At 37.9% G+C, this 56,480-nt stretch carries 65 protein-coding genes, 1 pseudogene and 1 riboswitch; of the genes and pseudogenes, 12 read left to right on the top strand and 54 right to left on the bottom strand.

Annotation, left to right across the window (positions count from 1 at the left end; translation table 11 throughout):
• Positions 1–22: 22 nt before the first annotated feature.
• The 3 genes from ypeB to prsW form a co-directional block, all read right to left on the bottom strand.
• A complete protein-coding gene (gene ypeB / locus BFL01S_RS01660) occupies positions 23–1,372 on the bottom strand; it encodes a germination protein YpeB (RefSeq protein WP_061784711.1) in 1,350 nt (449 codons plus the stop codon).
• 14 nt (positions 1,373–1,386) lie between these two features.
• The gene (gene sleB / locus BFL01S_RS01665; protein ID WP_061784712.1) at positions 1,387–2,379 is read right to left on the bottom strand and encodes a spore cortex-lytic enzyme; all 993 of its coding nucleotides are present in this window, start codon (positions 2,377–2,379) and stop codon (positions 1,387–1,389) included.
• Positions 2,380–2,523: 144 nt separating this feature from the next.
• A complete protein-coding gene (gene prsW / locus BFL01S_RS01670; protein ID WP_025908365.1) occupies positions 2,524–3,174 on the bottom strand; it encodes a glutamic-type intramembrane protease PrsW in 651 nt (216 codons plus the stop codon).
• 129 nt (positions 3,175–3,303) lie between these two features.
• Here prsW and BFL01S_RS01675 point away from each other — a divergent pair, with 129 nt between their 5' ends.
• A complete protein-coding gene (locus BFL01S_RS01675) occupies positions 3,304–4,275 on the top strand; it encodes an asparaginase (RefSeq protein ID WP_061784713.1) in 972 nt (323 codons plus the stop codon).
• A gap of 30 nt (positions 4,276–4,305) precedes the next feature.
• Here the strand turns inward: BFL01S_RS01675 and BFL01S_RS01680 are convergent, their stop codons facing one another.
• The 9 genes from BFL01S_RS01680 to BFL01S_RS01720 all read right to left on the bottom strand — a co-directional run bounded on the left by BFL01S_RS01680 (position 4,306) and on the right by BFL01S_RS01720 (position 13,135).
• Positions 4,306–5,274, bottom strand: coding sequence for a YpdA family putative bacillithiol disulfide reductase (locus BFL01S_RS01680; protein ID WP_061784714.1), 969 nt, complete (start codon positions 5,272–5,274; stop codon positions 4,306–4,308).
• 158 nt (positions 5,275–5,432) lie between these two features.
• Positions 5,433–6,701: a Glu/Leu/Phe/Val family dehydrogenase gene (locus BFL01S_RS01685; RefSeq protein ID WP_174521170.1), complete on the bottom strand. Its 1,269-nt coding sequence runs from the start codon at positions 6,699–6,701 to the stop codon at positions 5,433–5,435.
• A gap of 312 nt (positions 6,702–7,013) precedes the next feature.
• Entirely contained in the window at positions 7,014–7,619 is a 606-nt protein-coding gene (locus BFL01S_RS01690) for a genetic competence negative regulator (RefSeq protein WP_061784716.1), read from the bottom strand.
• A gap of 122 nt (positions 7,620–7,741) precedes the next feature.
• Entirely contained in the window at positions 7,742–8,662 is a 921-nt protein-coding gene (locus BFL01S_RS01695) for a MerR family transcriptional regulator (RefSeq protein ID WP_061784717.1), read from the bottom strand.
• A 108-nt stretch (positions 8,663–8,770) separates the two neighbouring features.
• On the bottom strand, positions 8,771–9,544 hold the full coding sequence (locus BFL01S_RS01700) for a metallophosphoesterase (RefSeq protein WP_076512190.1): 774 nt from the start codon (positions 9,542–9,544) through the stop codon (positions 8,771–8,773).
• Positions 9,545–9,557: 13 nt separating this feature from the next.
• Entirely contained in the window at positions 9,558–9,926 is a 369-nt protein-coding gene (locus BFL01S_RS01705) for a hypothetical protein (protein WP_061784718.1), read from the bottom strand.
• Between the two features lie 62 nt (positions 9,927–9,988).
• Positions 9,989–10,438 (bottom strand): DUF2663 family protein, encoded by a 450-nt coding sequence (locus tag BFL01S_RS01710; RefSeq protein ID WP_025908357.1) that lies wholly within the window; start codon positions 10,436–10,438, stop codon positions 9,989–9,991.
• 84 nt (positions 10,439–10,522) lie between these two features.
• Positions 10,523–12,040 carry a RecQ family ATP-dependent DNA helicase gene (locus tag BFL01S_RS01715; RefSeq protein ID WP_061784719.1) on the bottom strand — a complete coding sequence of 506 codons (1,518 nt, stop codon included), beginning with the start codon at positions 12,038–12,040 and terminating at the stop codon, positions 10,523–10,525.
• Between the two features lie 15 nt (positions 12,041–12,055).
• Positions 12,056–13,135 carry a YpbB family protein gene (locus tag BFL01S_RS01720; protein ID WP_235859192.1) on the bottom strand — a complete coding sequence of 360 codons (1,080 nt, stop codon included), beginning with the start codon at positions 13,133–13,135 and terminating at the stop codon, positions 12,056–12,058.
• Between the two features lie 231 nt (positions 13,136–13,366).
• On the opposite strand from BFL01S_RS01720, the gene BFL01S_RS01725 reads away from it, so the two are divergent.
• A complete protein-coding gene (locus tag BFL01S_RS01725; RefSeq protein ID WP_061784720.1) occupies positions 13,367–13,615 on the top strand; it encodes a ferredoxin in 249 nt (82 codons plus the stop codon).
• Positions 13,616–13,661: 46 nt separating this feature from the next.
• Here BFL01S_RS01725 and BFL01S_RS01730 read toward each other — a convergent pair whose 3' ends face one another.
• Entirely contained in the window at positions 13,662–14,237 is a 576-nt protein-coding gene (locus BFL01S_RS01730; protein WP_025908353.1) for an ECF transporter S component, read from the bottom strand.
• Positions 14,238–14,384: 147 nt separating this feature from the next.
• A riboswitch (FMN riboswitch) is annotated at positions 14,385–14,523 on the bottom strand.
• Positions 14,524–14,899: 376 nt separating this feature from the next.
• Here BFL01S_RS01730 and serA point away from each other — a divergent pair.
• A complete protein-coding gene (gene serA, locus BFL01S_RS01735) occupies positions 14,900–16,474 on the top strand; it encodes a phosphoglycerate dehydrogenase (protein WP_061784721.1) in 1,575 nt (524 codons plus the stop codon).
• A 35-nt stretch (positions 16,475–16,509) separates the two neighbouring features.
• Here the strand turns inward: serA and BFL01S_RS01740 are convergent, their stop codons facing one another.
• The 12 genes from BFL01S_RS01740 to BFL01S_RS01795 all read right to left on the bottom strand — a co-directional run bounded on the left by BFL01S_RS01740 (position 16,510) and on the right by BFL01S_RS01795 (position 28,259).
• Positions 16,510–17,193 (bottom strand): peptidoglycan DD-metalloendopeptidase family protein, encoded by a 684-nt coding sequence (locus BFL01S_RS01740; RefSeq protein ID WP_025908351.1) that lies wholly within the window; start codon positions 17,191–17,193, stop codon positions 16,510–16,512.
• Between the two features lie 158 nt (positions 17,194–17,351).
• Positions 17,352–19,130 carry an ATP-binding protein gene (locus BFL01S_RS01745; RefSeq protein ID WP_061784722.1) on the bottom strand — a complete coding sequence of 593 codons (1,779 nt, stop codon included), beginning with the start codon at positions 19,128–19,130 and terminating at the stop codon, positions 17,352–17,354.
• On the bottom strand, positions 19,130–19,846 hold the full coding sequence (locus tag BFL01S_RS01750) for a response regulator transcription factor (RefSeq protein ID WP_025908349.1): 717 nt from the start codon (positions 19,844–19,846) through the stop codon (positions 19,130–19,132). The genes BFL01S_RS01745 and BFL01S_RS01750 overlap by 1 nt, the downstream gene beginning before the upstream one ends.
• A gap of 221 nt (positions 19,847–20,067) precedes the next feature.
• Positions 20,068–21,246 carry a c-type cytochrome biogenesis protein CcsB gene (gene ccsB, locus BFL01S_RS01755; RefSeq protein WP_025908348.1) on the bottom strand — a complete coding sequence of 393 codons (1,179 nt, stop codon included), beginning with the start codon at positions 21,244–21,246 and terminating at the stop codon, positions 20,068–20,070.
• An 11-nt stretch (positions 21,247–21,257) separates the two neighbouring features.
• Positions 21,258–22,880 carry a cytochrome c biogenesis protein ResB gene (gene resB, locus BFL01S_RS01760; RefSeq protein ID WP_061784723.1) on the bottom strand — a complete coding sequence of 541 codons (1,623 nt, stop codon included), beginning with the start codon at positions 22,878–22,880 and terminating at the stop codon, positions 21,258–21,260.
• Between the two features lie 12 nt (positions 22,881–22,892).
• Positions 22,893–23,414, bottom strand: coding sequence for a thiol-disulfide oxidoreductase ResA (gene resA, locus BFL01S_RS01765; RefSeq protein WP_025908346.1), 522 nt, complete (start codon positions 23,412–23,414; stop codon positions 22,893–22,895).
• Positions 23,415–23,641: 227 nt separating this feature from the next.
• Entirely contained in the window at positions 23,642–24,367 is a 726-nt protein-coding gene (locus tag BFL01S_RS01770; RefSeq protein ID WP_061784724.1) for a pseudouridine synthase, read from the bottom strand.
• 125 nt (positions 24,368–24,492) lie between these two features.
• Positions 24,493–25,026, bottom strand: coding sequence for a spore maturation protein (locus BFL01S_RS01775; RefSeq protein ID WP_025908344.1), 534 nt, complete (start codon positions 25,024–25,026; stop codon positions 24,493–24,495).
• The gene (locus BFL01S_RS01780; protein ID WP_025908343.1) at positions 25,023–25,622 is read right to left on the bottom strand and encodes a nucleoside recognition domain-containing protein; all 600 of its coding nucleotides are present in this window, start codon (positions 25,620–25,622) and stop codon (positions 25,023–25,025) included. The genes BFL01S_RS01775 and BFL01S_RS01780 overlap by 4 nt, the downstream gene beginning before the upstream one ends.
• Before the next feature lies 1 nt (position 25,623).
• Complete coding sequence (locus BFL01S_RS01785; protein WP_061784725.1) at positions 25,624–26,760, bottom strand: D-alanyl-D-alanine carboxypeptidase family protein; 1,137 nt, start codon at positions 26,758–26,760, stop codon at positions 25,624–25,626.
• A 168-nt stretch (positions 26,761–26,928) separates the two neighbouring features.
• On the bottom strand, positions 26,929–27,501 hold the full coding sequence (gene scpB, locus BFL01S_RS01790; protein WP_061784726.1) for an SMC-Scp complex subunit ScpB: 573 nt from the start codon (positions 27,499–27,501) through the stop codon (positions 26,929–26,931).
• Positions 27,498–28,259, bottom strand: a complete 762-nt coding sequence (locus BFL01S_RS01795; protein ID WP_082802678.1) for a segregation/condensation protein A — start codon at positions 28,257–28,259, stop codon at positions 27,498–27,500. Before BFL01S_RS01795 ends, scpB begins: the two co-directional genes overlap by 4 nt.
• 178 nt (positions 28,260–28,437) lie before the next feature.
• Between BFL01S_RS01795 and BFL01S_RS19805 the strand changes: the two genes are divergently transcribed.
• Both BFL01S_RS19805 and BFL01S_RS01800 read left to right on the top strand, forming a co-directional pair.
• Positions 28,438–28,533, top strand: coding sequence for a YjcZ family sporulation protein (locus BFL01S_RS19805; RefSeq protein WP_076512182.1), 96 nt, complete (start codon positions 28,438–28,440; stop codon positions 28,531–28,533).
• Positions 28,534–28,606: 73 nt separating this feature from the next.
• Positions 28,607–29,131: a DUF309 domain-containing protein gene (locus BFL01S_RS01800; RefSeq protein ID WP_025908339.1), complete on the top strand. Its 525-nt coding sequence runs from the start codon at positions 28,607–28,609 to the stop codon at positions 29,129–29,131.
• Positions 29,132–29,151: 20 nt separating this feature from the next.
• On the opposite strand, the gene BFL01S_RS01805 is transcribed toward BFL01S_RS01800, so the two are convergent.
• Both BFL01S_RS01805 and BFL01S_RS01810 read right to left on the bottom strand, forming a co-directional pair.
• Positions 29,152–29,505 (bottom strand): GNAT family N-acetyltransferase, encoded by a 354-nt coding sequence (locus BFL01S_RS01805; RefSeq protein ID WP_025908338.1) that lies wholly within the window; start codon positions 29,503–29,505, stop codon positions 29,152–29,154.
• A 201-nt stretch (positions 29,506–29,706) separates the two neighbouring features.
• Positions 29,707–30,141, bottom strand: coding sequence for a peptidylprolyl isomerase (locus BFL01S_RS01810; protein ID WP_025908337.1), 435 nt, complete (start codon positions 30,139–30,141; stop codon positions 29,707–29,709).
• A gap of 270 nt (positions 30,142–30,411) precedes the next feature.
• Between BFL01S_RS01810 and BFL01S_RS01815 the strand changes: the two genes are divergently transcribed.
• Complete coding sequence (locus BFL01S_RS01815) at positions 30,412–31,275, top strand: DUF1002 domain-containing protein (protein ID WP_373688723.1); 864 nt, start codon at positions 30,412–30,414, stop codon at positions 31,273–31,275.
• A gap of 31 nt (positions 31,276–31,306) precedes the next feature.
• Here BFL01S_RS01815 and lysA read toward each other — a convergent pair whose 3' ends face one another.
• The 17 genes from lysA to BFL01S_RS01900 all read right to left on the bottom strand — a co-directional run bounded on the left by lysA (position 31,307) and on the right by BFL01S_RS01900 (position 45,624).
• Positions 31,307–32,626, bottom strand: a complete 1,320-nt coding sequence (lysA, locus tag BFL01S_RS01820; protein ID WP_025909082.1) for a diaminopimelate decarboxylase — start codon at positions 32,624–32,626, stop codon at positions 31,307–31,309.
• 165 nt (positions 32,627–32,791) lie between these two features.
• Positions 32,792–34,243, bottom strand: coding sequence for a spore germination protein (locus BFL01S_RS01825; protein ID WP_374700358.1), 1,452 nt, complete (start codon positions 34,241–34,243; stop codon positions 32,792–32,794).
• 7 nt (positions 34,244–34,250) lie between these two features.
• Entirely contained in the window at positions 34,251–34,832 is a 582-nt protein-coding gene (gene spoVAEA, locus BFL01S_RS01830; RefSeq protein WP_061784729.1) for a stage V sporulation protein SpoVABEA, read from the bottom strand.
• A 10-nt stretch (positions 34,833–34,842) separates the two neighbouring features.
• On the bottom strand, positions 34,843–35,193 hold the full coding sequence (spoVAE, locus tag BFL01S_RS01835; protein ID WP_025909085.1) for a stage V sporulation protein AE: 351 nt from the start codon (positions 35,191–35,193) through the stop codon (positions 34,843–34,845).
• Between the two features lie 2 nt (positions 35,194–35,195).
• Positions 35,196–36,209, bottom strand: coding sequence for a stage V sporulation protein AD (gene spoVAD / locus BFL01S_RS01840; RefSeq protein ID WP_025909086.1), 1,014 nt, complete (start codon positions 36,207–36,209; stop codon positions 35,196–35,198).
• Positions 36,210–36,227: 18 nt separating this feature from the next.
• Positions 36,228–36,686, bottom strand: coding sequence for a stage V sporulation protein AC (spoVAC, locus tag BFL01S_RS01845; RefSeq protein ID WP_061784730.1), 459 nt, complete (start codon positions 36,684–36,686; stop codon positions 36,228–36,230).
• Positions 36,687–36,703: 17 nt separating this feature from the next.
• On the bottom strand, positions 36,704–37,126 hold the full coding sequence (locus BFL01S_RS01850; protein WP_025909088.1) for a stage V sporulation protein AB: 423 nt from the start codon (positions 37,124–37,126) through the stop codon (positions 36,704–36,706).
• Positions 37,116–37,736, bottom strand: a complete 621-nt coding sequence (locus tag BFL01S_RS01855) for a stage V sporulation protein AA (RefSeq protein WP_061784731.1) — start codon at positions 37,734–37,736, stop codon at positions 37,116–37,118. Before BFL01S_RS01855 ends, BFL01S_RS01850 begins: the two co-directional genes overlap by 11 nt.
• A gap of 135 nt (positions 37,737–37,871) precedes the next feature.
• A complete protein-coding gene (sigF, locus tag BFL01S_RS01860) occupies positions 37,872–38,630 on the bottom strand; it encodes an RNA polymerase sporulation sigma factor SigF (RefSeq protein WP_025909090.1) in 759 nt (252 codons plus the stop codon).
• A 12-nt stretch (positions 38,631–38,642) separates the two neighbouring features.
• Complete coding sequence (spoIIAB, locus tag BFL01S_RS01865) at positions 38,643–39,086, bottom strand: anti-sigma F factor (protein ID WP_025909091.1); 444 nt, start codon at positions 39,084–39,086, stop codon at positions 38,643–38,645.
• On the bottom strand, positions 39,086–39,436 hold the full coding sequence (gene spoIIAA / locus BFL01S_RS01870) for an anti-sigma F factor antagonist (protein ID WP_025909092.1): 351 nt from the start codon (positions 39,434–39,436) through the stop codon (positions 39,086–39,088). The genes spoIIAB and spoIIAA overlap by 1 nt, the downstream gene beginning before the upstream one ends.
• A gap of 106 nt (positions 39,437–39,542) precedes the next feature.
• Positions 39,543–40,709 carry a D-alanyl-D-alanine carboxypeptidase family protein gene (locus BFL01S_RS01875; protein WP_061784732.1) on the bottom strand — a complete coding sequence of 389 codons (1,167 nt, stop codon included), beginning with the start codon at positions 40,707–40,709 and terminating at the stop codon, positions 39,543–39,545.
• Between the two features lie 113 nt (positions 40,710–40,822).
• Positions 40,823–42,127, bottom strand: a complete 1,305-nt coding sequence (locus BFL01S_RS01880; protein WP_061784733.1) for a pyrimidine-nucleoside phosphorylase — start codon at positions 42,125–42,127, stop codon at positions 40,823–40,825.
• 93 nt (positions 42,128–42,220) lie between these two features.
• Positions 42,221–43,048 carry a purine-nucleoside phosphorylase gene (locus BFL01S_RS01885; RefSeq protein ID WP_061784734.1) on the bottom strand — a complete coding sequence of 276 codons (828 nt, stop codon included), beginning with the start codon at positions 43,046–43,048 and terminating at the stop codon, positions 42,221–42,223.
• A gap of 16 nt (positions 43,049–43,064) precedes the next feature.
• Positions 43,065–44,249 carry a phosphopentomutase gene (gene deoB, locus BFL01S_RS01890; RefSeq protein ID WP_061784735.1) on the bottom strand — a complete coding sequence of 395 codons (1,185 nt, stop codon included), beginning with the start codon at positions 44,247–44,249 and terminating at the stop codon, positions 43,065–43,067.
• A gap of 247 nt (positions 44,250–44,496) precedes the next feature.
• Positions 44,497–45,390 (bottom strand): site-specific tyrosine recombinase XerD, encoded by an 894-nt coding sequence (xerD, locus tag BFL01S_RS01895; RefSeq protein ID WP_025909097.1) that lies wholly within the window; start codon positions 45,388–45,390, stop codon positions 44,497–44,499.
• A gap of 6 nt (positions 45,391–45,396) precedes the next feature.
• Entirely contained in the window at positions 45,397–45,624 is a 228-nt protein-coding gene (locus BFL01S_RS01900; RefSeq protein WP_025909098.1) for a YqzK family protein, read from the bottom strand.
• Positions 45,625–45,789: 165 nt separating this feature from the next.
• Between BFL01S_RS01900 and BFL01S_RS19810 the strand changes: the two genes are divergently transcribed.
• Entirely contained in the window at positions 45,790–45,963 is a 174-nt protein-coding gene (locus tag BFL01S_RS19810) for a hypothetical protein (protein ID WP_235195440.1), read from the top strand.
• Positions 45,964–46,060: 97 nt separating this feature from the next.
• Here the strand turns inward: BFL01S_RS19810 and fur are convergent, their stop codons facing one another.
• The 3 genes from fur to BFL01S_RS01915 form a co-directional block, all read right to left on the bottom strand.
• Positions 46,061–46,519, bottom strand: coding sequence for a ferric iron uptake transcriptional regulator (gene fur / locus BFL01S_RS01905; RefSeq protein ID WP_025909099.1), 459 nt, complete (start codon positions 46,517–46,519; stop codon positions 46,061–46,063).
• 111 nt (positions 46,520–46,630) lie between these two features.
• Positions 46,631–47,275, bottom strand: coding sequence for a stage II sporulation protein M (gene spoIIM, locus BFL01S_RS01910; RefSeq protein ID WP_025909100.1), 645 nt, complete (start codon positions 47,273–47,275; stop codon positions 46,631–46,633).
• Between the two features lie 97 nt (positions 47,276–47,372).
• Positions 47,373–47,924 carry an NUDIX domain-containing protein gene (locus tag BFL01S_RS01915; protein WP_061784736.1) on the bottom strand — a complete coding sequence of 184 codons (552 nt, stop codon included), beginning with the start codon at positions 47,922–47,924 and terminating at the stop codon, positions 47,373–47,375.
• 71 nt (positions 47,925–47,995) lie between these two features.
• Between BFL01S_RS01915 and mciZ the strand changes: the two genes are divergently transcribed.
• Both mciZ and BFL01S_RS01920 read left to right on the top strand, forming a co-directional pair.
• Entirely contained in the window at positions 47,996–48,148 is a 153-nt protein-coding gene (gene mciZ / locus BFL01S_RS19815) for a Z-ring formation inhibitor MciZ (RefSeq protein ID WP_076512177.1), read from the top strand.
• Positions 48,149–48,263: 115 nt separating this feature from the next.
• Positions 48,264–49,172, top strand: coding sequence for an aldo/keto reductase (locus BFL01S_RS01920; RefSeq protein ID WP_025908916.1), 909 nt, complete (start codon positions 48,264–48,266; stop codon positions 49,170–49,172).
• 31 nt (positions 49,173–49,203) lie between these two features.
• Here BFL01S_RS01920 and BFL01S_RS01925 read toward each other — a convergent pair whose 3' ends face one another.
• The 4 genes from BFL01S_RS01925 to BFL01S_RS01940 form a co-directional block, all read right to left on the bottom strand.
• Complete coding sequence (locus BFL01S_RS01925) at positions 49,204–49,449, bottom strand: YqkE family protein (RefSeq protein WP_061784737.1); 246 nt, start codon at positions 49,447–49,449, stop codon at positions 49,204–49,206.
• A 68-nt stretch (positions 49,450–49,517) separates the two neighbouring features.
• Positions 49,518–50,186 carry a CoA transferase subunit B gene (locus BFL01S_RS01930; protein ID WP_025909799.1) on the bottom strand — a complete coding sequence of 223 codons (669 nt, stop codon included), beginning with the start codon at positions 50,184–50,186 and terminating at the stop codon, positions 49,518–49,520.
• 17 nt (positions 50,187–50,203) lie between these two features.
• Positions 50,204–50,893 carry a CoA transferase subunit A gene (locus tag BFL01S_RS01935; RefSeq protein WP_025909798.1) on the bottom strand — a complete coding sequence of 230 codons (690 nt, stop codon included), beginning with the start codon at positions 50,891–50,893 and terminating at the stop codon, positions 50,204–50,206.
• 233 nt (positions 50,894–51,126) lie between these two features.
• Positions 51,127–52,314, bottom strand: a complete 1,188-nt coding sequence (locus BFL01S_RS01940) for an acetyl-CoA C-acetyltransferase (protein ID WP_025909797.1) — start codon at positions 52,312–52,314, stop codon at positions 51,127–51,129.
• A gap of 176 nt (positions 52,315–52,490) precedes the next feature.
• Between BFL01S_RS01940 and BFL01S_RS01945 the strand changes: the two genes are divergently transcribed.
• Positions 52,491–53,402, top strand: coding sequence for a hydroxymethylglutaryl-CoA lyase (locus BFL01S_RS01945; RefSeq protein ID WP_061784738.1), 912 nt, complete (start codon positions 52,491–52,493; stop codon positions 53,400–53,402).
• 24 nt (positions 53,403–53,426) lie between these two features.
• On the opposite strand, the gene BFL01S_RS01950 is transcribed toward BFL01S_RS01945, so the two are convergent.
• The gene (locus BFL01S_RS01950; protein WP_061784739.1) at positions 53,427–53,765 is read right to left on the bottom strand and encodes an iron-sulfur cluster biosynthesis family protein; all 339 of its coding nucleotides are present in this window, start codon (positions 53,763–53,765) and stop codon (positions 53,427–53,429) included.
• A gap of 169 nt (positions 53,766–53,934) precedes the next feature.
• Between BFL01S_RS01950 and BFL01S_RS01955 the strand changes: the two genes are divergently transcribed.
• Together BFL01S_RS01955 and BFL01S_RS01960 are read left to right on the top strand one after the other, a co-directional pair.
• Positions 53,935–54,123, top strand: coding sequence for a CDGSH iron-sulfur domain-containing protein (locus BFL01S_RS01955; RefSeq protein ID WP_174521171.1), 189 nt, complete (start codon positions 53,935–53,937; stop codon positions 54,121–54,123).
• Between the two features lie 9 nt (positions 54,124–54,132).
• Positions 54,133–54,531: pseudogene (locus BFL01S_RS01960) on the top strand (SDR family oxidoreductase); the annotation flags it as partial.
• 25 nt (positions 54,532–54,556) lie between these two features.
• Here BFL01S_RS01960 and BFL01S_RS01965 read toward each other — a convergent pair.
• Complete coding sequence (locus BFL01S_RS01965; protein WP_025909793.1) at positions 54,557–55,348, bottom strand: SDR family NAD(P)-dependent oxidoreductase; 792 nt, start codon at positions 55,346–55,348, stop codon at positions 54,557–54,559.
• Between the two features lie 66 nt (positions 55,349–55,414).
• Positions 55,415–56,368 carry an MBL fold metallo-hydrolase gene (locus tag BFL01S_RS01970; protein WP_061784742.1) on the bottom strand — a complete coding sequence of 318 codons (954 nt, stop codon included), beginning with the start codon at positions 56,366–56,368 and terminating at the stop codon, positions 55,415–55,417.
• Between the last annotated feature and the right edge of the window lie 112 nt (positions 56,369–56,480).

The raw sequence follows: 56,480 nt of genomic DNA on the forward strand, positions 1-56,480 counted from the left end.
CTTATGTCCCAGCCTCTTTCGATTAAACTTCGTCATAGATTGGTTCAGCGTTTTGTAATTTATCTACTTTTTCTTCAAATCCTGTTTTTGCATTTACAAAGATTCGATACGTATCGTCATTAATTGTACCAAGAAATTCGTAACACAATACTTCTTCCTGTAAGTCGTTTTCAATAATGGCTAAGCGATCTTCCATCACTTTAAGGTTTGGATTTAATTTTGATTTAGCTTCTTCTTTTGTAATCGTTGGTTCAGGAATGTCCCGTGTACGATGTCGTAATAAAAACTCTTTTGCTGAGAAGCCAGCTACCGTTCCATCATCCAACGCCATTTTCATCTTTACAGCATCGGGATAAATACGCACTCCACTTTCAGTTTCTTCAACAAATGTAAAGACACCAAGATTATCGTACTGAGCGCTTTCAGACATTACAAGGCTTTCAAAGCGATGATCTTTTAAAAATTTATTGGCTTTTTCCATTGCTTCGTTTAGGCTAATATTTTGTTTTTTGACGTCTCTGTTTTCTAATACCCAAATCGGATATCCACCTTTTTTCGTAATATCCATATAAATCTCTTTCTTTGTTGAAGGGTCTTTAATTGTTAAGCTGTAAAAAGGATAATTAGCCCCCTTACCACTTTCCGCAATGTGCATTTCTTCTTTTCCTTTTAAATCTAAAAACGATCGTGCTACTTCTTTGGCAACTCTTTCATCTACTTCACGACCTTTAAGCTGGCCAAATGCTTTTTTCTCGTCTTCGTTTGATGTATTTGTAATACCTAAGTCTGATTCAGCATAGGAATCCATGCTCTTTTCGACAGTTTTCAAGCCATCAATAATGGTATTGTCACCCTGCTTTTCTTTTGTTGCTAAAGCTAGCTCTACATCCATCCATCTTAAATTATTGTCAATAACCAAATGCTGAACTGTACGCATTTCGTTCTGAATTTCAGATGACTTCTCATACAGAGCGTTCAATGTCTTATACTCTTTATCTGTAAGCGGTGATTTACTGAGATCTCTAACAGCTACCTCGTATGCAAAATCGCCAATATCGGATAAGAACTCTTCCGTTTTATTAAAAGGTAACAGCGCTAATGGCAATTGTCCTACATTGCTATGCGCTTCTGAAGTTAAACGCCATACTTCCGCAAGCGCTGGCGATAATTGATCTCGAGAACTCATCGCTAATGTCCCGCCGATTTTATCATTTAATAAATCAAGCTCGTACGATAAATCATGAAACGCTCGTTGATACGTATTTTCGGCTTGTAATAAAACAGCATCTTTTTCTTGATGCTCTGTATACCCCCAATATCCGACTCCTACCACACCAACTGCTAAAATTGTAATTAAAATTGTTCGAATCATTATTATCACCTCTCTTAATTACAGAAAATGTGTTTACCGATTTGTTTAATTTGCGGTCGTGACCAAATCCATGCGCTAGTTGCTGTATCTGGATTAAAGTAATACATTGCATTACCAGTTGGATCCCAGCCGTTAATTGCGTCCAATACAGCTTTTTTTGCCGTTTCATCTGGTTCTAGCCAAATTTGTCCGTCTGCTACAGCAGTAAAGGCTCTCGGTTCAAAGATAACGCCTGCTACTGTGTTTGGAAATGTTGGACTGTTAACTCGGTTTAAAATAACAGCTGCTACCGCTACCTGTCCGTTATACGGCTCGCCTCGCGCTTCTCCATATACAGCATTAGCCATTAGCTGTATATCATTTTGTGAAAATCCATTTGGAACATTTAAAGCTGTTGGCTTTTGCGCTTTTTCTTGCTGTTGTTCACTGCCTCCATTAGTAGCAGCTTTGTTAGTTTGATTTTGTTGAGGAGTAGCTTGATTATTATTTCTACCTTCTGATTGCTGCTGTCCTCGTGACTGTTGTCCTGTCGGCTGTTGTTGCTGACTTTTGGATTGTGATTTTGCATTTTTTTGTACATTGTTCTGACTAGACTTTGCTGAAGAACCTTTTTGTTTATCAATTGGAACTCCACCGTAATGGGTAAATTTATTTCCTTTTTTCAACTCAGTCTTTACATGATACTCATAGTATTTCGTTACGTCTGCTAACTTTTGTTTGGTTTGCGCTCCGGCTAATCCATCAACCTTTTTTATACCAAACTCATACTGGAAATTTCGAAGTGCCCAGTACGTACTCCATCCAAAAACACCGTCAATTTTCCCATTATAAAAGCCGATGTACTGTAAGCGAGACTGCAATTCAATAACGTCTTCCCCTACTGCACCCTGTTGAATGACTTGATTGGTAAATGCTGATGAAGATTGGGGATTAATCATTGTTATTGCTAATAAAGAACATACGCAAGCTGAACAAATATACTTTGTAATTCGTCCCATTAAAAACATTCCATAACCTCCTACATCGTATGTAAGTGATAAGATGATAAGAGTATTTTTTGTAAAGGATGTTTTTTTATACAGGCTAGGAGAAATTTGCTCAAATAAAAAAAAAAAAAAGTAGCTTTCTTATGAAGAAGCTACGTCTTTTTATTAGGCAATAAACACTTTTTTCGCTTGCTTTACTTTGCGTAATCCCAACCACCATAAATAAATCATAAATGGAATAATAATAAAAATCCAATTATCCATGGTGATAATAATATAATCATAAATACCATGTAATAAAAATGGTGTACCGATTGAATAGAGCGTCCATTTTATTTTTTCATTTCCTTTTGAAAATTTTGCTTTTCCTAAGTAATAACCCATAATAACTCCAAATAAGGCATGGCTAGAAACCGGTAGAATCGCTCGACCAATTGCTGATTCTAAACCGTTAGCAAACAAGTAAAAAATATTCTCAACAGTAGCAAATCCTAACGAAACAGAAACACCGTATACAATGCCATCATAATGCTCATCAAACTCAATGTGTTGATATACTGTAAAAAATAAAATAAACCATTTAAAAAATTCTTCCAAGAAACTAGTGGAAACGAACGCTTCTACAAAAGGGGAATGAAGTAAATTTTCTTCTTGAAGCACATATTGGATAAACATAATCGGCAACACAAGCATCGCGCCAAAAATGAAAGTTTTTAAGACCATTGAAATGGGTTCAGTTTCATACTCATCTTTTAAATAAAAAAAGCTCAGTAAAGCTAGTCCAGGCGCAATACCTGCAGATAAAATCGCCAACATAAAGCAGCGCCTCTTTTCATCTGTTTTTTTCCATCGTATCATGTTATTGTTAGAAAGAAAATCATTTATCTACTACCTAATTGAAAGTAGCAAAGACTTTTAACAATTTGATAACGAAAGGATGTCATTATGAAAACTCTTTATATCATTCACACTGGTGGAACTATTTCAATGAAAGAAGATGCTCAAACTGGATCAGTAAAACCTGATGATCATAATCCTTTGCAACACTCAACACCTTTCATCGCTAGCTTAGCAAATGTAATTGTTGAAGAAGCGTTTCATTTACCTTCGCCCCATATTACACCAAAAGAAATGCTTACGTTAGCAAAAAAAATTCAGCAAAAGATTGAGACCGATCAAATTGATGGCGTCGTGATTACACATGGTACTGACACGCTTGAAGAAACTGCTTACTTCCTGGACTTAACAACTAAAACAGATATTCCAATTGTATTAACAGGTGCCATGCGCTCTAGCAATGAAATTGGATCAGACGGGCCTTATAATTTTATTTCTGCAGTTCGCGTTGCTTCAAGTGATGCAGCTAAAGGAAAAGGCGTTCTCGTTGTCATGAACGATGAAATTCACACAGCTAAGAATGTGACTAAAACACATACAAGCAATGTAGCTACCTTTCAAAGCCCTCAATACGGACCAATTGGTATTGTGACAAAGCAAGAAATATCTTTTCATCATATGCCAACAGAGCACGAATTTTACCCTGTAGATAACATTGACAAGCAGGTCGTTTTACTGAAGGCTTATGCGGGTATGGATGAACAACTTTTTCAATCACTGGCATCTTTCCATATTGATGGCTTGATTATTGAAGCTCTTGGTCAAGGAAACTTACCTCCACGCACCTTACAGGGTTTACAGCAACTATTGGATAAAAACATTCCAATTGTATTGGTATCTCGTTGCTTTAATGGGATTGCACAAGATGTATATGGATACGAAGGTGGAGGAAAACATTTAAAAGAATTAGGCATGATCTTCTCAAATGGACTAAACGGCCAAAAAGCCCGAATTAAACTGTTAGTTGCTCTTCAAAGCTCTTCAAACCAAGAAGAAATCCAAGAGATCTTTCATAATTAATAAAAAGACAACCATAAAGGCACAATACCTTTATGTTTGTCTACTTGCTAAATATTCAGCAATTTGCCTTCCATGAAAACGCCCATTTTCAATAAAAATTTCATTTGCATTATTTCCTGCTGCAATTACTCCCGCAATAAAAATACCTTGCACATTCGTTTCCATTGTATCAGGGTCAAACAGCGGACGACCTGATTCAAAATCAATCTCAATGCCCATTTTCTCTAAGAATGAATGATCTGGATGGTAACCGGTCATCGCAAAGACAAAATCGTTTGGAATTGTAATTTCTTCTTTTCCATTTGAATACGTTACCGTATGCTCATCAATACGAGTTACAACTGCATCAAAAATCATTTCGATGGTGCCGTTTCGAACCAAGGCTTCAAACTCTGGTAAAATCCAAGGTTTTACGCTCTTTGAATACTCTGATCCTCGGTAAATTACCGTCACGCGAGCGTCCGCCTTTACTAGTTCCAATGCTGCATCCACACTAGAGTTTTTTCCGCCAATGACAACCACATCTTGATTAAAGTATGGATGCCCCTCTTTAAAATAATGATGGACTTTCGGTAGATTTTCACCAGGAACGCTCATATAGTTTGGTGAATCATAATAGCCAGTTGCAACAATAACATGCTCTGCTTCGTATTCACCCTTTGAGGTGGTGACAACAAACTGTCCTTGGTTGTTCTTGTGTACATGTGTTACAAGTTCAAATGAGTGAATTCGTAGATTTTTGCGTTTGACTACTTCACGATAATACGCAAGAGCTTGATTTCGCACAGGTTTTCTGTTTTCTGTAATAAACGGAACATTTCCAATCTCTAACTTCTCACTCGAACTAAAAAACGTTTGATGGGTAGGGTAATTATAAATAGCATTTACAATATTCCCCTTCTCAATTATAAGAGCATTGATGCCGACCGCCTGCAATTCCAAAGCTGCAGAAAGTCCACAGGGTCCCCCTCCGATAATAATTGCTGTTTCTTTTTTCAAACTGCTCACTCCTTTACTTCCAACGAACTTTAGCGTTATACCAAGCTCTTTTCCAACTCCATTCTTTCCTACTAACTAAATTAATTATCTTTACGCACAAAAAAATCTCCTATCTTATGATAGGAGATTTTCTATAAATACGCAAATCTTTCTACTTATTAAATCCAGCCTCTAAAACGTGATGCTTCCGCCATTTTGCGCACGCCTACCATATAAGCAGCCAAGCGCATATCTACCTTACGCGTTGTCGACGTTTCGTAAATAGTATTGAATGATTTAACCATTACTTTTTCTAGCTTTTCTTCTACTTCTTCTTCTGTCCAATAATACCCTTGGTTGTTTTGAACCCATTCAAAGTAAGAAACCGTAACGCCTCCAGCACTAGCTAATACATCAGGCACAAGCAAGATGCCACGCTCAGACAGAATACGGGTTGCTTCTAACGTAGTTGGGCCATTTGCTGCTTCCACAACAATACTTGCTCGAATCTTATCAGCATTTTCTTCTGTAATTTGGTTTTCAATTGCTGCTGGAACAAGAATATCACAATCCAGCTCTAATAATTCTTTGTTACTAATTGTTGTATTAAATAACTTTGTTACCGTACCAAAACTATCTCGTCGATCTAATAGATAGTCAATATCTAAACCGTTCTCGTCATGCAAAGCACCATATGCATCTGAAATACCGATAATTTTAGCACCTGCATCATGCATAAATTTCGCTAAAAAGCTTCCAGCATTTCCAAACCCTTGCACCACGACTCTTGCACCTTTTAAATCAATTCCACGTTTTTTAGCCGCTTCTCTTATACAGATTGTAACCCCTTTAGCTGTTGCTGTTTCACGTCCGTGAGAACCTCCTAATACAAGCGGTTTACCTGTGATAAAACCTGGTGAATTAAATTCATCAATTCGACTATATTCATCCATCATCCAGGCCATAATTTGCGAATTCGTAAATACGTCTGGTGCTGGGATATCTTTTGTTGGACCTACAACTTGACTAATTGCTCTTACATATCCACGACTTAACTTTTCTAATTCTCCAAATGACATATTACGAGGGTCACACACAATTCCGCCTTTCCCCCCGCCATAAGGTAAATCTACAATTCCACATTTCAAGCTCATCCAAATAGAAAGAGCTTTTACTTCTTTTTCGGTTACGTTTGGATGAAAGCGAATTCCACCTTTTGTGGGGCCAACAGCATCGTTATGCTGAGCGCGATAACCTGTAAAGATTTTAACCGAACCATCATCCATTTTGACAGGAATTTTCACTGTCATCATGCGAAGCGGTTCTTTTAACAATTCATATACTTCCTCAGGATAGCCCAATTTCTCCAACGCCTTATGTATGACCGTTTGAGTGGATTTTAACACATCATTTTTCTGTTCTTGTCGATTGCTTTTGCTCTCTTGCATTTTGTCGGCTACCATCTGTAAACCTCCTAAAGTGGATCAAAAAATTAGTAATTCATTAATTTGGTGCATCTTTCATGACATAGTATACACCCTTACTTTTGCTATGCAAAGGGAAATATGAAAGTTTTATGATATTTTGTAGGACAAAACGAAAACGCTTCCAATTAATTGTGTAATCCTCATAATTTTTAGCATTTCTTATAGAATTGCGTGGGATGAATCCAAAAAAAACTCCCTTTATTGCCGTAGGTTTACGTAACACCCACAGCAACAAAAGGAGCTGTTACATTTGAATGTACCTTAGCTCTAAGTTTATGAAAAAGTATCTGCAATGTACGAAAGAGCTTGATTATGAATTAACTGCTTTCCATACTCCTGTACCCGATGTTTCGTAATTGTAGAGGGACTTCCATATTCCGCTAACAACGCTATAATATTCCCGATCTCTTTCATCGTCAGTTTTTCTTCTCCTACTAATACATAAAACCGATTTTCAAACGAATAGAGAATAGTTTCAATATCATAATATTGATTAATTCGTTTTGCCAATTGAATAACGTCTTCAAACGTTTGAAATTCAAAGAATAAATCGTGACTTTCATCCAACATCACTTGCATCTCGATAAATTCTTCGTACATATCTTCATGTTCATCAATAATTTCCATTTCATCTTGACTATCTTGTTTCGTCACAAACACGACCATCCCCTGAGCTTGAAGGGAAAAAATCTCTACTGAAAGCGAGCTTGTCGGTTCAAAATTTAATTCTTTGGACGCCTGCTCAATCATTTCACGAAACAGCTGTTTAACCTTAAATGTATCAGTCCACAAATCTTCTTTTGTGAGCCCTCGCTCTTTTAAATCATCGTACGTGACAAAGACTTTTAACTTATTATAATTTAAACGCTCAAGTCTCATTTGCGTCCCTCCCCGCTTGCACTCATAACCACATGGTTTGATAATGCAGTATATGTACCTTCTAGAAAACGGTTCGTGATGTTTACTTACGAGTTTACAGGTTTACACAGTTAAAAACAAGCCTATTGATTATGATGTTCGGCTAATTTTTCAGTTAACCATTCATTCCATTCGTTTTTTGAATTACCTAATAAAAACGAAGAAACTCTTTCCTTATCCTTCCCGTCTAACATTTCAAAAACAAAGCCACCAAGACCAATTTTTAAATGTGGAAACTCTCCTTGCACATCACATGCCAAATCAACGGTTTTCTTAGCATTCTCCATCATTGTACAGGACATAAAGAAGAAGGTTGGATTCACTTCTTTTAAAATGAGATAAATATCTCTTTCTTCAATGCTGCTCCCTAAGTAAATAACTTCAAACCCTTTTCTTCTCAAGAACAATGTAAAAACAAGCAGCCCTACTTCATGCGTTTCATTTGGACCGCACACCGCGATGGCTTTTGGTAATAAACCACTTGAAGGAAGAGAATAAAATAACATGCTGATTCTTGTTTTCAGTAACTGCGTAGCATAGTGTTCATGGGCGCTTGTAATCTTACCTTTTTCCCACATATCTCCTACTGTAACTAATAAAGAACCTAGTATATCAATTACTACTTGCTCCACGGAATATAAGCTAAAAGCATGATTGATTAGTTCTTGTGCTTTACTTTCTTCAAAAGATAATAAATGATGTAAAATTTGATCTTTTAAACGTTGAGGTGTTTCCACTTCACTTTGGTCAGCAGTTTGGTGAATGTTTGCGCTCTCTGTTTCTAACAATGAGACAGCTTGACTAATAGTAAAGCCGTTGCTCACTTTATCTGTTAACCACTTTAATTTTTTAAAATCTGCCTCTGTATACAAACGATGACCCGACTCGTTTCGCACAGGGTTAAATATTTTATAACGACGCTCCCATGCACGCAACGTTCCGGGTTGGATTCCGACCATGTTTGAGATGGCTTTAATATTATACTTTCCTTCTTGTGAAGCCATATGTAACCTCCAACGACTCTTCGTGAACTATAACGTATTACTTGCATTATAGGATAAGTTACACGTTGTGTAAAATCTATATATGCTATGTTCAAAAGACGCTTAAAGTTAGTTTGCTCTAGTAATTGTTAGAACATGCGCCTTGGCTTTGGCTTCCAAACGAAGAGGTAAAGAAGTAGTTCCATACCCATTGCTCACAAAGTAAACTATATCTTTATGCGTTTTAAGTCCCCCTAATTCATAAGGGCCAAACCCAAGCAAACGGATTTGTCCACCATGAGTGTGACCGCTAAGCATTAAGTCAACACGCTGTTTTTCCACTTCAAAGACTGCATCTGGATTATGGCTAAGCAACAGTGTGAAATGTTGTTGATTTACACCGTTATAAGCTTGATTAATGTTTAAGTGCCCTTCTGACAAGTCATCAACTCCTACAATATTGTAAGAAACCCCTTCCTTCTCGATACAAATTGCTTCGTTTTTTAAAGCTACTACCTCATGCTTTTTGAAAAGAGCAGCTAGACTCTGTTGATTAATTTCATAGTCGTTATTTCCCCATACAAAGTAAATAGAACCTAGCTGTCTTAACTGCTTGATATTCGCTTCAATCTGTTGTGGCGAGACACCTTTTTCCGCTAGGTCTCCTCCAATAACAACAAAATCAATATGTCCCTTTACTTGTTCAATTAAGGATTTTGTAACCGTACGTTTATGTATATCTGAAATAAAGAAAATACGCAGTGACTGCCATTCCTTTGGAACACCCTTCACTTCAATATGTTCTTGTTCGACAACTGTACGCTGTGCCTCTTTGGCCATGTAAGTAAGTAAAACAATAGCAGCCACTACTAACACACCGATAATTCCTACAATCATAATCATGCTCACTCCTTTTTTATTTACTTTGTGAAGTAGCACCTATACCGTAAATGAATGAGACCAACATAACTGGTAATAGTACATAATATTCAAATGAAATAAACGCTACGCAACCCACTAAAGAAAGCAATGCTACAAGAAATTCCACTCTGTGCAACCTTGTTCCTTGTATCCAGCGGTACACATTTTCAATTAACACCTGCACCCAAATAGCTTGACACGTACAGCTAATTAAAAAGAGCAAAACCGTTGCAAACAGATTCTCTGGATTTTCCAGAAAAAATACAATGGTATCTAGCGAAGCTCCTTCTCGTTCAAATACAGAGGTTGTAATGAAATAATAACTACATACCCACCCTATTACAAATAATAACCACTTTCTCATAATACAAGCCTCCCCTAACTACAACTTGTATGTGAGAAGAGGCTATTGCATGTATTGAATGCTTATTTATTTTCATGATACAAATTAATATCGTAGGTTTGTTTCATTGCCGCATACAAATCTTTTCGACTTTCCCACTGTGCTGGAGTTGACCAAATGTCCTTGCTTTTTTGAATAATTTCACACCGCAAATCATTAAATTCTTTTTCCACCTTATCGCATTGCTTTTGCATTTGTATCATCCTAAAATAGGTAGAAAAAATGATGATAAGCAAGAGAAGATGCTTACTATCACCGAGAAAAAATTGAATAAAGTCACTAAAAGCTATCAGGTTTAAGCGCGAAGTAAATACAAATAAATAACTTATCCCAAACAGCAAGCATACAAAAAATACCCACTTCCATTTATTCATTGATTTTTGAGTAGCCGATAACTTTTCTTTTTTATTTATAACGCTTTCTAATATATATTGAGTAGGTTCATCAACATGATAGCGAGACAGCTCTTTCACTTTCTTCAACTCCCCTTTATAAGGCTAGTACAACAGTATGAAGAAAGGTGAATGTTTATGTTTAAAATTTCAACAATGGTCTTTCTAGTGAACGTCTTGTTTGAGCAATCTCGCTAGTTCGGCTTGCCATCCTAAAAATGTAGATTCTGTACGCTCATGTTCGGATTGCTTAAATTCATCTAAATCAATGCTGCAAAGATCACAACAATTGTGCCTCTCTGAAATGCCCTCTTCTTCAAAATATCTCATTAAGGCTTTTCTTCTACATTCTTTTGTATGGATAAACCCTTTCATTGCATGGTATTTTTTCTGCTTAGCGTTTAGGCGTTTATTTACAATCTCCACCAGTTCTCCATATAGAGATTCCGTAACCTGTTCTGGATAAATTATTCCATCATGAATCGCACCAATGTTTTCTAAATAGTGGCGAATAAAACGCCAATGCGTCTCATAAACACCAATTGTAAATAAAAAGTGGGCTTCAACTTCTCGAACTCCAACTGGACTGGAGCTTGAACGAATTTGTGTCAAACAATATAAAAGCGTATCTGGAGAAGGAAGCTCTAAGTCTAACAAAGCCTGTGCAGACCCATCATCTTCTTCACTATATAATAAAATTGCTAAGCTCGGTAAGCCATCACGGCCTCCTCTTCCAATTTCCTGAACATAGGATTCAAGCTGCGTAGGCGTTTGAAAATGCAGGACAAAACGAACGTTCGATTTGTTAACTCCCATTCCAAAAGCACTTGTACAGCAGATGAAGTCGAGCTGATTTTCAAGAAATTGTCGCTGAATGAGCATGCGATCGTTAGCTTCCATTCCTCCATGGTAATATTGGACTTTTTCGACACCATTTTCTTTTAAGTAGTGCGTTAACGACTCCGTTAACGCTCGGCTAGAGCAATAAATAATACCTGGTTTTTGAATTTTCGTTACGTATTCCAGTAGCTTTTTCTTTTTTTCTTCAAGACCATGCACATGCTCTACGCTGATAGCAATATTTGAACGATTCATTGAATATAAATGCTCGTTGACTTGATCAAGGTGTAGATAAGTTTTAATATCACTGAGCACTTCACTCGTTGCTGTACCTGTTAGCGCTAAGCAAGTCGGTTTCCCTAGGTTTTCCCATACCATGCCTAAGTTTAAATAATCTAACCGAAAGTCATGGCCCCATTGCGAAATACAGTGTGCTTCATCTACAACGAACATACCAATATTTGCTTGTTTGAGAGCCTGAACTACATACGGATTCTGTAAGATTTCAGGAGAAGCATAAATGAAACGATAGCTATTTAAGGAACGAAGCGCCTGCCGCTTTTCATCTTCACGTAAAAAACTGTTAAGAGCAATAACTCGTTTTTCTCCCTTGGCTTTGAGCTGCTGAACCTGATCTTCCATTAAGGAAAGCAACGGGGACACGATAAGGATTGGCCGCTTTAAAAAATAGCCAGGGAGCTGGTAACAAAGTGACTTTCCTGTTCCCGTAGGCAAGACGGCCAAAACATGATTGTTATTTAATAAGTCCGTTATAATTTCTTTTTGACCGTTCCGAAAAGTAGAAAAGCCGAATTCCTTTTGAAGTACCTGTTCTAACTGCATCGTCTTACTCCTTTCTTAATTCGTTACGCACTTAGCCAATACAAGACGAATTTGAAAATAAGTAAGGTGATCACTAACCCTTTTTTTGATTTCTTTTAGCTGATTGGTATTTAACGCTTCAAAAGCATTCATAATTTCCTTTTGATCCTCCACTTTTACATAATCATCAATAGTAAAATTAGGAAGAAACAGTGCCAATTCAGCAATATGATCTTCAATTGTGCTCTCTTTTAACCGTCTAATTCGAGCTACTTCTTTTAATGATTTTCCTTTTTGTAACCACTCGTACGTTTTAACTGTTGAAGCCGTTAGTGGCACAGTCATATGTACGTCCTGTATAAATTGTTGAAGAACTGGAAATTCACTTCGACATTTGCTAATTTGCTCAATGATTTGATGAACGACGCTGATCATTAATAAATGAACGTAGTGTTCGTTCATCTTATAATATTCAGCAAGCTGACTTTTGGTTAAACCAATTCGCTTATATCCACTCAGATGTTGAACAAACACATCAGCGTTTTGAGAAGAACATTTCGTTAAAATACATTTTAATTCATTAAACAAGCGTTTGGCCAACTCTTCTCTTGAATACGACTGAGAAAATAAATAAGCTTTCACCCATTGAATGGTCTCAGGATCTTGGGTGATTGGCAAAAATCCCTTTTGAAAATACTGTAGATTAGAGATTGTTTGAATGAACAAGGTCAGTCTCGATAAAAATAATTGTGTGCTACTTGCAAATTGCCAACCGCTAAGCTTAGCTGGCAGAGGCCATTCACGTAATTGTTGGTGAAGTGCCTCTTCACCCTTGCTTGTTAGCATATATTTTTGATGGTCCACTTCTTTAATGAATTGATGAGAAGTAAGCTCTTTTACGTATAGAGAAAATGTTTCTTTTTTCAAGTAACTAAATGATTGAAATAAAAAAGACAAGCCAAAGATTTTACCGTCTTGAATTGTTTGCGCTGATTTTTTCCCAGTTACTATATGATAAATCCCGTAAACTGTTCGTTCACCTTTTAGTTGTTGCATACTATATAGCATAACGGTTTGAATATAGTTCACAATCGTCAACTTCCTTTCTCTTTTCATTTTACCAAAACTTTAACAGAAAGCACCTTTTTGTCATTGCACGTATTGAGATGAACGAAAAAAGTGGCACTATAAGTCATGACAAACCCTTGTCTGATAAGCATTATCAATGACTTTTCTATTGAAAAGTTTTAAAAATCGTCTTACAATGGGTAAAGAGAAATTTCACGCTTATGTTGAAAAGAGATTATATAACACGAAATTTTCGAACACTTTACAGGAGGTCTTGTTATGCCAAAATATACAATTGTTGACAAAGATACATGTATTGCATGTGGAGCATGTGGAGCAGCAGCGCCAGATATTTACGATTACGATGATGAAGGAATTGCATTCGTAACATTAGATGATAACCAAGGGATTGTGGAAGTTCCTGACGAATTAGAAGATGATATGATGGATGCATTTGAAGGTTGCCCAACAGATTCAATCCGCGTAGCAGATGAGAAGTTTGACGGCGACTCTAACAAATTTGAATAAAAAACAATAAAAGACCTGTACATCCACGTACAGGTCTTTTTTCTATTTAAACAGCGACTCGCTTTGTAATCCAATATTTCATTTTATTAAATAAAACAACGAAAATTAAGCCAGTAATAATTCCTTTAATCATGTTAAATGGCAGAATGCCCGTTACGACTAGCTGACGTGTTTCCTCACTTGACAGCGCCGGTGACTGTAAGAAAAGCGTATATGCAGGTAAGAACACATAGTAATTTAAAAACGCCATTCCAACTGACATCACTACTGTTCCAACTACTAAACCTGTTGTAATACCTTTTGTATTTTTAAATTTATGAAACATAAGAGAAACCGGTAAGATAAACAATAGCCCTGCTACAAAATTTGCTAATTGGCCTACAGGGACGCCTGTTGCACTTCCTTGAATGAGATAATGCAGCAAATTTTTAATTCCTTCGACAATAAGACCTGCTACAGGACCAAAGATTAATGCAGCAAGCAGCGCCGGTACCTCACTAAAATCAATTTTTAAAAACGGTGGTATACCTGGTATTGGGAAGTTAAGCATCATTAATACATAAGACAAACCGCTTAGCATCCCTAGAATAACAAGCTTTTGTGTTTTCTTGCTATGTTCCATTTTCCTCTCTCCTTCTTGCGATCCATTCTTCCAAGAAGAAAGGTTCATTGCACATGCACTCCATAAAAAAACCTCAACAAATTTGTTGAGGGAAAATGCAGGCACATTCAATAAACGTTCAACACATTTGTTTTTGAACGTTTGAACCTCCACCTTCTCCCATCCAGACTTTACTGTCGGCTTTGGAATCACACCAAATCCTGCTCCACATTTAAAGAGCTCGCGGGCTTAAAACAATTTGTTTATCACCGCCGGTCGGGAATTACACCCTGCCCCGAAGATAGATCAATATTTAATGATGTTCACATTATATGATACCTTGAATTAAAAGTAAATCATTTGATACAAAAAATACTGCAATTCCGATTTCTTTCAGTCATTATTTTTTCATGATGAAAAAACAGCGCAATAACGAAAGATTGTCAGGTATTCTTTCACCGTACTTTCTTACATATAAAACTCCAAAAAGTACGTATTAAAAATATTTTCACAAAAACAAAACCGCTAAAATACCAAGTTTTTCACTAAAAATCCGAATATTAAGTAACAAATTAAAAATGAAAACGTTACCAATTGTGAACTTTTCTACAATCCAATTGACAGAATTTTTTTAACGTGATAAATTATCAGATATTTGAGTTGTGAAAGGGAGATGTTAATACATGTATGAAGTGTTAGTAGCTGATTCAATTAGCAATGAAGGTCTTGCTCCATTATTAGAAGCATCAAATGTTAATTTAACAAGAAAAAAAGTAACGGAAGTTGAAGATTTATTGCATACATACGATGCACTGCTTGTTCGAAGCGCAACGACTGTGACAGAAGACTTGTTAGACAAAATGAAGAATTTAAAGATTGTTGCTCGTGCAGGTGTAGGTGTCGATAACATTGATATTGAAGCATCAACTAAACGAGGCGTTGTTGTCATTAATGCCCCAAATGGAAACACTATTTCTACAGCTGAGCATACTTTTGCCATGATGGCTAGCTTAGTTCGCCATATCCCTCAAGGGAACATTTCCGTTAAGTCTCGCGAATGGAACCGATCAGCTTTTGTTGGTACGGAACTCAATCGCAAGCATTTGGGAATTGTTGGTTTTGGTCGTATCGGCTCTGAACTTGCAAAACGTGCGAAAGCCTTTAACATGACGGTACATGTATATGATCCATTTTTAACAACATCTCGTGCAGAAAAACTAGGAGTTGACCTCTTATCGTTAGATGATTTATTAGCAGTAGCTGATATTATTACTGTTCATACGCCATTAACGAAAGATACAAAAGGTTTATTGAATCGCGAGACGTTAGCCAAAACAAAGAAAGGCGTTTACTTACTAAATTGTGCACGAGGCGGTATTATTGATGAAGAAGCACTTGCACACTATTTAGAGATTGGTCACGTTCAAGGCGCTGCAATTGACGTATTTGAAGTAGAACCACCTACTGATAATCCACTTTTAAACTTTGACCAAGTTATTACAACACCACATTTAGGTGCTTCAACAAAAGAAGCGCAGTTAAATGTAGCAGAAGATGTTGCCTATGACGTGCTACGCTTCTTAGAAGGCAACCCAGTAAGTTCGTCAATTAACTTACCGACGCTTTCAAAAGACGTATTTGAAAAAATCCAGCCGTTTACTAGCTTAACGAAACAGCTTGGTGCCGTTCTATCACAATGCATGAAAGAACCTGTTCAAGATATTTCTGTTACGTACGCAGGAACAGTAGCAGACTTAGAAACAACCTATATTACACGAAGCTTGTTATCTGGATTTTTAACTCATCGTATTGACCGTTCAGTCAACGAAGTAAACGCGTCAATGATTGCCAAAGAAAGAGGCATTACGTTTGGTGAGAAGATTTCTGATAACACTCAAGGCTATGCTAACATTATTGAAGTTGTTGTAAAAGGAGAGTCTCGCACATTCTCTATTACTGGTACGTATATTAAAGATTATGGTCCTCGCGTTATTAACATTGATTCATTCGACATTGATTTTTATCCAGAAGGACATTTATTATATATCCGACACACAGACCAACCAGGTGTTATTGGAAATGTTGGTAAAGCGCTTGGTGACTTAGATATCAACATTGCAACAATGCAGGTAGGACGTAAACAAAAAGGCGGAGAAGCCATTATGATGCTTACGTTCGACCGTCTTATTGAAGACGCAACGATTGAATCATTAAAGCAAGCAAGTGAAATTGTTACAATTCAACGTATTGAACTATAAAATAAAAACAAGAAAGGTCTAGGCCTTTCTTGTTTTTATTTTGTTATCTTTAGATGTTGACCTGGATAAATATCGCTGGTCGTCATATGATTCCTTCCTTTTAAATCGTCTACATTCATTTCATATTTTTGTGCGATTTTAGATAACGTGTCTCCTCTTTTTACAACGTACCCTTCATTCAACTGTCTAAATACAGCAGTCTCTAAATCTTCCCTTACGTAGGCTGATAATTTCCCTTGATCAAGCTTTGCAATCGGGTTAATAGCATTCGTTTTATTAATATTCCATGTTCCCTTATGAACCTCAAAATGCAAATGAGCACCCGATGATCGCCCTGTGTTACCTACTTGTCCAATTGCCTGACGAATAGAAACTCTTTCACCTTCTGTAACATCTCGACTATTCAAGTGTGCATACACCGTTTCATATCCGTTATCTTGCTTAATAAACACAACTTGTCCATATGTATCAGAGTAATAAGACTTTGTAACTCTTCCACTATATACTGCATACACCTGTGTCCCCACAGGCGCTGCAATATCAATACCAAAATGCTTTGCGTTACGAGAGCCAAACACATCTGTAAGCGTTCCTTCTTCAGTCGGCCAGTTCCACTGTGTAGAAGCTTCTGCTTTAGCCATTGTTCCTCCAACAAACAATAGCCCTATACACATCCCCATAATGACTACTACTAATATTCGCCTTACAATATCAAGCATACATGTCCTCCTATGTACTAAGCGTTTCTTGACACATAAATATACTATATGCAGTTTCAAAAATTCTAGACATTTCCAGTAAAAAAGGTTAGAAAATATTTTACTATTTTCTAACCTTTTACTCTTTGGTCTTTAAAACACAAGTAGCATTTATCTTATTAGTAGTGTTTAGGTAGCTTAATAAAAAATGTTGTTCCCTGATTTAAAATGCTGTTTACCACAATGACTCCACGATGTGCTTCTACGATATTTTTTGCAATCGCAAGCCCGAGTCCCGTACCTGATTTCCCTCTTGTTCTTGCCTTATCTGCTTTATAAAATCGCTCAAAAACAAATGGTAAATCTTCTTCTGGTATTCCTACACCTGTATCTTCAACTGAAAGATGAACTTCCGTTTGGTTACTGTTAATACCAAGGGTCACTTTTCCACCTTTAGGGGTATGACGAATCGCATTGTCAATCAAGTTGGTCAATACCTGTTCTATCCGATCTGCATCGATGGTTGCCGGGAGCTGTGTTTGTGAATTGGTTTGGAGTTCCAGCATAACATCCTGCTCTTTGGCAATTCCTTGGAATTTACGAACTACTCGCTCAGCAAGTTCAACCATCTCAATTTCAGCTACGTGAAGCTGAACATGTCCTGCTTCCATTCGAGCTAAATCTAATAGTTCGTTAACAAGTCGCCCCATCCTTAAGGATTCATCGTAAATAACTTGGGTAATTTCTTTTTTCTCTTCTTCCGTGCTAGCAATGTCATCAATAATCGCTTCACTATAACCTTGCAGCATCGAAATAGGTGTGCGTAACTCATGTGAAACATTGGCGATAAAATCTTTTCGGAGCTTATCTAATTTACGCTCTTCTGACATATCACGTAAAACCGCAACGGCTCCGCGAATCTTCGTTTGGTTATAGAGTGGTGACATAAGGATAACCCACGTCTGTCCTTGTATCGTTAGCTCTGCGCTCTGTTCTTTTTCACTTTTAACAACGCTCTCGAACAAACGAACCACTTTTAAAGGAAGCTCTGGAATGGACTGATTATTCATATTTTGCTCATAGTACCATGCTTGTAAAAACTGATCGGCAGGTGGGTTGGTAATTAAAATCGAACCATTTTGACTAAATGTAATAACCCCATCCGCCATACTACTTAATATACTTGAAAGCTGCTCTTTTTCTTGATTTAAAGCATTAAGGTTGAATTTCAACTGCCTTCCCATCTGATTGAAGGCAATTGCTAGTTCGCCAATTTCATCGTGTGTTAAAATTGGCACTTTCGTCTCAAAATTTCCTTTCGTAACCTCAAAAGCTGCCTGCTTCATTTTTCGAAGCGGAGCGGTAATTCGAGTTGATAAGAAAAAAGCAAAAATTGTAGTTAGTACGATGGCAATACCCGCAGCCAAGATAATGAACTTTGTTGTATAGCGTGCAGGCTCTTCAATTTCAGCTAGTGATTGGTATAAATAAACCCCGCCATTCCCTTGACCATCTACAGATAACGGAACGCCTACAATAAACATAAGGGGACTTTCTGAAGTACCTCTATTTTCAGTCATGTACATTTCTTCGTGTACAACTTCACCATGCGTGGTCACTCTTTGAAGATTTTCATCTTCAGAAATGAGCGATATGACAGTGTCACGACTCTCTTCTTCCGGGTGAGTGGAGTTCCAATACTTCTTATCTCCCTGTACAATTAAGATACTGGCTTGGTCAGCTAATTCGCGTGCAATTGAAAGCCCGAGCTCCTGGTCTTTGGTTTCCTTTACGATAGTAGAAATTTTAGCTGCTGTTTTAGTTAGTCGTTTTTCTGCGGCATCTACATGATAATTTTCAAAGAACTGCAGCAATAAAACCGTTAAAATAAATAAAACAAACGTAACCAGTAATAGGATAGTGAACCAGAGTTTACCAACAACACTCCGCCAAAACATCAGCTGTTTCCAACCTCAAATTTATACCCTACACCCCAAACGGTTACAATCATTTTAGCAGCGTCTGGAGAGACGCGATTTAATTTTTCTCGCAAACGTTTGACATGAGTATCTACCGTCCTTAAATCTCCAAAGAAATCATAGTGCCAAACTTCTCTCAGAAGCTGCTCACGGTCGTACACTTTATCCGGTGTTTTTGCTAAGAAGCACAGCAATTCGTACTCTTTTGGCGTTAGGTTGACTTCTTTATCATCAGCAGTCACACGATGTGCATCATTATCGATTGTTAAATGGTCAAACACAATCATATTTTTAACCGAAGGTGTTGGCTCCATAACAGGTGTAGACGAAGATCGTCGTAACAAGGCCTTGACGCGCAGTACAACTTCTCTAGGACTGAAGGGCTTAACAATATAGTCATCCGTTCCAACTTCAAAACCTTGAACACGGTTTACTTCTTCACCCTTCGCTGTTAGCATAATAATCGGTGTTGTTTTTTTCTCACGAATTTGTTTACACACTTCAATTCCATCAATTCCAGGCATCATTAAATCTAAAATAATAAGATCATAATTTATATGTAACGCTTTCTCAATAGCCTCATGGCCATCAGCAGCTTCTTCAATCGTATATCCTTCTTTTTCTAAATACATCTTTAACAAACGACGAATACGATCTTCATCGTCCACAAGTAATAATCTTTGTTCAGTTTGCATATTCTCAACCTCCTATGTTTAGTTTACAAAAAAAACGGGTGAACCGCTACCAATGTCTAATCAACATTGTGACAATCTATGTAACAAATGAACGGGACTTAAAAGGTGTCTCTATTATTTATACTTTTTTATATCATTTTTCATTTATGTCTAATTTCCACATCTGATTGGATTCATTATGACAAAAAAAACTCGCTGTCGCAATGACAGCGAGTTTTTTCTTACGCATATGAGTGTAGGCCTGCAATGACCAAGTTAACCGCAACGAGATTAAACATAATAATAGCAAAGCCACCAACTGCTAGCCATGCTGAACGTTCACCTTGCCAGCCTTTGGCTAAGCGCAGATGTAAAAAGGCTGCGTAAAATAGCCACGTAATTAAAGCCCACACTTCTTTTGGGTCCCACCCCCAGAAGCGTGTCCACGCAATTTGCGCCCATATCATGGCGAAAATTAAAGCACCTAAAGTAAAAACAGGAAACCCAATAGCAACTGAGCGATAGCCTACTTCATCTAATAGTTCACTGTTTACTTGCTTGACTAACGGCTTTAAAGCAGCGCCGATTCGTTTGCGAAGAACAAGACGAAGTAACCAATATAGGACAAAACCACTCATGAGTGACCATAAAACCGTATTTAACTTTTGTGCATTAATAATTGCAGGTACTGAAACCGCTGGCTCTAAACGATCAGTCGTTACTAACTCTCCGTCATGTGGACCAACTAGAGCCGGGAGATGATACACCATTTCAGCCTGCTTTTCATTTTTATCGACCCATGTAAACGTAGCATCATAGTTTGATAAACTAAAAGCTGTTGTCATGATAATAAATCCAACCGTGCTCAGTAAAGAATATAAGATAAACTCTAGCCAAAATGTTTTTTTGGTTGCTTTCGTTTGATCAATACATTTAATAAGATAAATCAGTCCCGCTACAAAGCTGATAGCTAAAATTGCTTCGCCGGCAGCAGCCGTTGTAACGTGAATATGTAACCAGTTTGTTTGAAGCGCTGGTATTAAAGGTGAAATTTCCGTTGGAAACATACTTGCATACGCAATGATTAACAGCGCAATAGGAAGAGCAAATACGCCTAGAATACTTAATTTATAGATAAAGTAAATAATAATAAATGCCCCGACAATCATCATGCCAAAGAAGGTTGTAAATTCAAATAGATTACTAACCGGCGCATGGCCTGAAGCAATCCATCTCGTAATAAAATATCCAACTTGTGCAATGAATCCAACAATCGTTACGCTAATTCCAAATATCGGCCACTTGTTTGCCTTATGCTTTGAATTCTTTTCTCTAATGGCTCCACCAAAGAAAAAAGTAGCGACTAAATAAGCAATGAAAGCTACATAAAGCAAGTTACTACTAACGCTAGCAAAATCCATTCTGTCTCCTCCTATCTCTTGTCTTTATCTACTTGATCATGCAACGGCATAATCTTAGTTTGTTGAACTGCTTGATTTAACTCATTTTTCAAACCATACCAGTTTTTATTTGTGTGAGCGGCTAACCACAGCTCATCTCCAATTCTTTGAATCCACAAACGTCGATGATTCCAATACATTCCTTGAATGACACCGATCATAAAGATCGCACCTCCTAGGCCTAAAATCCAAAGCGTATAATCCTTTCTGACTGTTAACCCTGTTACATTTTTTGTATCTACGCCTGCAAAGGACATCTTATAATCATTTTCACCAAGTGGCTCTAGGTTCTGTTGAATAGCGACAAGTGCTATCTCACCTTTTGGATGCTCAGGTGAAAACATTTTAAACACAAAGGCTGGGTTGTTCGGTACCCGTGTTTTGGTATCTGGGTTTCCATCATCATTCAAATAAAAGTCTGGGAAATAGCTAATTAAATCTACTTTATAGCCATCCTTGAGCGTATATGTTTCCTCGGGATTATATAAATCAACTGTTAATTGGCCAATATTTTCTTCCGTTTCTTTGTTTGTTAAATGAAACGACATGGCGTTGAATTCATTAAGCTTATAATCCACCTGGTAAATGGCATAGCCTTCATGCTTTAAAGGTTCATTTACGCGAATGCTCTTATCCTTTAATTCTTTTAATTCTGGCGTTTGCCCAGGAATACTGTCCCCTTCACGCTCGTATAGAGTCACATCGGCTTGATAGTTCTTTACAATGGCTTGATTGCCCACGCGGTCAATTGCTTGTTGAAAAACTTCTTTTTCCGTCTCTTTATCATACATTTCGACTTTAAACGCATTGTTTTTCAAATAGTATTCCCCATCAGTACCGGGCACTACCTTTGTTTCACCTTCTCGTACCCACAGTACTTCATCAACGTACATGCCAGGTACAAACCGAAGCATAGCACCGATTAAGAAAATAATAAGACCAAAGTGATTGACGTAAGGTCCCCATCTCGAAAACCTTCCTTTTTCAGCCAATATGTTTCCGCTTTCTTCTCGAATTGTATAACGATGCTTTTTCAACTGCTCTTTCATAGCTTCATAGTCTTCATCTGCCCATGACTTCGTGACGCTAAATAAACGCTGCTTTTTCAAGAAATTGGCGTGTTTTTTTACTCTTTGATACTTTAGTGATTTATAAAGTGGAACAACTCGGTCTAAGCTGGCGATGACCAATGATATACCGAGCGATGCAATTAAAAGCATGTACCACCATGAACCATATAAATTGTGAAATCCTAGTTCATAGTAGAGTTTTCCCGTCCATCCGTATTCTTGTTCATAGTATTGAACTGCTGTTGTTCCTGGTGGTATGTACATTTCTTGTGGATAAATCGTTCCTAGAGCTGATGCTGCAAGTGTAAGGATAATAATCCAAACACCTACCTTTACTGAGGAGAAAAAGTTCCATATCTTATCAATGATTGTTTTATTGTATGTTTGTGAGCGCCTTGCACTACCCTCATATCGCATATCAACCAGTTGCTTTGAGGACTCTTCATTCAGCGGCTTCCCACACGCTTCACATAATACGGTTCCTTCTTTGTTTTGATGACCGCATTCACATCGTATTTGTTTCATAGCAAAAACTCCCTACGGCTTAATTAATTCCATGTACTCTTGAATTCGTTGTTCATCTAACCCTCCAATAAACACATCGACAATCTTTCCATTCTTATCAATTAAAAACGTAGTTGGTAACGGGTCTACACCGTATGCATGGAGAACTTGTGAATCCCTGTCCATTAAAATCGGAAAGGATAATCCATAGCGGTTTGCAAACTGCTTAACAGCAACATCTGTTTCATCAACATTTGCAGCCAAAATTTCAACACCTTGGTCTTTATACTTCGCGTATTGTGCTTCCATTACAGGCATTTCTTTTTCACAAGGTTTACACCACGTGCCCCAAAAATTTAAAAAGACGCCTTTTCCTTTGTAATCCGACAGCTTATGTTCATTCCCCTCTAAATCTTGGAGAACAAAGTTAGGAGCCTGGTCACCTACTGAAAATGCTTGCTTGTCAGCTATAAACTGCGTATATAGAGTATAGCCCACAGCAACTAATAAAATAGTTAGAATCGTAGTACGAATAAATAAGCGACGTTTTTTCATCCCAATCGAACTCCTCTAAATCGTTTTCATTATGCGTTTTCTTACAATTATAGCATTTTTTCGCATTAGTAAAGGTAAAAATATTATGAAGGTTATGTGACACAGCAACGCTTTCAACAAAGAATGGACAACTCATTTATTTATAATTTATGCGCTTACATCTTTATTCATAAAAAAGCACGTTTAGCTGATCGAATGATCTACCAGCTAAACGTGCCTTGTTATACTTACTTACCTGTTTGTGCTTTCGTATACAGCTGCTTTACTTCATGAGCCGTTAATTCTCTTGCTTCTCCTGCGTTTAAGCCTCTTAAATCTAAATTTGCATAGCGTTCGCGCTTTAATTTTAAGACAGGATGACCAATCGCTTCAAACATGCGACGCACTTGGCGGTTTTTACCTTCATGAATCGATAGCTCTACGATGGCTGTTTGCTTTCCTTTATCAATAGACAGAACTTTTGCACGCGCAGGCGATGTTTTTCCGTCTTCAAGCATAATACCTCTCTGTAGCTGTCTGATTTTTTCACGCGGTGGAATACCTTTAATTTTTGCCACGTACACCTTATCAATTTCGTACTTTGGATGCGTCAGCAGGTTGGCAAATTCACCATCATTTGTTAAAAGAATTAGCCCCGACGTATCATAATCTAAGCGCCCAATTGGATAGATACGTTCTTCAACGTGAGGGAAAAAGTCCACAACCGTTTTTCGATCTTTATCATCCTTCGCTGCTGAAATAACGCCTCTTGGCTTATATAACATAAAATAGACGGGTTCTTCGCGTTCTAATGGTACACCGTCCACTTCAATTTTATCGTTAGGTCCTACCTTTGTTCCTAGCTCTTTTATTGCTTTTCCGTTCACCGTTACTCGTCCTTGCGTAATAAGCTCTTCAGCTTTACGCCTTGAAGCAACACCCGCATGAGCAATTACTTTTTGTAATCGTTCCATTTATATCTCACCTCTTGTAACATCTTACTTGTTTACTCTCTAATATACAAGCCTGTACAGCAAATAGCTATTAATTTTCTCATGCAAAAAAGAAAGCATGTCAAGCCTGCTTTCTTTTACCTTTATTATGACCCAAAAACAAGAATAACAATTACCACTGATGCGACAATGCCTACTAAATCCGCTAACAAGCCAACCTTTAGAGCATCGCCCATTTTTTTTATGCCTACCGCTCCAAAATAAACGGTTAAAATATAAAATGTAGTATCAGTACTTCCCTGCATAGTAGAAGCTAATCGTCCAATAAAGGAATCCGGCCCATACGTTGCAATTAAATCGGTTGTAATACCCAAAGCGGCAGTTCCTGAAATTGGCTTGATTAAAGCAAGTGGTACTATATCAGCTGGCACGCCAACTGCATCTAAAAATGGCTTCATAAAGTTTAAAAAGAAATCTAAAGCTCCAGATGCTCGAAAGATTGAAATACTTACGAGCATCCCAACGAGATAAGGAATAATAGAAAACGCAATCTGTAGTCCATCCTTCCCGCCTTCTACAAATCGTTCATAAGTTGGGATTTTTTTATATGTTCCATATAAAAGGATACAACCTACAATAAGAGGGATAAACATAATAGAAATTTGATTCAATAAGGTCATCTACGCTCCCCTCCTTTTCTCATACGGCGATGGTAGAAATAACGATCAATGATAATGGCTCCCATTGTAGCAACAACCGTTGCAAGAAGTGTCGTTCCTACAATCTCTGTGGGATTGGCGGAATTATACGTGATACGAATGGCAATAACAGTTGTTGGGATTAATGTTAGACTGGTTGTATTGAGCGCTAGCAAAGTAATCATTGACCTACTCGCTTCATCCTTATTACCATTTAGCTGTTTTAACTGTTCCATTGCTTTAATCCCAAGCGGTGTCGCTGCATTACCAAGCCCAAACATATTAGCCATCATATTAGATAGTATATATCCTAAAGCAGGATGATCTTTTGGAATGTCAGGAAACAACCTCCCAATAATAGGACGAAACAACTTGGCTAATTTCTCCAATAATCCAGCGTGTTGCGCAATGTTCATAATGCCTAGCCAAAATACCAATACACTTATTAAACCGATACTGATGGTAACCGCTTCTCCTGCCCCTTGAAAGATTGCTTTATTAACCGCATCCATCTTTCCATTAATGATCGCAAACACAATTCCAATAACCGTTAGCAACATCCAAATGACATTAACCATCTTATCGTGCTCCCGGATAAATGAAAAATAAGTTCTTTACCTTAGTGAAAAATCCCTCTTCTTTCTTTTGCTCATTATGAAAGTAAATCGGTATATTCCCTATTGACTCACCATCTTGTGTCACCTGTAACTCTCCTACAACGCTTGGAACAGGCTTTCCTTCTTTCCACTCTTTTTGGGGTTTAATTAAAATCGTTTTCAACTTAATGGTTTCTTGCTCATCTTTTGTTAATGGATATATAACATCTCTTTTAATTTCAAGCTTCTTTTTATAAAATGAATCTTCGATGCCTTTCAGCTCTCCTTTTGGAGCCAAGCTTGTCATTTTATAATTATCAAAAGCCTCTTCGTACATAGAAATGTGATCATTCCAATCGCTAGGTGCGTTAATTGTAACAGCAATTAAATCCATTCCATTTTTTGTGGCCGTCGTTACCAGCGTTCGCTTTGCTAACTTTGTATATCCCGTTTTACCACCTGTGCAATATGCATATAAGCTTGTCAGTAATTTATTTTTATTTTTCCACACGCGGTCCCACTTTTCTTCTGGATGAGCGGTTCTGTAAACTTTTGTTCCTGAAATTTCTCGAAACGTTTTATTATTCATTGCGTAGCGCATCAAGATCGCCATGTCATAGGCTGTTGAACGATGATTTTCATGATCATCTAGTCCATGAGGATTTTGAAATGTGGTATTAGTCATTCCAATTTCATTTGCTTTTTGATTCATTAAATAAACAAATCCCTCTTCGCTGCCCCCTACCATTTCAGCAATCGCTACAGCTGCATCGTTTCCAGATCTCATCATAAGTCCATATACCAAGTCTTTGAGCTTAATTTTTTCACCCTCAATTAAGTAAATGGATGACCCTTCTACTCCCACTGCTCGAGAGCTAACCGTTGTTGTTTGATCAATTTTGCCAGATTCAATCGCTAAAATAGCGGTCATAATTTTCGTAATGCTCGCTATGCGGCTAATCGCATCAGCATTTTTCTCATATAAAACTCTTCCAGACTTTTGTTCAATTAAAATTGCACTATGGGCGCTTACACCTGCTGCATATGTAGTAGGAGGTAAACTGCTTAGACCTAAAAATAAAATTATGAAACATATAATGCTTTGCTTTATTTTCCGCATGTCATCCCCGTCCCTTTATCTGTTTGTACAAGTTTATGCACTTGTTTTCATGTTATGAATTATTTACGTAAAGGCATCTTTCAACTTTTATCTTATTTGTAATTTTTTTCTTTTTTTTATTCATAAAAAGAACACGATGTATGCTCATCGTGTTCTTTACCAAGTGAGTTATTCTGTTTCTTGAAACGTCCGAAAAAACAAATCTGCTTCCTGTTCAGCGCCTGCTTCATCTTCTGGAAGCGGTGGCAGTTCGCTCAAGTCTTTTAAGCCGAAATAAGCTAAGAATTCTTTTGTTGTTCCATATAGAATCGCTCGGCCTGCTCCTTCTGCGCGTCCTGCTTCTTTTAAAAGCGCTTTGCCAATCAGCGTTTGAAGCGGCCTTTCAGTTTTCACACCGCGAATTTCTTCAATTTCAGCTCGCGTAATCGGTTGACGATATGCTACAATTGCTAGCGTTTCAAGCGCAGCTTGAGATAGCGATTGTGCAGATGGTGCTTCAATTAATTTTTCCACATACGAAGCATATTCCTGCTTCGTTGCGAATTGAAACTGTCCAGCAATCTCTACTAGCTGAAGACCACGCTTCTCGTCTTCATACTCTTTCATCAGTTTATTTAACTCTATGCTCACTTCGTCTTTTGACACATCAAGAAGTTCTTGCAGCTGTTTAATCGATAGCCCCTCATCTCCCACAACGAATAGTAAACTCTCGATAGCCGCAGAAACATGTTGTTTACTCATCTTTCATCATTCCTTTCTTGATATGCAACGTATAGTTCATCTAAGTTATTGGACTGCTCTACGATGACTTCATTCTTTTTCATTAATTCTAAGATGGCTAAGAACGTTACCACAATATGATTGCGCTCAGGATAAGGAAAAAGCTTATAAAAACTTTGTTTGCCCTTTGTTTTTTGGAGTACCGATACAATTTCCGTCATTCTTTTTTCAATTGGAACGTCTTGACGGGCTACTCTTGCTTGCGCTGGCTTCTGTAACTGTTTTCGCTTCATCAACTTCTGTAAAGCACTCAGCATATCATAAAGCGAAACATCTAAATCTCCGCTATCTTGCTGCGGCGATTTTTCATCACTTATTTGCTGTAAGTTACTAGGGGCCTTTGCGTAAATATGGGTTTGTGTTTCTTCAAGCTTTTGAAGTTCAACGGCAGCTTCTTTAAATTTACGATATTCAATTAACTGCTGCATTAACTGTTCGCGAGGATCTTCTTCTATATCATCCATACTGTCATCTATATCGTCTTCATCATATGTTGGCAGTAACATTTTACTTTTAATTTGAATAAGCGTAGCAGCCATTACTAAATATTCGCTTGCCACATCTAGCTGAAGCTCGTTCATCGTATGTATATACATCATGTATTGTTCGGTAATCGTTGCTACTGGTATGTCATAAATATCAATTTCAAATCGGTTAATAAGATGCAATAAAAGGTCTAGCGGTCCTTCAAAAGCATCTACCTTCACACTATATTCCAATTCTATCCCACCAAAATTATCATTTAGTCATAAGTCGTACTATCATTAGTATAGAGGATTCTAGACACATGTCCAATATAATTTCTAGGAAAGATAGGTCATTCGCCCATACCAAACGTAAAAATGAACATATGATGTCAGGGTAATAGCATTTTGATAACTCGAAGGAGGAATTCTCATGACTCACAAGCATGATTATAACGGAGGATTTTCTTTAATTATTGTATTGTTTATTTTATTAGTAATTATCGGATGCGCTTGCTTACACTTTTAATAAAATGACCCAAATGTGTTCAGTTTAGCTGGACACTTTTTTATGTTACACTGGCATTAGGAGGTTACCAGTTATGTATCCAAAACCGTATATAGATTATCTTGTTTATTTTCATACAAACAGAGATTATTTCGAATGCCATGAAGTACTAGAAGAACATTGGAAAGTCGCTGATCCTAGGCATCGAAATGTTTTATGGGTTGGGCTCATTCAAGTTGCCGTTTCGCTGTATCATCATCGTCGAAGTAACTACGTAGGTGCTGAACGTACGATGAAAAAAGCAATTTCAATTCTTGATGCGCATCATCAAGAGCTATTTCAGATTGGTTTACAGCCAATCGATTTAATCAGCATACTCAACAAACATTTGCGCTTAATACAGGCTTCAAAACCGTATCAAAGCTTAAATATGCCAATTGTAGATGAACACCTTGTTCAGCAATGCCATGCACACCCTTTAGCTCAGACATTCGGGTGGCTTACACCATCTAATTTGCAGGATGAACACCTTATTCACCGTCATAAGCTCCGTGATCGAACAGCTATCATTGCAGAGCGGGCAAAGAAATTACGAAAAAGCAGAGCTTCTCGTAGTTAAGACTACTGCAGCTCTGCTTTTTATTGTTCACTTTGACATTTTTCATAAAACGGTGCAATTAACTCACTAGGCTTAATTTGAGCATTAGAATACATCTGCTGAAGTGCTTTAATCATTTCTTTTCCGATCCCCTGCTGGCGATGAGATGGATTGACACTCACATGTTGAACCTCAACTAAATCTTGATCAATAATTGAAACTCCAACAATACCGATAAAGTCTTCTCCCTGTTTCCATAAATATAGCTGGCGATTTTCGTTTTGCTCATAATCTTTCATCGTTTGCTGAAGTTTTTTTAAATCCTTTTCAGTTGGCACAAACGACAGAAGACCCATAGCAATTTTTTCATGACTTCTTTTATAGCGAATAAGCATAAAATTCTCCCTCGTTCTCAAACTTTCCTACGATGTGTTCGTTAATTCTAATGCTTTTATCATACAAAATTTATGAAATAATAGCAACATCGCTGTAAATTCACATAAAAAGAGCGACATGTAAAGTTGATTTCACAACTTACAAGGCGCTCTATTATCACTCTTTTCAACCTAATGTTGAATTGTTACAGCATGAGAATATTACTCTTCCCACACCTTAACTTCTTTCATCACATCACCGTTACGCATCTTCAATACTGTATCTAACCCTTCTGTTACTTTACCAAACACAGTATGAACACCATTTAAGTGTGGCTGTGGCTCATGTACGATAAAGAATTGACTTCCGCCAGTATCTTTTCCTGCATGAGCCATTGATAATGAACCAGCTTCATGCTTATGAGGATTACCTTCTGTTTCACACTTAATTGTATACCCAGGACCGCCAGCTCCTGTGCCTGTAGGATCTCCACCTTGTGATACAAATCCAGGGATAACGCGGTGGAACGTTACGCCGTTATAAAAACCTTCAGCTGCTAATTTTTCAAAGTTTTCAACTGTTCCAGGCGCTTCATTTTCAAATAAATCAATTAGAATTTTTTCTCCATTTTCCATTAAAATGCTTGCTTTTTTCATGTATAAAACCTCCAAATTATGTATTTCAACACTTATGGTTGTACATAAGTAACTATGCACGCTTTAACAATGTTTCATCTTATTGTACTATAAGTGAATATCTAAATTCAATGAATCACTTTTCTTCAATCAATTAGCGAATTTTTCTTTTTTTGAAACTTTCTTGTTGTCTCTTCGTTTAATAAGTAGCGCGAGATGAAACTATCGCATTATCTAAAATCGTATTATAATAGGATATGGTTAAAGGAGGAAAAAATTATGAAGCCTTATATAAAAATAGCTTTGCTTACTATGAGCTTGATTTTGTTTTTAACAGCGCCAATAAAAAGTCTTGCAGACGCAGCTGTAGGTGACGTCATTGTTACTTTAGGAGAAGATTTAACAATTGCGCAAAAAGAAAAAGTATTAAAAGACCTTGAAGCACCAGATAATGCGCAAACCATTACTGTGTCTAACGCAGAAGAACATGAGTATTTAGGTGACTTTATTCCAAAAGCAACCATCGGCTCTAGAGCGATTTCATCTTCAAGCATTACGCTTACTGCAAAAGATTCAGGCTTAAGCGTAGCCACCCAAAACATTACATCCATTACGGATGATATGTACCTAAACGCGTTAATGACTGCAGGTGTAAAAGACGCTGATATTAAAATTACTGCACCTTTTGAAGTATCAGGTACTGCCGCATTAACCGGAATTATGAAAGCCTATGAAGTACAAACAAATAAAAAAATACCTGAAGAGGTTAAAAAAGCGGCCAACGAAGAGATGGTTCAAACAGCTGAACTTGGTGAAAAAGTAGGAAAAGAAAAAGCAGCTGAATTTATGGCAACAATAAAAGAAGAAATTGCCAAAGAAAATCCACAAACAAAAGATGATTTGCGTGCTTTAATCGAGCGTGTAGCCAATGATTTAGGCATTAGCCTAACAGACTCTGAGCTGAACACACTCGTTGACTTTTTCAATCGTTTAAAAGACTTAGATATTGATTGGAATCAAGTTAAAGATCAATTATCAGCTACTAAAGAGAAAGTCACAACATTTTTGCAGTCTGAAGAAGGACAGTCATTCCTTGATAAACTAAAAAACTTCTTTATTAGTATCATTGATGCTATTAAAGCTTTATTCTCATAAAAAAACGGTTGCCTCTAAGGCAACCGTTTTTTTACTTTTTTAACGCAACGTTATACTTTAAATCATTTTTAATAATATCTTCATATGTTTCACGTTGTACAACTAACTGAGCATCTCCATCTTCAACAAACACGACCGCTGGTTTAGGCAAACGGTTATACTGACTCGCCATTGAATAACCATATGCACCTGTACAGAACATCGCTAGAATATCACCTGGACGTGCTGTTGGCAACGACAAGTCCCACATTAGCATGTCTCCAGATTCACAGCATTTCCCAGCAATCGATACAAGTTCATCTTTCACATCATTCATTCGATTCGCAAGAGCAGCTTCATACTTTGCTTGATATAATGCAGGACGGATATTATCATTCATCCCCCCATCAATCGCAACATATTCACGAATATTCGGGACATGTTTGCGTGAACCAACAGAGTAAAGTGTTGTACCTGCATCTCCTACGAGTGAACGGCCAGGTTCAATCCAAATTTCAGGAATTGGAACATCTAGTTGAGCTGATTGCTTTTTAACTTCTTCAATAATCACTTCTACATATTCGGAAACAGGAATAGGCTGATCTTCCTCTGTGTAGCGAATTCCGAACCCTCCCCCAAGATTAAGTACTTCCGGTACATAGCCAATTGTTTCCTTCCACTCTTTCATTTTTGAAAAAAGCTTCTGAGTCGCCATGACAAATCCTGTTGTTTCAAAGATTTGTGAACCAATATGGCAGTGAATTCCTAACAGGTTAATTCCACTGGTTTCCATCACAGCTTTAATTGCTTCATCAGCTTGACCATTTTGCAAATCAAAACCAAACTTTGAATCTTCTTGTCCTGTGAGAATGTAGTCATGAGTATGAGCTTCAATACCTGGTGTTAAGCGCAATAATACAGGCATCGTTTTGCGATACTGTTCTGTTAGTTCTTGTAACAGCGCAATCTCATAAAAGTTATCTACAACAATGCACCCAATATCTTCTTTAATAGCCATCTCTAACTCAGCTCGGCTTTTATTGTTTCCATGAAAATGAATCCGTTCTTTAGGAAAATTAGCCGCCAGCGCCGTATAAAGCTCTCCTCCAGATACAACATCTAAGGACAGGCCTTCTTGGTCTACCACTTGTACCATCGCAACGGTCGAGAAGGCTTTACTTGCATATGCTACCTGTGCTTTTATATTGTGTTTTTCAAACGTTTCTTTAAACCCTCTAGCACGTTGACGAATTAAAGCGACATCATATACGTAAAGAGGCGTTCCAAACTCTTTACCAAGCTTAACCGCGTCTACACCACCGATTTCAAGATGACCTTGTTCATTAATGCGACTTGTACCATGTAAAAACATCCTTCTACCCCGTTCCTTTATATATTGTAAAAAAGACAGCTGACAGCATAAAGAGCTGCTAACTGTCTAAAAATTTATTATTTTACATAATTAAAACAAATCTATCACATTTTTTTACAGGTTTCAACTACATATTGCTAAATAAACAAGAGATGGCTACCAGATTTACGACTCTGCTGGCTGACGATCTTTATCTTGTGGGTGTACAATGCTAGGTCTGGATTTCGCAGACGGTACCGCTGGGCGAATAATAATCTGAAGCAGCGCGTTAGGATTAAATGGCATAAACGGCCATAGATAAGGCGTGTTCAACGACTTTAAGCTCACGAGATGGATTAAATACAGCGTAGACACAATAACAAATCCAGGCGTGTGAAAAGCAGCTACACCTATTAAGAGCATTAAACGAATCATTTTATTCGCAATGGCCAATTCATAACTCGGAGTAGCAAATGTACCAATTGCTGCTACCGCTACGTATAAGATTACCTCAGGTACAAAAAGTCCTACATCAATGGCAATCTGCCCAATGAGAGCAGCGGCGATTAAGCCCATGGCGGTAGCTAGAGCAGTTGGTGTATGAATGGCGGCCATCCTTAAGAATTCGACGCCTAAGTCAGCTAAGAAGATTTGAATAACAGTTGGAATATTCGTTTGCTCATTTGGTCCTATAAACTGAAGTGCCGGCGGCAAAAGCTGTGGTTCTAGAACAAATAATAGCCATAGTGGTAATAAAAATACAGATGCTAAAATCCCTAATAACCTTACCCACCTAATAAACGTCCCAACAGCAGGAGATTGCCTATATTCTTCTGCATGTTGTAAATGATGAAAAAACGTAGTTGGCGTAATAATGACACTTGGTGATGTATCTGTAATTAAAATAACGTGCCCTTCTAATAAATGCGTAGCAGCCGTATCTGGTCTTTCCGTATAGCGAACCATAGGAAACGGATTAAAACCTTGTTTGACCATATACTCTTCTAGCGATTTATCTGCCATCGGTAGACCGTCTACTTTGATAGAAGTAAGCTCTTTTTTTATAATTTCCACAAGTCCAGGATCTGCAATTTCATCTATGTACCCAATTGCTACGTCCAGTTTGGAACGTTCACCTACTTTAAAGATTTCAAAGCGTAGTCTTCCATCTCGAATTCGACGACGAGTTAGTGCTGTATTGATAATAATATTTTCTGTATATCCATCGCGCGCACCGCGAATAACTTTTTCTGTATCTGGTTCTTCTGGCGAACGCCCTGGATACATCCTTACATCAACTTCAAAGCCTACTTCTTCTCCATCAATAAGTACAAAAATGAGACCTGATAAAATGGTATCCATTCCTTCATCCAGTGTTCTTAGAGGCTTAACCTGTTGATGAATTAAACGGTTTTCAATAATATCTTTTAATTTTGCCTGCTCAACTTCATTATCATTAATTTGAACAAGTACTTTGGTAATTTCAATGATAAATGCACTATCACATAGGCCTGTTACGTAGTATACATGCACTTCTCGACCTAGGATAAGAAGTTTACGAACACCTACATCAAAGCTTGTAATCATACTAGCGTTTTCTTTGTACCATTCATCATTTTGTTGAATCTTTGGGAAAATCTTTGTTTTATTTTCCACTTTGTTGCTCACGGAAGCCACTCCTTTCTAAAATCAGTTGTACAGCTTGCTCTGTAATTGGACAACCAGCTTTTACATCATCCATGCGTGCCATTTTACCAATGTCTCCAATTCCGACAACCAGCGGAACATCGAGCTCATCTAAACAGTACACCGTGTCACCATTTATTCGCCCAACCTCCAACTCTTGAATACCACTTTTATCCACACCATAATGCGTTAGTTCACCAAAGCGGTCGATTGTAACATCTACTTTGGACCATTCACTTTGATGGGTTCTAGAAGCTACCGCAATAACACCTAATACATCCATTTGTTTATTTGTCGCTACATACTTAAGCGCTTGTTCTCCAGCACCTTCGCCAACAAAGCCGCTGTCATCGAACATAACAAATACAGGATCATACGGTGCTTCTAAAATCATGCCAACAATTTCTTTACCCGTTAGAGTCGTTGGATTTCCGTAGGACTTTGAAATACATCTGCCGCCCACTTTTTTCGCAATGTACTCAATGTTTTTTCGTGCGTATTCATCTCCATCTGTAATTAAAATAACTTGCCTTTTTTTCATATCACACCTCTTATCCTTTTGGTTTAAAGATTAGCGCGATGATAAAAGCAAATAAAATAGCTGCTGAAATACCTGCCGACGTTAGCTCAAACATACCGATACCAATTCCAATAAACCCATGTTCATCTGCTTGATGCATAGCTCCGTGTAATAGCGAGTGTCCAAAGCTTGTAATTGGAACTGTGGCGCCTGCTCCAGCAAATTCGATAAATTTATCATAAATCCCAAATCCATCTAAGATTGCTCCAATTACTACAAAGGAACTCATAACGTGAGCAGGGGTAAGCTTGGCAAAATCAAGCAACAGCTGACCGATTACACAGATTGCTCCTCCTACCACAAAAGCAATAACATAATCCACAATTATCCCTCCTCAACATGTTCCATTACAACACCGTGTGCAATGGTTGGTATTGATTCTTTTTGCTGCGTCATCGTTGGGCTAAGCAGTGCTCCCGTTGCAACAACAAAGATTCGTTTTAAGTTTCCTGACTTTAATTCATTAAGCAGATGTCCATATGTGACAACAGCAGAGCAACCGCATCCACTTCCACCAGCAAATACGTTTTGGTTCGGACGATAAACCATCAAGCCGCAATCATTATGATTCTCTGAAACGTCATACCCTTCATCTTTTAATAACTGTTTCAAAATTGGGCTACCGACGCCTGATAAATCTCCAGTAACGATCAAATCGTAGTGATCCGGAGAAATCTGTAAATCTTCAAAATGTTTTTGAATCGTATCCGCAGCCGCTGGAGCCATAGCTGAACCCATATCAAAAGGGTTTTTAATTCCATAATCCATTACTCGTCCTACAGTAGCAGACGTCAAGCGAACAGGACTCTTTTGTCTAGAAACAAGTGCACTTCCTGCTCCCGTAATTGTTGCAGTTGCAGTGTCTGGTTTTTGCCCTCCGTATTCAGTCGGGTACCGAAACTGCCTCTCTGCCGTTGCATTATGGCTGCTGGCAGACGCTATAATACGGTTGGCGAACCCTGCATCTACAAGCGCTGCTCCCGTTGCTAACGTTTCCATTGAAGTAGAGCAAGCTCCAAACATACAAAGAAAAGGAATTTGGTGATCTCTTGCGACAAAATTGGCCGTTACGTTTTGATTTAAAAGATCACCAGCTAAAAATAAATCTACGTCTTCATACGATAAATTCATCTTCCCCAAACATGAGTCGATGGATTCGCGCATAAGCTTACGCTCAGCTAACTCCCAATTTGCTTCTTCACAGTGCAGATCTTTATGCGTGATATCAAAGGTACTTCCTAATGGACCGTCAGCTTCTTTGGGTCCAACAGCTGTACCAGCTGCGTTAATATAAACAAGATTTTCATATACCCATGTTTGTTTTCCAGCCTTTCTCATTTACTTTCTCTCCTTTATCTAAAAAAATGTTTTAAATATATATCGAATCATTCCGACGATATAAGCAGCCACAACGCCAAAAACGATGACGTTTCCAGCTAGCTTAAACATATTTGTTGCAACTCCTAAAACAAGCCCTTCACTTCTATGTTCTAGAGCTGCACTTGTCATTGAATTCGCAAACCCAGTAATGGGTACGGCAGACCCGGCACCTGCAAATTGACCGATTCGATCGTATACACCGATACCTGTTAAGATTGCTGAAATTAAAACAAGCGTTGCGGCTGTTGGATTTCCTGCTGTTTTTGTCGTGAAATCAAAAAATGTGATATAAAAGTTTTGTATAGCTTGCCCAAACCCACATATCAACCCTCCAACGATAAAAGCTTTGAGACAATTCAACACATAAGGAGGCTTTGGTTGAAATGATTTTATATTCTCTTGATAGTTATCTTTTAGCTTTTGATTACCTGCCACTTAGTATCCACTCCTTTTTATTGATTAACAAAATAAACCCAGTGAAAAAGCGATCCAAAAACCTTCCCCAGTACAATGGCCATTAGTAATAGAATAAGCTTCCCATCCATTCCTATTCTTTTTGTTAAGATAGGCAATACATTCAGCATCTCAGTTAGAGCAGCTGCTAGCATGCCAAAGAAAATTCCACTCGCTAACCCAATAATGCCAATAAACAGTGAAGGAACGCTCCATGTATACTGATGTAAACTACACCAACCACCAGCTACTGCTCCCCCAACAACAGCCCACTCATAAAATTGAATATATTTCATTGTTTTCGTAAGCTGCATCAACCTTGGAATAATGCCTAGCACTGTTAAAAAAGCCACAAATCCTCCACCTACAGCTAGCCCACTAGCAAACCCTACAATTATCGTAAATACGATGTTAGCGATCATCTAAATTCTTCATACTTTCTTTGTTCTCATTCATAATGACATACTGATCTAAATCCTGTTGATAATTGAACATTTCAACTTCTAAAGGGCTAGGTTCTTCATTAATTCGCTTGCGAAACACGTGGTTAAAAAAGAGAATCATGCCTAAACCAAGGCCAAATGAATAGGGGATTTGAATGACTAAAGGCTGCTTATCCTTTATTCCTGTGAGCATATAAAACAGTTTTTGATGCACTTGCTGCATGCTAACATCTTCATGAAAATTCATGACGGCCATGGCCGCACCAATAAACAATAGAAACCAGACAGCTATAAATGCGATAAAAGACGATTGTTTTTTTTTATAAACAACTTCAACAATCGTTTGAGCAGGACCAATTGTTTGAACATCAAGGTGAGGACAAGCCTTCTTTATTAATGCAATTACTTTCATTAAATCAATGATGATAATGTTACGATCACTCTTTTTCACCTTATACACGCTGAGCTGAGCAAGTTCTTTCTCAATTGATTCTTCACTTATCAAGAGAGCTAGCTGTCCAAGGTTGACCACTGCATTTGGTTCGACCTGCACACGATGTCTCATTTTGATATATAAAGTATTATCCATTTACATCACACCTACAATTCGTTATCCTCCTTGTACGTGTAGTATGTATTCACTTAAATTTTCTAATTCAAAGTTTCACAACAGACCATTAATTACCAAAAAAAGAGCAGCAGGTTATAGATAACCTGCCGCTCTTTATTCATTCATTTGACTCTTCATTTGCTTTAAAATTTTCTTTTCAAGCCTTGATACCTGCACCTGAGAAATCCCCAATCGAGACGCAACCTCTGATTGAGTTTGATCTTTGTAATAACGCAAATATACAATGAGCTTTTCACGTTCCTCTAACTCTTCAATAGCTTCTTTTAATGCAATTTTATCAAACCATTTTGCTTCACTATGGTCAGCAATTTGATCAAGAAGCGTAATTGGGTCACCATCGTTTTCATAAACGGTTTCATGTATAGAAGACGGTGCTCGATTTGCTTCTTGCGCCATAACCACTTCTTCAGGTGTAAAATCCAAGTGTTCAGCAACCTCTGCCACAGTGGGAACCCGTCCAAGCATTTTTGATAATTCATCTTTGGCTTTTCGGATTTTATTGCTCATTTCTTTTAATGAACGGCTTACTTTCACCGTTCCATCGTCTCGAATAAAACGTTGTATTTCACCAATAATCATTGGAACTGCATAGGTTGAAAATTTCACATCATAGGATAAATCGAACTTGTCGACTGACTTGAGCAAGCCAATACAGCCAATCTGAAACAAATCATCAGGCTCATATCCTCGATTAATAAATCGCTGTACAACTGACCAAACCAACCTCATATTTTTCTGAACGATTGTATCCCTAGCATTCTGATCACCTTGTTGACTGCGCTTGATGAGGTCTTTCACTTCATGATCTTTTAAATACGGCTCATTTTTTTCCTTTTTGACCTCCACATCCATCGGCAAGTCTCCTTAATTACATAGCGCTTTACTATTTGTTAATTGTTTTTTTAAGTAGACAGTTGTTCCCGCTAAAGGCGCAGATACGACGTTAATTTCATCCATGAAGTTCTCCATGATTGTAAAACCCATTCCAGAACGCTCAAGTTCAGGTTTTGTTGTGTAAAGAGGCTGCGTAGCTTCATTAACATCATCAATTCCCACACCGTCGTCCTTAATAATAAGTTCAACCATTCCATTATCATGAAGCGTAACGTCAATGTGTACAATACCTTCTGCGTTATTGTTATAACCATGAATAATGGCGTTCGTTACGGCTTCTGACACAACTGTTTTAATTTCCGTTAACTCATCCATTGTAGGGTCAAGCTGCGTGATAAAAGCAGCCACCGTAACCCGTGCAAATGATTCATTTTGACTAAGAGCTGAGAATTGAAGGTGCATTTCGTTTTTCATCATGCCACCCCCAACTTCTGCAGCGCGTTTTGTTCACTTGGCTCAAAGCGAATAATTTTAAATAACCCAGACATATTGAAGAGGCGTTCAACCGGTGGAGAGATTGCACATACAACCATTTCTCCTCCGTTGTTTCGAACCTGCTTGTACCTTCCTAAAATAACCCCGAGACCTGAGCTATCCATAAACGTTAATTTCTCAAGGTTTAAAATTAAGTGCTGAATCGCATTTTGTTCTAACTCTTGTGTAATGCGGGTTCTTAAATGCTCTGCAGCATGATGATCTAACTCTCCACCCAATCGCACTAACAGCACATCCTGTTTTAATTCAAGTTCTATAGAAAGACTCACTATACAAACCTCCTATCAGTCGTATAGTCAATCTTTCGCTATAGCGAAGACGTATTCCTTCTGAGTGACAAAACTAGTAGCATTTCGTCAATGTTAGTCGTTTTTTTTAAGATGTTTGTGAAAATAGTGAAAATGTACGCTTAAATAGCTGCCAATACGAGGCAATTTCAACGTCTTCTTCCGCAACAAGTGGAGATTTACTCATAACTTTACCATCTTTCTTGATGGTAATAGTGCCGATTTCATCACCTTTTTTTACAGGGGCATTCAAATTTTCATCAAGTTTGACTTCTGTCTTCATGTCCTTAGCTGTTGTTCCTTTTTTCGCAAGAGCAGATAATGGCTCTGATGTTACGGCATTTACGTACTTTTGCTCTCCTTTATTAACTTCTACCTTTTTAATTGGTGCGTCCTTTTTATATAAAGGAGTTGTTGTATACTGACTAAACGCATAATCTAACATTTTTGTTACTTCATTATTTCGCTCTTTAGGCGTATTCGCTCCAAATACAACTGCAATGACACGCATATTTCCCTTTTTAGCAGTAGCCGTTAAGCAGTATTTGGCTTGCCCTGTGAACCCTGTTTTCAAACCGTCAACACCCGGATAGAATTTCACCAAGCGATTTGTGTTAACGAGCCAGAATTTCTTATCAGTATCTTCCCTTAAGTAATCTTCATATTTACTTGTATAATTAATAATATCTTCATATTTCAATAGTTCTTTTCCCATCATTGCCATGTCATGGGCAGTACTATAATGATCGTCAACAGGCAGTCCTGTTGGGTTTTGAAACTTTGTATGTTTTAAGCCAATTTCTTTAGCTTTCTTGTTCATCATTTCAACAAACTTATCCTCTGAACCAGCTAAGTGCTCAGCCATCGCCATTGATGCATCATTTCCAGACCCAATTGCAATTCCCTTTAATAATTCATTAACGGTCATCTCTTCACCAGGCTCTAAGAAGATTTGTGAACCTCCCATAGAAGCTGCATATTCACTTGCTCTAACTTTATCTTTGAACGTAATTTTACCTTCATCAAGCGCTTCCATAATTAAAATCATTGTCATAATTTTAGTCATGCTTGCAGGTGGGAGGGGTTGATCACTATTTTTTTCATATAAAACCTTCCCTGTATCTCGTTCAATTAAAATTGCCGATTTAGCTTGTGCCGCTAACTCCGTAGACTTTTTTTCACTCGCTAAAACAGGCTGTGTCATAAGTGAGAATAAAAAGATGACAACGAGTAGTTTCATAATATTACACTTCATCTACACAAACCTCCATTCTTTATACAAACCTATTTTTTCCACCGTTGTAAGACTTTATACTCCGCTCCAAAATAAAAAAGCACTGAGAGTTACCTCAATGCTTTTTCAATCATTTATTTAGGAATTGTATCGTATACAAGTGGAGGTGCCTCGACCGCTTCTTCACTTAGCTTGATGCTTTCATAAATTCTTTCTTTTACTTTGGCAATATCTTCTGTGTTGCTATGAATCGTTACAAGTGATTCTCCAGCCTTCACGTAGTCTCCGATTTTCTTTTGAAGAACCAGTCCTACTGCCAAATCGATTTCCGATTCTTTTGTTGCTCTACCAGCGCCTAGCCACATGGCAGCTGTCCCAATAGAATCAGCAATAATTTCCGATACATAGCCATCCGTTTTTGCTTCAACTTCCACGATATGTTTCGCCTGTGGTAATTTTGTTGGATCATCTACAAGAGAGCCGTCTCCACCTTGTGACTCTAAAAAAACTTTAAACGCTTCAAGCGCTTTTCCATTAGCTATTACTTCTTCTAGTTTTTGGCGTGCTTCTGTTAGCGATTCTGCTTTTTCAGCTAATAGTACCATGTAACTTCCTAATGTTAAACACAGCTCTTCTAAATCTTTTGGTCCTTTTCCTTGTAGAGTATCGATTGCTTCTTTTACTTCAAGTGCATTTCCAATTGCATAGCCAAGCGGTTGGCTCATATCTGAAATGACAGCCATTGTATTACGCCCTACGTTATTACCGATATTCACCATCGCTTGAGCCAATTCTTTTGCTTCATCCAAGCTCTTCATAAAAGCACCAGCACCTGTTTTTACATCCAACACGATTGCATCTGCCCCCGCAGCAATTTTCTTACTCATAATTGAACTTGCGATAAGAGGAATGCTGTTAACGGTTGCAGTTACATCACGAAGCGCGTACAGCTTCTTGTCAGCTGGCGTTAAATTTCCTGTTTGACCAACTACAGCCACTTTGTTTTTATTAACCAAATCAATAAATTCTTGCTTACTAATTTCTACATCAAAGCCTGAGATAGCTTCTAGCTTATCAATTGTCCCACCTGTATGTCCTAAGCCACGTCCCGACATTTTCGCTACCGGTACACCTACAGCTGCCACTAAAGGCGCCAGAACAAGAGTTGTTGTATCTCCTACTCCCCCTGTACTATGTTTATCAACTTTAATACCTTCAATTGCTGATAAATCAATGACATCACCGGAGTCCACCATTGACATTGTTAAATCTGCACGCTCTTGCTCTGTCATCCCGTTAAAGAAAATAGCCATAGAAAGAGCACTCATTTGATAATCGGGAATGTCTCCATCTGTAAAACCTTTAACGATAAACTGAATCTCTTCTGTTGTAAGTTCTTTGCGATCACGCTTTTTTTCAATTAAATCTACCATTCTCATGTTCGTAAGTCCCCTTTAAAATAGTTTTTTGAAAACGGATTCACCATTAGGTAAAAAGCAGCTGTCACATGATATGTAACAGCTACTCCCTTTTTATGAGTGTTGTGGAATTTGTTTTACAACTTCTTTTACTAGTGCTAGGAACTGTTTTTTTACTTTTTCTGTTGTTTCAATTACTTCATCATGGTGAAGGGGCTGATCTAAAACTCCCGCAGCCATATTTGAAATACATGAAATACCCAGGACGCGCAAGCCTGCATGACGAGCAACAATTACTTCCGGCACAGTTGACATCCCCACTGCGTCTCCGCCTACAACGCGTAGCATACGAACTTCAGCTGGCGTTTCGTACGTAGGACCAGTATTTCCTACATATACACCCTCTTGAACAGCAATATTTAGCTCACTAGCTACGTCTTTTGCTAATGCACGTAGCTTTGGACAATAGGCTGTTGACATATCTGGAAAACGAACGCCTAGTTCACTGTCATTTGGTCCAATTAAAGGATTTGTTCCAAAGTTGTTAATATGATCTGAGATAAGCATTAAGTCTCCAGGATTATAGGATTCATTTATGCCTCCCGCTGCGTTCGTCACAATAATTGTTTCAATTCCAAGCTCTTTCATAACGCGCACTGGAAATGTTACTTTTTCTAAAGAGTATCCTTCGTAAAAGTGAAAGCGCCCTTGCATTGCAATGACAGGTACATCTTGAATTGTACCAATTACAAGCTGACCCGCATGACCTTCAACTGTTGATACAGGAAACTCGGGAATATCATTATATGGAATTTTTACAGCATCCTGAACCTCATCAGCTAATACGCCTAAACCTGATCCTAAAATCAATCCAATTGTTGGTTGAATTGTCGTTTTACCTTGAATATATGTTGCTGCTGTATGAATTACATCTCGCTTCATCTTTTTCCCCACTCTCTTAATTTAGTTCACGTAAAAAACTTTTTCCAAACTGTGGCATCTTCACACCAAAGTTCTCAGCTACCGTCGCTCCAATGTCAGCAAACGTTGAGCGCACGTCAATCTCTTTACCAATTTTCATACTTGGGCTATAGGCTAACATTGGAACATATTCACGCGTATGATCTGTACCATGATGAACTGGGTCATTTCCGTGGTCTGCTGTAATGATTAGTAAATCATCATCGTTTAATAACGGGAATACCTCTGCTAAACGATCATCGAATTCTTCAAGAGCTTTTCCATATCCTTCTGGATCACGACGATGACCAAACAACGCATCAAAATCAACTAAGTTTAAGAAACTTAATCCGTTAAAGTCCATTTTTAATGTGTCGATTAGCTTATCCATTCCATCCATGTTTGACTTTGTACGAAGTGATTTTGTCACACCTTCACCATCATAGATATCAGAGATTTTCCCAATAGCAATAACATCAAAATTGCTATCTTTTAATTCGTTCATGACTGTGCGTCCAAACGGCTTTAGTGCATAATCATGTCGATTTGCTGTACGTGTAAAGTTCCCCGCCTCTCCAAGGAATGGACGAGCAATAATACGCCCAATCATATATGGGTCGTCTAGCGTAATTTTGCGAGCATACTCACAGATTTCATATAGTTCTTCAAGCGGCACCACTTCTTCATGAGCTGCAATCTGTAGCACTGAATCTGCTGAAGTATAGACAATTAACGCACCTGTTTTCACATGCTCTTCTCCAAGCTCATCTAAAATTTCTGTTCCTGACGCAGGCTTGTTACCAATAATTTTACGTCCTGTCTTATCCTCTAGCTTTTTAATAAGCTCATCTGGAAATCCATCTGGAAACACGTTAAATGGTGTATCGATATTAAGCCCCATAATCTCCCAATGACCCGTCATTGTATCTTTACCCGCTGAAGCTTCCTGCATCTTTGTGTAAACTGCTAACGGCTGTTCTGCTTTTTCAATTCCTTTAATTGGACGGATATTACTTAGGCCAAGCTTGCTCATGTTCGGCATATCCAAGCCGTTGCAACGCTCTGCAATATGCCCTAGTGTATCTGCTCCCAAGTCATTGTACTTTTCCGCGTCTGGTGATTCACCAATTCCTACAGAGTCCATCACAACTAGAAATACGCGTTTGTATGTAGATGATAACATCTTCATTCCTCCATCTTTGTTGTAAAATTCACTTCACTCATGAAGCTATAATAAACAATACTGTAATCGTATAGTTTCCAATATATTATAAAATTCCCTTTAAGGAAAAGTTTAACCATAATCTTTATTGGTCGGAAGTCTGACCTCTATAGTATAAAAGGTTTTTTCTTATTTGTACATAGAAAATGAAAGTGTTTTCATTTAAAGAACGACATTGCTATAAAACAATGCCGTTAACCTTTTACCTTTAAGCACGCGGATGGAATTGATTATAGACATCTTTCAAGCGTGTTTTTGTTACGTGCGTATAAATTTGAGTCGTCGAAATATCTGCATGCCCCAACATTTCCTGAACTGCTCGTAGATCCGCCCCATTTTCAAGCAAGTGTGTAGCAAAAGAATGTCGCAAAGTATGAGGCGTTAATTCCTTTTCAATACGCGCATCTTTCGCTAATCCTTTTAAAATCTTCCAGAACCCCTGCCTTGTTAGTCGCTTCCCGTGATGATTCACAAACAAAGCGTGTTCTCCTTGCTGCTTTTTCGTTAAAATTGGACGAGCTTGTGCCAGGTATGCTTCGATTGCTTCCGTTGCCATTCGCCCAAGTGGAACAATTCGCTCCTTACTACCTTTTCCAAAGCAACGAACAAAGCCCATTGTTAAATGTGCATCTTCTATGTTTAAATTCACAAGCTCTGACACACGCATTCCCGTTGCGTAGAGAAGCTCAAGCATCGCTTTATCTCGCAATCCAAATGGCGTAGACGTATCAAAGACTGACAGAAGTGCTTCTACTTCCTCTGCATTTAATACTTTCGGTAGTTTTCGTTCAAGCTGCGGTGTTTCAATATGAACGGATGGATCTTGTTCAGTCACTTTCTCGCGAAGTAAAAATTGGTGAAACGAACGAATCGATGCGATATGTCTAGCAATTGTTTTGGATGATTTTTGCTGATCTGTTAAATGCTTAAGAAAACTCACAATATGTGCTCTTGTCACAGCATTTAGATGATTTAACTGCTCAACATGTTCTAAATACTGACTATATTTCTTTAAATCCCGCTCATACGAATCGATTGTGTTTTTAGCTAAACCTCTTTCTACTATTAAATAGTGAATAAAATCTTGAACTTGATCCTTCAATTGCCTCTACTCCCCGTTTTGATAAAACATAAATAATCTTTCAATCCACGTTTGATCTTCATATACGTTCATTTGCATTACTTTCACTGCGGAGCCGCTCGGCTCATCATAACGTTTATAATCTTGATATTCTCCTGACACCCATACCATACCAAAATAAAACAATAGTGTGCAGCCTGTAAATAAAATAAACACCTTACAGCTATTATATACTAGCTCAACCCATGATTTCATTAGACATATCCTCCAATTTTCAACACTATTAAAAGATATGCCAATCTGGACATGTTTTATACCTACTTTACCTTGCCTAATTCAAAGCTAACTTATGTTAATAACTTACAAATATATTAAAATACATTTATATTGCTGAAGGAGGTAAAAAAGCTGACTACCACTATGCTATTACTGATTGCTTTAATATCAACCGGAATATGGTATGAAGTATCTCGCGAAACGATGAAATCCTCTAAAGAAATAAATAACTACAAGCTTATTACGCTACTATCTGCGGGTACTCTACTAGCAATACCATTAACGATTTCACTTTTTTACAATCTTCCATTCCATTAACTCCGTATGACTAAGCTACGCGTTCGTAAATACAGCGCCGAGCTTAGTCATTTTCATAAAAAAACAAAAACCTTCTCCCAAAAGGAAAAGGCTTATTTCACTCGTCTTTGTTTTCATCTTCACCTTGACAACGATGACAAATGCCATGAAACGTCAAGCGATGATCTTTAATTTTAAAGCGCCACTGCTTTTCAACAATCTCTTCTACATCTTCAAGCAAGTCTTCTTGAATTTCGTCCACTGATCCACATTCGATACAAACTAAGTGGTGATGAAAGTGTGCAGCTCCTTCTTGACGAAGGTCATAGCGAGACACGCCATCACCAAAGTTTATCTTATCAACAATTTTTAATTCTGTTAGTAATTCTAAAGTTCGATAAACAGTTGCTAAACCAATTTCCGGAGACTTTTCCTTGACGAGGAGATACACATCTTCGGCACTCAAATGATCCTCTTCGTGTTCAAGGAGTACTCTTACAGTCGCCTCACGTTGAGGTGTCAATTTGTAGCTTGCTGAGTGCAACTGTTGCTTTATTCGCTCAACTCGATTTTCCATAACATTCCCTCCCTCGCCATTCACTCATTTATTATATCAAATGTCGAAGGGGTGTCAAAATAAAATTATTATAACGTAAATAAAAGAATGTTTTTAAAATAAGAATAACTATTATTTATTCACTAAGCTCATCATTGTTTTCATTAATGTAGGAGAAACATAGCCTTCAATTAAGGATGCACATGCAATTAAAACAAATACTCCTACTAAAATACCGCTGTAACGAAAGAACGAAGCAGCAACCTGTTCCTTTGCTCCCTTAAAGAACTGCTGACGAATAAGCTTTAACGAAAACGCCACGGAAGCTGTTGTTAAGATTAAAAACGCAGGTATTAAGAAAATGTTTTGTGGCATTACCGACACAAAAGATAACGCAAAGCCGGAAAGTCCCATGCGATTTACTAAAAAGCCAACCGTAAATCCGATCACCATTCCTTTAATAAAAAGTAAGATTAACACGACTGGTAAGCCAATGATAGCTATACCCAAAATCCAAATAAGCCCGAGGTATTTTACGTTATGAAAGAAGCTTTGCTGAAACATTTCGGTACTCGTGGCCACTTCTCCAGTTTTAACAAGACCAAAGAAACGGTTTAGGTAAAAATAAAGATCGTCTTTTTGATCGACTGTTAAGCTATTTACCACGATAGCTCCAAAGATAATCCCCATTAAAAACAGCACTGTGACAAATAGATAAATTGAACTGTTATCGCGCAAGTGCTGTGTATAAGCACGCTTAATCCACATTTTTCTCATCGTCTTCCCCCTATCAATCACTTGATAGAGTATATGATAGATTCAGCGTAACTATGACAGAGATTATTCTACTTTTTATAGTAGAAACGAATGGTAGTTACTCACCTAGCACACTTCTAAGCTGTAAATATTGAACTGCGTACGCTGTTTTTGCATCGTAAATTTCATTTGTTTGAATCATTTGAAGCGCTTCTTCAATGCTTGTTTCTATCACTTCAACAAACTCATCCTCATCCAGGCTTGCTTTTGTTTCCATAACCTCTAGCTTCTCGGCTGTATAGAGATGTACAAGCTCATCTGCAAATCCCGGTGACGTATAGAAGGAAATAATATGTTTCAGTTCTTTACATGTATAACCCGTTTCTTCTTCTAGCTCACGTTTAGCTGTGACGATGGGCTCTTCACCTTTTTCAAGTTTACCTGCTGGAATCTCGACTAGGACTCGATCCATTGCTTTGCGATATTGTTTGACCATTACTAGCTTATGGTCAGCCGTTAATGCAATAACAGCAACTGCTCCAGGATGCTTAATAACTTCTCTCGTACTCGTTTTCCCATTTGGAAGCTGTACTTCTTCCACTTGTAAATCAATGACTCTTCCTTTAAAAATCTCTTTTTTCGCAAGCGTCTTTTCAATTAAATGATCCATTTTATCCACCTCGTTCTAAATTTAAACCCTTTACATATATTCTATCATACGACTTTTAGGAGGTAGAAGAAATGAAAGTTTATGTAGAGGGTAAACAAGTGATTTTAGTAGGAAAAGCATGGGAAATCCGCCAAAAGCTAAAAGAATATGGTACGCATTTTCAATATGTTCACGAATGGGTTTCTACTATTTCAAACGAACCTAAAAAGATAATAAAAAGTTAAGCAGCGCTAGCAAAGCGCTGCTTTTTCTGTGCCTCTTTGAGTCAATTAGTTGAGTTTATAAAATTATCCAGGCTACAATATAATAGATAAAACGTATTCCAAAGGAGTGGATAGGATGAAAAAGAGGCAGCTAGGTTCCTCCAATCTATTGGTTAGTGAAGTTAGCTTGGGGTGTATGTCGCTAGGAACGGATGTTAAAAGTGCTCAGCGAATTATAGATGAAGCGGTTGATCTTGGTATCAATTATTTTGACACCGCTGATTTATATGACTTCGGTCTCAATGAAGAGATTGTTGGTCAAGCGCTAAAACCAAAGAGACAAGATATCATTTTGGCTACAAAAGTAGGAAACCGCTGGAATGACGTTGAGGACGGTTGGCGTTGGGACCCATCGAAAGCATACATAAAGGATGCCGTAAAGGAAAGCTTACACCGATTAAAAACCGATTATATTGATTTATATCAACTGCACGGAGGCACAATTGAAGACAACATTGACGAAACAATCGAAGCGTTCGAAGAGCTAAAAAAAGAAGGACTCATTCGTGAATATGGGATTTCGTCTATACGCCCAAACGTTATTCGTGAATTCGTAAAAAAATCTTCAATCGTTAGCGTAATGATGCAGTATAGCCTATTAGACCGTCGACCTGAAGAAAGCGTGCTTCCTCTTTTAAACGAATATAACATCAGCGTGGTTGCAAGAGGTCCCGTCGCAAAAGGTTTGCTAACAAATCGCGCTCAAGAAAAGCTTGCTACAAACGAAGCAGGTTATTTAACTTATACGAAAAAAGATTTGGAACAGCTTATACCTGCTCTACAGGGCGTTGATTCAGACTTAAACCACGCAGCGTTAAACTACTGCCTTTATCATCCTGTTGTTGCATCAGTAGTAGCAGGAGCAAGTAGTCCAGCTCAGCTTCGAGAAAATGTACAAGCTGTTGAAAAGCTCCCTTTAAGTGAACTACACTATGAAAAGCTTCAATCATTAACTAAAGCAAATAAATACGAAGCACACCGCTAAATAAAAGCTCTTGCCTTATCGGCAAGAGCTTTTATTTAAATTCATTCCATTTTAAATCACTTTCATTAAATAGTTCTTCAAATGATTTATTTTTTTCTTTTTCCTTTCGAGCGCGCTCTTTCTCTTTTTGCTCTTCCTCAATTCTCTGCTCTTCACGCTTCGCGAGCGCATGTTTCTTTGCTTGAAGCTGCTTTACTAAATCGCTATTCAATTGATCTTTTAAACTAATTTGATTTTCTTGTTTCTTTTGACTGTTCTTTTGCTTGTGTTTTGCCATCATTGTTCACCCACTGCAATTAAATTATGATAGACATTTTACCATAAGCAAATATCTACAACAATTAATTAGAACGCATCCAGCTTTACATTTTCGTCTATTACTAGACCTGGAGCGGTTGATTGAATAATATCATCGACCGTATATCCTGATGCTACTTCAATTAGCTTTAGCCCGGTATCAGTTACATCAATAACAGCACGATCTGTAATAATGCGGTTTACAACACCTTGACCTGTTAAAGGGAGCGTGCATTCTTTTAAAATCTTTGGTTCACCTTTTCTTGTCACATGTTCCATGATAACGATAATGCGCTGAGCTCCGTGGACAAGGTCCATAGCTCCACCCATACCTTTAATCATCTTTCCTGGAATCATCCAGTTTGCTAAATCACCGGTCTCCGAAACTTCCATACCACCTAAAATCGCTATGTTAATATGGCCACCACGAATCATTCCAAACGACTCAGCGCTATCGAAATACGCTGCTCCATCGATAGCTGTTACGGTTTCTTTACCGGCATTAATTAAATCTGGATCGACGTCTCCTTCTTTTGGATAAGGTCCAATACCTAACAATCCATTTTCCGACTGAAGTACCACCGTTTTATTGTCTGAAATATAATTTGCAACAAGTGTTGGAATACCAATACCTAAGTTTACATAAAAGCCATCCTGAATTTCTTTTTCTGCTCGCTTTGCAATTCGCTCTCTTACATTTACACCATTTTCAATCATCATAACCGCTCCTCTCGTTATTTTTGAACCGTTAAGCGTTCAATACGTTTTTGCTGCTCGCCAACAATTAAAGACTGAACATAAACACTCGGTGTATGAATCATATTTGGATTTAATTTACCTGTTTCGTGAAGCTCTTCTACTTCAGCAATTGTCACTTTACCTGCAGCTGCAATCATCGGACTAAAATTGCGAGCTGTTTTATTGTATATAAGGTTTCCCATGTAATCAGCTTTCCAAGCTCTTACTAAGCTGACATCTGCCACCAATGCTTCTTCTAATAAATACTCTTTGCCGTCAAATGTTCTTGTTTCTTTTCCCATCGCAATTGGTGTGCCAACTCCTGCTGGTGTATAAAAAGCTGGAATCCCTGCTCCGCCAGCACGAATCTTTTCTGCAAGCGTCCCTTGTGGTAAAAGCTCTACGTCAATCTCTCCTGATAGAACTTGACGCTCGAATTCTTTATTTTCACCGACATAGGAACCTATCATCTTTTTAATTTGCTTATTTTTTAATAATAATCCTAGTCCCCACTCATCAACTCCACAGTTATTGGAGATAACCGTTAAGTCTTTTACTCCCGTTTCGACTAACGCTAAAATGAGATTTTCCGGAATACCACAAAGACCAAATCCTCCAACCATAATTGTTGAACCATCTTTTACTGGCTTAACTGCTTCAATAAATGATGTATGTACCGGTTTCATACATAACCCACCCCTTCGATTTTTTGAAAACGCTTACTATTTTATTATAGAATATTTAGAACTTTTTTAAAATATATAACTAGCAATTATAAGTAATTATTTTTTCGTTCGAAAAAGTTATAGGTGTTTTGCTATACTATATGCCTACTTTTTAAGAACGTTCACTTCATTTGAGAATATATGGCATAAAAAAAAACCATGAATGCTAAAATAGCTTCATGGTTTTTTCAATATTATGGACGTTCTACTAATGTAGCAACCCCTTGTCCGCCACCAATACATAACGTTGCAAGGCCTAGCTTCGCTTCACGTTTTTGCATTTCATGAATAAGAGAAACTAACACGCGAGTTCCACTAGCTCCTATTGGATGACCTAGTGCGATTGCTCCACCATTAACATTTAATGTTTCTTGGTTAAATTTAAGCTCACGATCAACAGCAATTGACTGTGCTGCAAAAGCTTCGTTTGCTTCTACTAATTCAACATCTTCTAAAGATACCGCTGCCTTTTCCAATGCTTTTTTTACAGCGCTTACTGGGCCGATTCCCATAATGCTTGGGTCAACACCAGCACTTGCATTGGATTTAATTGTTACTAAAGGTGTTAAGCCTAGTTCGTCTGCTTTTTGACGGCTCATCACAACAACCGCTGCCGCACCATCATTAATACCAGAAGCATTTCCAGCTGTTACAGAACCATCCTTTTTAAATGCAGGACGTAACTTACCTAAGCTTTCTGCTGTTGTACCAGCACGTGGAAACTCATCGCGATCAAAAATGGTTACTTGACCTTTGCGTCCTGGTACTTCTACCGGAACAATCTCATCTTGGAATCGTCCTGATTCGATTGCAGCCTCTGCTTTTTGCTGACTAGCAGCAGCAAAAGAGTCTTGTTCTTCACGCGTAATGCTATATTTATCACATAAATTTTCAGCTGTAATTCCCATATGATAATCGTTAAAAGCACACCATAGTCCATCTTGAATCATACTATCAACGACTTTTTGATCTCCCATTTTGAATCCATTGCGAGCATTCTTTAATAAATATGGCGCTTGGCTCATATTTTCCATTCCACCCGCTACGATAACTTCAGCATCACCAGCAAGGATTGCTTGAGTTGCAAGATGAACTGCCTTTAGTCCTGATCCACACACTTTATTGATTGTTAATGAAGAAACTGTTTCTGGTAAACCCGCTGCGAGAGCTGCTTGTCTAGCCGGGTTTTGACCTAATCCTGCTTGCAAGACGTTCCCCATAATTACTTCATCTACATCATTTGCTGCGATTCCTACTTTATTTAGTGCTTCTTTAATGACTACTCCACCTAAAGTTGGTGCAGAAACATTTTGTAAGCTTCCCCCAAAGCTGCCGATTGCCGTTCTAACAGCGCTTACAATAACCACTTCTGTTTGACTCATGTCGTTAACCTCTCCCTACTGTTTGATTACTGTCACATATATGCTTATTCGACAACCAACTTAATTTTCCTATTGTAATTTCGTTTATTTTGTAAAAATTTATAATTTTTATTGAATTTAAACTTCTATCCTTTAAAATAGGTAATTGAAAGCGTTATCAAAAAAGGAGGAAAATTATGTCGTTACCTTCTAAAGCAACCATCATTGAAGTAGGTCCTCGAGATGGACTACAAAATGAAAAAAATTTTGTACCAACACATGTGAAAATCCAGTTTATTTCTTTATTAAAAGAAGCTGGCCTATCAGAGATTGAATTAACTTCTTTTGTCTCACCAAAATGGGTGCCTCAAATGAAGGATGCACAGCAAGTTATTCAAGCATTCTCATTACAGCAACCTACTAATAACCGCCATATTGTTCTCGTTCCAAATGAGCAAGGCCTGACTAAAGCACTTGAAGAAAATTGTCAATCTGTTGCTTTATTTATCGGCGTCAGCAACTCGTTTAACCAGCATAATATTAACAAAACAACCGCTGAAGCTCTTCACCAACAGCTACCTCTTATGGAGAAGCTTAAAGAACGTAATGCCTACGTTCGCACATGCATATCAACTTCATTTTACTGTCCATACGAAGGGAAAATTAATCCAGACAAAACCGTAGAGCTTTGCGCACACTTTGTAGAAGCGGGCGTAACCGAGCTCAGCATTGCAGATACAATCGGGATGGCTAACCCAAAAGACGTTTTTACTCTCTTTTCAGCATTGAAACGCGCATTTCCTACAGTCCTACTAAACGCACACTTTCACGACACAAGAGGAGTAGCTATGGCTAATATTTATGCTTGCCTTCAAGCTGGGGTTACCCGCTTTGACTCTTCAGCTGGCGGGATTGGTGGATGCCCTTTCGCTAAAGGGGCAACTGGTAATATTGCAACAGAAGACTTAATTTTTATGTTAGATGAAATGGGTGTTCAAACAAATGTGAATCGCGAAAAAATTCTGGAAGCTGTTTCCTATATTGAACCCTACCTTTCACATCCAGTTTCAAGTAAGCAATACCGTCTCTATCAATTAGCTAAACGATAAGAAAGTAAAAAAGCACGGTAGAATCTACCGCGCTTTTGCTGATTGGTCAATAAATGACATTCTTGGATTTAAAATTTGCGCTGGACTTTTTAGCATGAATGTTCCAGCAGCGTCACTATAATCAATTGTCATGTTATCATCCATAAACACTTGTTTTGTTTTCTCAATAAGAATGTCACCACCGTTTGTCGAAACAACAACGTCATCAAATTCTTTATCAGCAACAATCCAAAGTGATGTAACGCCGCTTACAACACAGCCACAGCCGTCCGTATCATATTTCAATTTTAAAAATAGAGATGAGCTTTGATCATATTTTTCAGCAACTTTTTCAAGAGCACGATTGGTAAATACAATGTTCATTCTATCGCTCCTTTTAAATAAATGTATAAACGATGCGAACATGTTTATATAATGAAGTATAATATACAATGCTCACTCCATAAACTATTACGCTCATTAGTATAGACAATGGATGAGCGCTTATCATACATAAGGAGGAATTAACTTGCCAAAAGTTCAAATCAAGGTAATGGATAACGGATCATTTCGAGTGACTGGTGATGTTGAATTAATTGATGCTGAAGGTAATAAGTATGAAACGAAACCCACGTTTTCACTATGTCGATGTGGCATGTCAAAAAAGATGCCCTTTTGTGACGGAAATCATAAAGGTAAATTTGAGTCTTGCGTGCGTGCTAAAGCCGTATTAGACGAGTAATCTTTAAGCGGTTCAATTATTAACAACTCCTCTGTATCTGGACTAGCTGCAGATTTAGGTCGATCCGGATATAACGCTGCAAAAGGGGCAATTACAAATCTTACTCGAACAATGGCTATCGGTTATGCACGGGACGGTATTCCTGTTAATGTTATTGCACCAGGAACAATTGAAACTCCCCTTCTTGACGGACTATCAGGATCAGAAGAAGGAAAAAAGTTTAGAAAAGCCTACGAATGGGTTGATTCAATGGGACGTCTAGGAAAACCAGAAGAGGTAGCAGGCGCTGTACTTTTCTTGGCATCTGATGACAGTTCATATGTAACGGGAGATTGCATTACGGTTGATGGAGGTCACATGGCATACACACGGCCTGGTAAAATGCTTTATGACCCATCCTACAATAAGCTCGTGCCCATTGAGGGCACTGAGCTTATTTTTTGTAAAACGCATTTCCTGCTAGTTTTTCAACTAACCATGGAGCAACCTGATAAATTGTAGAGCCAATGCCCATCCACTTTGGCAAGTTAATCTCTCGCTTGTTGGTCCCGATAGATTCAACGACTTTTCTAGCAACATCTACTGGGTCAAGCATCATATTTTTCATGCTCTTTTCGTAAGAACCTGTTTGATCGGCAATGGTAAAAAAGTTGGTTTGAATTGGACCTGGATTAACTGCAGTCACTCGCACGTTAGTCCTAGCAATTTCTAGGCGTAATCCATTTGTAAACCCTAATACGGCATGCTTTGAAGCAGCATACCCACTGGATTTAGGCGTAGCTAGCTTACCTGCTTGAGAAGCAATATTAATAATATGACCTTCATTTCTTTCTAACATAGCTGGTAATACTGATTTCGTACACGCAATTAATCCCAGGACGTTTACTTGAAACATGGACAAAATCGTATCCATTGAAGCTTCCGTTACTTCCTCAAATACCCCAAAACCAGCATTGTTAATTAGCACATCAATTTTATAAACATCTTCAAGAATTTGATTCATGACCGTTTGAACGTCACTTAGATTAGCAACGTCTAATCGATATGTACGGCAAGTAACTCCATACTTCTCACTGATTTGTTCTGATACTTCTTGAAGGCGGATTTCATTTCTAGCAACAAGGATTGGATTAGCACCTCTTTTAGCTACTTCATAGCTAATCATTTTTCCTAATCCACCGGATGCACCCGTAATTAAAATATGCTTTCCTTTAAGATTATTCATTCTTACACCTCAATTATACAAACTCAGTGCTTTTAATCTTATCTTTCTACACTTAAAAAAACAAGATTAATGAGTGTGATAAATAAAACGATCACTTTCATATTGACAACTAATTTGGCGGAGGCTTTCAAGGTAGTCTAATTGCCCTACCGTTTCAGACATCGTCAACCCTAATTCTTTTTCATACACGGATGGAAACAGGAATTTACAAACATCAAATGCAGACATCGGCTTGTTCTTTAAAAGTTGATATACTTTTTCAGCACGCTCTCTTTGCTTAGTTAGTCGTTCTGATACAAGTTTACTCACTTCTTTCACTTCATCTCCATGGCCTGTGTAGATACATGAAATAGGTAATTCAGAAAGACGACGAAGAGATGTATTATACTGAAGCATTGACTTTTTTCGTTTCTCACCTTCATGATACGGAGGCTCCATAAGCGGGTTAGATGAAATATGTTTAAGTAATACGTCTCCACCAATTAAGGTTTCGCTTTGCTGGTGATATAAGGCAATATGACTTTGAGCATGTCCAGGCACTTCAATAATACCCCAATCTTCCAAGCCTTTTATTACACTACCTTCTTGAACTTGATTGTTTAGTGATCTTTCACAAGAATATTTCATTGAATGACGTAATCCTTTTAGATATTTTCGAAATCGTTCATCTACGCCTAACTGCGTAAAGAACTCTGTGAAAAATCGGTCATACTGGTCAAAGAAATTCGGATCTTTCGAAATCCACGGCTCGTTTCTCCAATGTCCGATTACCGGTGTATCTGGTGAAAAATGATCAAGCATACCTACATGGTCCGGATGATGGTGTGTCAGTAACACTTGATCGATATCCTCTACATGTAAGCCAATTTCATTTAGCTGTTTCGTAAAAGAATTCCAAGCCTCTTCTGTCTTCACCCCTGCATCAATTAAAGTAATGGACTCTCCTTTTAGTACATATACATTTACATCTCCAACTGCAAACGGTGTTGGCAATGTGAACTTGTGAATTTGTTCCTTCATAACGTTGTCCCCTTCTAAGTAATGACGTTTTCTTTAAGTGTACACGATTCCAATATACATTCATACAATATGCTTTCTTTTCTGAAAATTAGATTGACAGCTATCATTTTCT

Source organism: Priestia flexa NBRC 15715, assembly GCF_001591565.1.
GTDB lineage: Bacteria > Bacillota > Bacilli > Bacillales > Bacillaceae_H > Priestia > Priestia flexa.

What these genes read in the sequence shown, in the direction of transcription:
- prsW (WP_025908365.1), bottom strand. Translation starts at nt 3,174, where the DNA reads ATGTTGGCGATTTTATCTGCAGGTATTGCGCCTGGACTAGCTTTACTG.
- BFL01S_RS01885 (WP_061784734.1), bottom strand. Translation starts at nt 43,048, where the DNA reads ATGAAGCGAGATGTAATTCATACAGCAGCAACATATATTCAAGGTAAA.
- BFL01S_RS01675 (WP_061784713.1), top strand. Translation starts at nt 3,304, where the DNA reads ATGAAAACTCTTTATATCATTCACACTGGTGGAACTATTTCAATGAAA.
- ypeB (WP_061784711.1), bottom strand. Translation starts at nt 1,372, where the DNA reads ATGATTCGAACAATTTTAATTACAATTTTAGCAGTTGGTGTGGTAGGA.
- BFL01S_RS01855 (WP_061784731.1), bottom strand. Translation starts at nt 37,736, where the DNA reads ATGGATAATACTTTATATATCAAAATGAGACATCGTGTGCAGGTCGAA.
- BFL01S_RS01740 (WP_025908351.1), bottom strand. Translation starts at nt 17,193, where the DNA reads ATGCTTGATATTGTAAGGCGAATATTAGTAGTAGTCATTATGGGGATG.
- BFL01S_RS01810 (WP_025908337.1), bottom strand. Translation starts at nt 30,141, where the DNA reads ATGAAAAAAGCAAGCATTTTAATGGAAAATGGAGAAAAAATTCTAATT.
- deoB (WP_061784735.1), bottom strand. Translation starts at nt 44,249, where the DNA reads ATGTTATCATCTACATACAAACGCGTATTTCTAGTTGTGATGGACTCT.
- BFL01S_RS01780 (WP_025908343.1), bottom strand. Translation starts at nt 25,622, where the DNA reads ATGGTTAATGTCATTTGGATGTTGCTAACGGTTATTGGAATTGTGTTT.
- BFL01S_RS01685 (WP_174521170.1), bottom strand. Translation starts at nt 6,701, where the DNA reads ATGCAAGAGAGCAAAAGCAATCGACAAGAACAGAAAAATGATGTGTTA.
- BFL01S_RS01930 (WP_025909799.1), bottom strand. Translation starts at nt 50,186, where the DNA reads ATGATTGAAAATGGTGTAAATGTAAGAGAGCGAATTGCAAAGCGAGCA.
- spoVAD (WP_025909086.1), bottom strand. Translation starts at nt 36,209, where the DNA reads ATGAGAAAGGCTGGAAAACAAACATGGGTATATGAAAATCTTGTTTAT.
- BFL01S_RS19805 (WP_076512182.1), top strand. Translation starts at nt 28,438, where the DNA reads ATGACTCACAAGCATGATTATAACGGAGGATTTTCTTTAATTATTGTA.
- spoVAEA (WP_061784729.1), bottom strand. Translation starts at nt 34,832, where the DNA reads ATGAAAAAAAGGCAAGTTATTTTAATTACAGATGGAGATGAATACGCA.
- spoIIAB (WP_025909091.1), bottom strand. Translation starts at nt 39,086, where the DNA reads ATGAAAAACGAAATGCACCTTCAATTCTCAGCTCTTAGTCAAAATGAA.
- BFL01S_RS01965 (WP_025909793.1), bottom strand. Translation starts at nt 55,348, where the DNA reads ATGAATAATCTTAAAGGAAAGCATATTTTAATTACGGGTGCATCCGGT.
- BFL01S_RS01920 (WP_025908916.1), top strand. Translation starts at nt 48,264, where the DNA reads ATGAAAAAGAGGCAGCTAGGTTCCTCCAATCTATTGGTTAGTGAAGTT.
- BFL01S_RS01805 (WP_025908338.1), bottom strand. Translation starts at nt 29,505, where the DNA reads ATGCTTATTCGCTATAAAAGAAGTCATGAAAAAATTGCTATGGGTCTT.
- resA (WP_025908346.1), bottom strand. Translation starts at nt 23,414, where the DNA reads ATGAAAAAACGTCGCTTATTTATTCGTACTACGATTCTAACTATTTTA.
- scpB (WP_061784726.1), bottom strand. Translation starts at nt 27,501, where the DNA reads ATGAGTAAACAACATGTTTCTGCGGCTATCGAGAGTTTACTATTCGTT.
- mciZ (WP_076512177.1), top strand. Translation starts at nt 47,996, where the DNA reads ATGAAAGTTTATGTAGAGGGTAAACAAGTGATTTTAGTAGGAAAAGCA.
- BFL01S_RS01875 (WP_061784732.1), bottom strand. Translation starts at nt 40,709, where the DNA reads ATGAAGTGTAATATTATGAAACTACTCGTTGTCATCTTTTTATTCTCA.
- BFL01S_RS01935 (WP_025909798.1), bottom strand. Translation starts at nt 50,893, where the DNA reads ATGAAACCGGTACATACATCATTTATTGAAGCAGTTAAGCCAGTAAAA.
- spoIIM (WP_025909100.1), bottom strand. Translation starts at nt 47,275, where the DNA reads ATGAGAAAAATGTGGATTAAGCGTGCTTATACACAGCACTTGCGCGAT.
- BFL01S_RS01705 (WP_061784718.1), bottom strand. Translation starts at nt 9,926, where the DNA reads ATGAGAAAGTGGTTATTATTTGTAATAGGGTGGGTATGTAGTTATTAT.
- resB (WP_061784723.1), bottom strand. Translation starts at nt 22,880, where the DNA reads ATGAAACAAATACGATGTGAATGCGGTCATCAAAACAAAGAAGGAACC.
- BFL01S_RS19810 (WP_235195440.1), top strand. Translation starts at nt 45,790, where the DNA reads ATGCTATTACTGATTGCTTTAATATCAACCGGAATATGGTATGAAGTA.
- BFL01S_RS01695 (WP_061784717.1), bottom strand. Translation starts at nt 8,662, where the DNA reads ATGGCTTCACAAGAAGGAAAGTATAATATTAAAGCCATCTCAAACATG.
- BFL01S_RS01700 (WP_076512190.1), bottom strand. Translation starts at nt 9,544, where the DNA reads ATGATTATGATTGTAGGAATTATCGGTGTGTTAGTAGTGGCTGCTATT.
- BFL01S_RS01745 (WP_061784722.1), bottom strand. Translation starts at nt 19,130, where the DNA reads ATGTTTTGGCGGAGTGTTGTTGGTAAACTCTGGTTCACTATCCTATTA.
- BFL01S_RS01925 (WP_061784737.1), bottom strand. Translation starts at nt 49,449, where the DNA reads ATGGCAAAACACAAGCAAAAGAACAGTCAAAAGAAACAAGAAAATCAA.
- BFL01S_RS01850 (WP_025909088.1), bottom strand. Translation starts at nt 37,126, where the DNA reads ATGATCGCTAACATCGTATTTACGATAATTGTAGGGTTTGCTAGTGGG.
- BFL01S_RS01770 (WP_061784724.1), bottom strand. Translation starts at nt 24,367, where the DNA reads ATGGAACGATTACAAAAAGTAATTGCTCATGCGGGTGTTGCTTCAAGG.
- BFL01S_RS01970 (WP_061784742.1), bottom strand. Translation starts at nt 56,368, where the DNA reads ATGAAGGAACAAATTCACAAGTTCACATTGCCAACACCGTTTGCAGTT.
- BFL01S_RS01785 (WP_061784725.1), bottom strand. Translation starts at nt 26,760, where the DNA reads ATGCGGAAAATAAAGCAAAGCATTATATGTTTCATAATTTTATTTTTA.
- BFL01S_RS01730 (WP_025908353.1), bottom strand. Translation starts at nt 14,237, where the DNA reads ATGGAACATAGCAAGAAAACACAAAAGCTTGTTATTCTAGGGATGCTA.
- BFL01S_RS01715 (WP_061784719.1), bottom strand. Translation starts at nt 12,040, where the DNA reads ATGCAGTTAGAACAGGTACTTCAAAAGGAATTCGGCTTTTCTACTTTT.
- sleB (WP_061784712.1), bottom strand. Translation starts at nt 2,379, where the DNA reads ATGTTTTTAATGGGACGAATTACAAAGTATATTTGTTCAGCTTGCGTA.
- BFL01S_RS01720 (WP_235859192.1), bottom strand. Translation starts at nt 13,135, where the DNA reads ATGAAAAGAGAAAGGAAGTTGACGATTGTGAACTATATTCAAACCGTT.
- BFL01S_RS01900 (WP_025909098.1), bottom strand. Translation starts at nt 45,624, where the DNA reads ATGAAATCATGGGTTGAGCTAGTATATAATAGCTGTAAGGTGTTTATT.
- BFL01S_RS01775 (WP_025908344.1), bottom strand. Translation starts at nt 25,026, where the DNA reads ATGACCTTATTGAATCAAATTTCTATTATGTTTATCCCTCTTATTGTA.
- BFL01S_RS01940 (WP_025909797.1), bottom strand. Translation starts at nt 52,314, where the DNA reads ATGAGTCAAACAGAAGTGGTTATTGTAAGCGCTGTTAGAACGGCAATC.
- lysA (WP_025909082.1), bottom strand. Translation starts at nt 32,626, where the DNA reads ATGTTTTTACATGGTACAAGTCGCATTAATGAACAAGGTCATCTTGAA.
- BFL01S_RS01955 (WP_174521171.1), top strand. Translation starts at nt 53,935, where the DNA reads ATGGATAACGGATCATTTCGAGTGACTGGTGATGTTGAATTAATTGAT.
- BFL01S_RS01950 (WP_061784739.1), bottom strand. Translation starts at nt 53,765, where the DNA reads ATGAACATTGTATTTACCAATCGTGCTCTTGAAAAAGTTGCTGAAAAA.
- BFL01S_RS01880 (WP_061784733.1), bottom strand. Translation starts at nt 42,127, where the DNA reads ATGAGAATGGTAGATTTAATTGAAAAAAAGCGTGATCGCAAAGAACTT.
- fur (WP_025909099.1), bottom strand. Translation starts at nt 46,519, where the DNA reads ATGGAAAATCGAGTTGAGCGAATAAAGCAACAGTTGCACTCAGCAAGC.
- BFL01S_RS01750 (WP_025908349.1), bottom strand. Translation starts at nt 19,846, where the DNA reads ATGCAAACTGAACAAAGATTATTACTTGTGGACGATGAAGATCGTATT.
- sigF (WP_025909090.1), bottom strand. Translation starts at nt 38,630, where the DNA reads ATGGATGTGGAGGTCAAAAAGGAAAAAAATGAGCCGTATTTAAAAGAT.
- BFL01S_RS01800 (WP_025908339.1), top strand. Translation starts at nt 28,607, where the DNA reads ATGTATCCAAAACCGTATATAGATTATCTTGTTTATTTTCATACAAAC.
- ccsB (WP_025908348.1), bottom strand. Translation starts at nt 21,246, where the DNA reads ATGGATTTTGCTAGCGTTAGTAGTAACTTGCTTTATGTAGCTTTCATT.
- BFL01S_RS01690 (WP_061784716.1), bottom strand. Translation starts at nt 7,619, where the DNA reads ATGAGACTTGAGCGTTTAAATTATAATAAGTTAAAAGTCTTTGTCACG.
- BFL01S_RS01945 (WP_061784738.1), top strand. Translation starts at nt 52,491, where the DNA reads ATGTCGTTACCTTCTAAAGCAACCATCATTGAAGTAGGTCCTCGAGAT.
- BFL01S_RS01915 (WP_061784736.1), bottom strand. Translation starts at nt 47,924, where the DNA reads ATGGATCATTTAATTGAAAAGACGCTTGCGAAAAAAGAGATTTTTAAA.
- BFL01S_RS01725 (WP_061784720.1), top strand. Translation starts at nt 13,367, where the DNA reads ATGCCAAAATATACAATTGTTGACAAAGATACATGTATTGCATGTGGA.
- serA (WP_061784721.1), top strand. Translation starts at nt 14,900, where the DNA reads ATGTATGAAGTGTTAGTAGCTGATTCAATTAGCAATGAAGGTCTTGCT.